The organism is Kribbella monticola, from assembly GCF_003261635.1.
In the GTDB taxonomy this organism is placed as follows: Bacteria; Actinomycetota; Actinomycetes; order Propionibacteriales; family Kribbellaceae; genus Kribbella; species Kribbella monticola.
The window spans coordinates 1-57,671 of sequence record NZ_QFXK01000039.1 but is presented as its reverse complement, the minus strand read 5'-3'; the positions used below and the strand labels follow the sequence as shown (position 1 = coordinate 57,671).

The 57,671-nt window shown below is 68.1% G+C and carries 48 protein-coding genes (1 of these 48 running past the window's edge); 35 read left to right on the top strand and 13 right to left on the bottom strand.

Annotation, left to right across the window (positions count from 1 at the left end):
- The 8 genes from DIZ26_RS31630 to DIZ26_RS31595 all read left to right on the top strand — a co-directional run.
- Positions 1–855, top strand: the 3' portion of a protein-coding gene (locus tag DIZ26_RS31630) for a class I adenylate-forming enzyme family protein (protein WP_112248705.1). It extends 591 nt beyond the left edge of the window; 855 of the gene's 1,446 nt are visible here — the last part of the coding sequence; the start codon falls outside the window, past its left edge; its stop codon occupies positions 853–855.
- Positions 852–1,085: a glutaredoxin family protein gene (locus DIZ26_RS31625; RefSeq protein ID WP_112248239.1), complete on the top strand. Its 234-nt coding sequence runs from the start codon at positions 852–854 to the stop codon at positions 1,083–1,085. Before DIZ26_RS31630 ends, DIZ26_RS31625 begins: the two co-directional genes overlap by 4 nt.
- Positions 1,086–1,200: 115 nt before the next feature.
- Positions 1,201–1,959: a redox-sensing transcriptional repressor Rex gene (locus tag DIZ26_RS31620; RefSeq protein WP_112248238.1), complete on the top strand. Its 759-nt coding sequence runs from the start codon at positions 1,201–1,203 to the stop codon at positions 1,957–1,959.
- The gene (locus DIZ26_RS31615) at positions 1,956–3,239 is read left to right on the top strand and encodes a glutamyl-tRNA reductase (RefSeq protein WP_112248237.1); all 1,284 of its coding nucleotides are present in this window, start codon (positions 1,956–1,958) and stop codon (positions 3,237–3,239) included. Before DIZ26_RS31620 ends, DIZ26_RS31615 begins: the two co-directional genes overlap by 4 nt.
- Complete coding sequence (gene hemC, locus DIZ26_RS31610; RefSeq protein WP_112248236.1) at positions 3,236–4,114, top strand: hydroxymethylbilane synthase; 879 nt, start codon at positions 3,236–3,238, stop codon at positions 4,112–4,114. Before DIZ26_RS31615 ends, hemC begins: the two co-directional genes overlap by 4 nt.
- A complete protein-coding gene (locus DIZ26_RS31605) occupies positions 4,111–5,853 on the top strand; it encodes a bifunctional uroporphyrinogen-III C-methyltransferase/uroporphyrinogen-III synthase (protein ID WP_112248235.1) in 1,743 nt (580 codons plus the stop codon). The genes hemC and DIZ26_RS31605 overlap by 4 nt, the downstream gene beginning before the upstream one ends.
- Position 5,854: 1 nt before the next feature.
- Positions 5,855–6,838 (top strand): porphobilinogen synthase, encoded by a 984-nt coding sequence (gene hemB / locus DIZ26_RS31600; RefSeq protein WP_112248234.1) that lies wholly within the window; start codon positions 5,855–5,857, stop codon positions 6,836–6,838.
- A 12-nt stretch (positions 6,839–6,850) separates the two neighbouring features.
- On the top strand, positions 6,851–7,279 hold the full coding sequence (locus tag DIZ26_RS31595; RefSeq protein ID WP_157979870.1) for an EVE domain-containing protein: 429 nt from the start codon (positions 6,851–6,853) through the stop codon (positions 7,277–7,279).
- Here the strand turns inward: DIZ26_RS31595 and DIZ26_RS31590 are convergent.
- On the bottom strand, positions 7,276–7,845 hold the full coding sequence (locus tag DIZ26_RS31590; protein ID WP_112248232.1) for a TetR/AcrR family transcriptional regulator: 570 nt from the start codon (positions 7,843–7,845) through the stop codon (positions 7,276–7,278). The genes DIZ26_RS31595 and DIZ26_RS31590 overlap by 4 nt on opposite strands.
- Before the next feature lie 72 nt (positions 7,846–7,917).
- Between DIZ26_RS31590 and DIZ26_RS31585 the strand changes: the two genes are divergently transcribed.
- Entirely contained in the window at positions 7,918–8,955 is a 1,038-nt protein-coding gene (locus tag DIZ26_RS31585) for an alpha/beta hydrolase (RefSeq protein ID WP_112248231.1), read from the top strand.
- 137 nt (positions 8,956–9,092) lie between these two features.
- Positions 9,093–9,863 (top strand): DinB family protein, encoded by a 771-nt coding sequence (locus DIZ26_RS31580; RefSeq protein WP_198676385.1) that lies wholly within the window; start codon positions 9,093–9,095, stop codon positions 9,861–9,863.
- A gap of 64 nt (positions 9,864–9,927) precedes the next feature.
- Here DIZ26_RS31580 and DIZ26_RS31575 read toward each other — a convergent pair whose 3' ends face one another.
- Together DIZ26_RS31575 and DIZ26_RS31570 are read right to left on the bottom strand one after the other, a co-directional pair.
- On the bottom strand, positions 9,928–10,455 hold the full coding sequence (locus DIZ26_RS31575; RefSeq protein WP_112248229.1) for a dihydrofolate reductase family protein: 528 nt from the start codon (positions 10,453–10,455) through the stop codon (positions 9,928–9,930).
- Between the two features lie 58 nt (positions 10,456–10,513).
- Positions 10,514–12,262 (bottom strand): hypothetical protein, encoded by a 1,749-nt coding sequence (locus DIZ26_RS31570; RefSeq protein ID WP_112248228.1) that lies wholly within the window; start codon positions 12,260–12,262, stop codon positions 10,514–10,516.
- A gap of 206 nt (positions 12,263–12,468) precedes the next feature.
- On the opposite strand from DIZ26_RS31570, the gene DIZ26_RS31565 reads away from it, so the two are divergent.
- The 5 genes from DIZ26_RS31565 to DIZ26_RS31545 are packed head-to-tail and all read left to right on the top strand — an operon-like array spanning position 12,469 to position 17,764.
- Positions 12,469–13,404, top strand: a complete 936-nt coding sequence (locus DIZ26_RS31565) for a carbohydrate ABC transporter permease (RefSeq protein ID WP_112248226.1) — start codon at positions 12,469–12,471, stop codon at positions 13,402–13,404.
- On the top strand, positions 13,394–14,278 hold the full coding sequence (locus DIZ26_RS31560; RefSeq protein WP_112248225.1) for a carbohydrate ABC transporter permease: 885 nt from the start codon (positions 13,394–13,396) through the stop codon (positions 14,276–14,278). Before DIZ26_RS31565 ends, DIZ26_RS31560 begins: the two co-directional genes overlap by 11 nt.
- Before the next feature lie 20 nt (positions 14,279–14,298).
- Positions 14,299–15,651, top strand: a complete 1,353-nt coding sequence (locus DIZ26_RS31555; RefSeq protein WP_112248223.1) for an ABC transporter substrate-binding protein — start codon at positions 14,299–14,301, stop codon at positions 15,649–15,651.
- Positions 15,652–15,676: 25 nt separating this feature from the next.
- Positions 15,677–16,852, top strand: a complete 1,176-nt coding sequence (locus DIZ26_RS31550) for a Gfo/Idh/MocA family protein (RefSeq protein ID WP_112248221.1) — start codon at positions 15,677–15,679, stop codon at positions 16,850–16,852.
- Entirely contained in the window at positions 16,853–17,764 is a 912-nt protein-coding gene (locus tag DIZ26_RS31545) for a DUF6807 domain-containing protein (RefSeq protein ID WP_112248219.1), read from the top strand.
- A gap of 12 nt (positions 17,765–17,776) precedes the next feature.
- Here the strand turns inward: DIZ26_RS31545 and DIZ26_RS31540 are convergent, their stop codons facing one another.
- On the bottom strand, positions 17,777–18,706 hold the full coding sequence (locus DIZ26_RS31540) for a phosphotransferase enzyme family protein (protein ID WP_112248217.1): 930 nt from the start codon (positions 18,704–18,706) through the stop codon (positions 17,777–17,779).
- Positions 18,707–19,064: 358 nt separating this feature from the next.
- On the opposite strand from DIZ26_RS31540, the gene DIZ26_RS31535 reads away from it, so the two are divergent.
- On the top strand, positions 19,065–20,780 hold the full coding sequence (locus tag DIZ26_RS31535) for a hypothetical protein (RefSeq protein WP_112248215.1): 1,716 nt from the start codon (positions 19,065–19,067) through the stop codon (positions 20,778–20,780).
- Between the two features lie 564 nt (positions 20,781–21,344).
- On the opposite strand, the gene DIZ26_RS31530 is transcribed toward DIZ26_RS31535, so the two are convergent.
- The 4 genes from DIZ26_RS31530 to DIZ26_RS31515 form a co-directional block, all read right to left on the bottom strand.
- Positions 21,345–22,175, bottom strand: a complete 831-nt coding sequence (locus DIZ26_RS31530; protein WP_112248213.1) for an isocitrate lyase/PEP mutase family protein — start codon at positions 22,173–22,175, stop codon at positions 21,345–21,347.
- Positions 22,176–22,229: 54 nt separating this feature from the next.
- Complete coding sequence (locus tag DIZ26_RS31525; protein ID WP_112248211.1) at positions 22,230–23,246, bottom strand: glutathione S-transferase family protein; 1,017 nt, start codon at positions 23,244–23,246, stop codon at positions 22,230–22,232.
- Positions 23,247–23,281: 35 nt separating this feature from the next.
- On the bottom strand, positions 23,282–24,496 hold the full coding sequence (locus DIZ26_RS31520; protein WP_112248209.1) for a cytochrome P450: 1,215 nt from the start codon (positions 24,494–24,496) through the stop codon (positions 23,282–23,284).
- A gap of 147 nt (positions 24,497–24,643) precedes the next feature.
- A complete protein-coding gene (locus tag DIZ26_RS31515) occupies positions 24,644–25,858 on the bottom strand; it encodes an aldose epimerase family protein (RefSeq protein ID WP_112248207.1) in 1,215 nt (404 codons plus the stop codon).
- A gap of 235 nt (positions 25,859–26,093) precedes the next feature.
- Between DIZ26_RS31515 and DIZ26_RS31510 the strand changes: the two genes are divergently transcribed.
- The 3 genes from DIZ26_RS31510 (at position 26,094) to DIZ26_RS31500 (ending at position 29,902) form a co-directional block, all read left to right on the top strand.
- Positions 26,094–26,693 (top strand): isochorismatase family protein, encoded by a 600-nt coding sequence (locus tag DIZ26_RS31510; RefSeq protein WP_112248205.1) that lies wholly within the window; start codon positions 26,094–26,096, stop codon positions 26,691–26,693.
- Positions 26,694–26,700: 7 nt separating this feature from the next.
- Positions 26,701–27,618 (top strand): GlxA family transcriptional regulator, encoded by a 918-nt coding sequence (locus DIZ26_RS31505; RefSeq protein ID WP_112248203.1) that lies wholly within the window; start codon positions 26,701–26,703, stop codon positions 27,616–27,618.
- A gap of 148 nt (positions 27,619–27,766) precedes the next feature.
- On the top strand, positions 27,767–29,902 hold the full coding sequence (locus DIZ26_RS31500) for an MMPL family transporter (RefSeq protein ID WP_112248201.1): 2,136 nt from the start codon (positions 27,767–27,769) through the stop codon (positions 29,900–29,902).
- A 60-nt stretch (positions 29,903–29,962) separates the two neighbouring features.
- Here the strand turns inward: DIZ26_RS31500 and DIZ26_RS31495 are convergent, their stop codons facing one another.
- Together DIZ26_RS31495 and DIZ26_RS31485 are read right to left on the bottom strand one after the other, a co-directional pair.
- On the bottom strand, positions 29,963–33,106 hold the full coding sequence (locus DIZ26_RS31495; protein ID WP_112248199.1) for a glycoside hydrolase family 3 N-terminal domain-containing protein: 3,144 nt from the start codon (positions 33,104–33,106) through the stop codon (positions 29,963–29,965).
- 537 nt (positions 33,107–33,643) lie between these two features.
- Positions 33,644–34,369 carry a Type 1 glutamine amidotransferase-like domain-containing protein gene (locus DIZ26_RS31485; RefSeq protein ID WP_112248197.1) on the bottom strand — a complete coding sequence of 242 codons (726 nt, stop codon included), beginning with the start codon at positions 34,367–34,369 and terminating at the stop codon, positions 33,644–33,646.
- 302 nt (positions 34,370–34,671) lie between these two features.
- On the opposite strand from DIZ26_RS31485, the gene DIZ26_RS31480 reads away from it, so the two are divergent.
- Complete coding sequence (locus DIZ26_RS31480) at positions 34,672–36,516, top strand: S8/S53 family peptidase (RefSeq protein WP_112248195.1); 1,845 nt, start codon at positions 34,672–34,674, stop codon at positions 36,514–36,516.
- 157 nt (positions 36,517–36,673) lie between these two features.
- Complete coding sequence (locus DIZ26_RS31475) at positions 36,674–37,783, top strand: hypothetical protein (RefSeq protein ID WP_112248193.1); 1,110 nt, start codon at positions 36,674–36,676, stop codon at positions 37,781–37,783.
- On the opposite strand, the gene DIZ26_RS31470 is transcribed toward DIZ26_RS31475, so the two are convergent.
- Entirely contained in the window at positions 37,773–38,459 is a 687-nt protein-coding gene (locus DIZ26_RS31470) for a hypothetical protein (RefSeq protein ID WP_112248191.1), read from the bottom strand. The two genes, DIZ26_RS31475 and DIZ26_RS31470, sit on opposite strands and share 11 nt — an antisense overlap.
- Before the next feature lie 294 nt (positions 38,460–38,753).
- Between DIZ26_RS31470 and DIZ26_RS31465 the strand changes: the two genes are divergently transcribed.
- Positions 38,754–39,917, top strand: a complete 1,164-nt coding sequence (locus DIZ26_RS31465; protein WP_112248189.1) for an aminoglycoside phosphotransferase/kinase family protein — start codon at positions 38,754–38,756, stop codon at positions 39,915–39,917.
- A 3-nt stretch (positions 39,918–39,920) separates the two neighbouring features.
- On the opposite strand, the gene DIZ26_RS31460 is transcribed toward DIZ26_RS31465, so the two are convergent.
- A complete protein-coding gene (locus DIZ26_RS31460) occupies positions 39,921–40,877 on the bottom strand; it encodes a GlxA family transcriptional regulator (RefSeq protein WP_112248187.1) in 957 nt (318 codons plus the stop codon).
- A gap of 71 nt (positions 40,878–40,948) precedes the next feature.
- Here DIZ26_RS31460 and DIZ26_RS31455 point away from each other — a divergent pair, with 71 nt between their 5' ends.
- From DIZ26_RS31455 to DIZ26_RS31445, 3 genes are all read left to right on the top strand, one after another.
- Positions 40,949–41,551, top strand: coding sequence for a DJ-1/PfpI family protein (locus tag DIZ26_RS31455; protein WP_112248185.1), 603 nt, complete (start codon positions 40,949–40,951; stop codon positions 41,549–41,551).
- Between the two features lie 87 nt (positions 41,552–41,638).
- Positions 41,639–42,601 (top strand): LLM class F420-dependent oxidoreductase, encoded by a 963-nt coding sequence (locus DIZ26_RS31450; protein WP_112248704.1) that lies wholly within the window; start codon positions 41,639–41,641, stop codon positions 42,599–42,601.
- A gap of 542 nt (positions 42,602–43,143) precedes the next feature.
- A complete protein-coding gene (locus DIZ26_RS31445) occupies positions 43,144–46,836 on the top strand; it encodes a S8 family peptidase (protein WP_112248183.1) in 3,693 nt (1,230 codons plus the stop codon).
- A gap of 135 nt (positions 46,837–46,971) precedes the next feature.
- On the opposite strand, the gene DIZ26_RS31440 is transcribed toward DIZ26_RS31445, so the two are convergent.
- On the bottom strand, positions 46,972–48,354 hold the full coding sequence (locus tag DIZ26_RS31440) for a lytic murein transglycosylase (protein ID WP_112248181.1): 1,383 nt from the start codon (positions 48,352–48,354) through the stop codon (positions 46,972–46,974).
- Between the two features lie 259 nt (positions 48,355–48,613).
- Between DIZ26_RS31440 and hemL the strand changes: the two genes are divergently transcribed.
- From hemL to DIZ26_RS38455, 10 genes are all read left to right on the top strand, one after another.
- A complete protein-coding gene (gene hemL / locus DIZ26_RS31435) occupies positions 48,614–49,936 on the top strand; it encodes a glutamate-1-semialdehyde 2,1-aminomutase (protein WP_112248180.1) in 1,323 nt (440 codons plus the stop codon).
- Positions 49,937–49,950: 14 nt separating this feature from the next.
- Entirely contained in the window at positions 49,951–50,601 is a 651-nt protein-coding gene (locus DIZ26_RS31430; protein WP_112248178.1) for a histidine phosphatase family protein, read from the top strand.
- Entirely contained in the window at positions 50,601–51,167 is a 567-nt protein-coding gene (locus tag DIZ26_RS31425; protein WP_112248176.1) for a TlpA family protein disulfide reductase, read from the top strand. Before DIZ26_RS31430 ends, DIZ26_RS31425 begins: the two co-directional genes overlap by 1 nt.
- 35 nt (positions 51,168–51,202) lie before the next feature.
- The gene (locus DIZ26_RS31420) at positions 51,203–51,946 is read left to right on the top strand and encodes a cytochrome c biogenesis CcdA family protein (RefSeq protein WP_112248174.1); all 744 of its coding nucleotides are present in this window, start codon (positions 51,203–51,205) and stop codon (positions 51,944–51,946) included.
- Position 51,947: 1 nt separating this feature from the next.
- Positions 51,948–53,519, top strand: coding sequence for a cytochrome c biogenesis protein ResB (resB, locus tag DIZ26_RS31415; RefSeq protein WP_112248172.1), 1,572 nt, complete (start codon positions 51,948–51,950; stop codon positions 53,517–53,519).
- Entirely contained in the window at positions 53,516–54,538 is a 1,023-nt protein-coding gene (ccsB, locus tag DIZ26_RS31410; protein WP_112248170.1) for a c-type cytochrome biogenesis protein CcsB, read from the top strand. The genes resB and ccsB overlap by 4 nt, the downstream gene beginning before the upstream one ends.
- A 1-nt stretch (position 54,539) precedes the next feature.
- The gene (locus DIZ26_RS31405) at positions 54,540–54,791 is read left to right on the top strand and encodes a DUF4229 domain-containing protein (protein WP_112248168.1); all 252 of its coding nucleotides are present in this window, start codon (positions 54,540–54,542) and stop codon (positions 54,789–54,791) included.
- A gap of 196 nt (positions 54,792–54,987) precedes the next feature.
- Positions 54,988–55,599, top strand: a complete 612-nt coding sequence (locus DIZ26_RS31400) for a TetR/AcrR family transcriptional regulator (protein ID WP_112248166.1) — start codon at positions 54,988–54,990, stop codon at positions 55,597–55,599.
- 62 nt (positions 55,600–55,661) lie between these two features.
- A complete protein-coding gene (locus tag DIZ26_RS31395) occupies positions 55,662–57,215 on the top strand; it encodes an MFS transporter (RefSeq protein ID WP_112248164.1) in 1,554 nt (517 codons plus the stop codon).
- A 144-nt stretch (positions 57,216–57,359) separates the two neighbouring features.
- Positions 57,360–57,671 (top strand): hypothetical protein (locus tag DIZ26_RS38455; protein WP_232828735.1); only part of this gene is annotated, 312 nt, incomplete at its 3' end.

Genomic DNA, 57,671 nt, shown 5'->3' with positions numbered 1-57,671 from the left:
GCCGTCCTCGGCTGGGTCGTGGCCACCGGCGCGGCGCTGATCGTCGACCGGCGGTTCGACTCGGCACACACCATCGAGCAGATCCGCTCGTACGGCGTGACGCGGCTTCCGCTGGCGCCGCCGGCCCTCAACGCGCTGCTGGCCCGCGACGATCTGAAGGACGCTCTGCGGACCGTCAAGGTGGTACTGACTGGCGCGTCCACGCTGGACCGGGGCATGGCCGACCGGTTCGAGCAGGCGACCGGACTGTTCGTGCATCAGGGCTATGGGCTGACCGAGGCCTCGCCAGGTGTCACCACCACCCTGGGCGAGAGCGACCCGAAGCCGGGCTCGGTGGGCCGCCCACTGCCGAACGTGGAACTCCGGATCGCCGACGAGCAGGGCGAGGAGGTCGAGGGTGACGACCCGGGCGAGATCCTGGTCCGCGGCGACAACCTGTTCTCCGGCTACTGGCCCGACGGCGTCGACGGGCCGGACGCCGAAGGCTGGTACCGCACCGGCGACGTCGGCTATCTCGATGCCGACGGCGACCTCTTCCTGGTCGACCGGTTGCGCGAACTGATCATCGTGTCCGGCTTCAACGTCTTCCCCAGTGAGGTCGAAGAGGTGCTCGTCCAGGCGCCGGGAGTGCGCGAGGCGGCGGTGATCGGCGTACCGTCCGAGGCGACCGGCGAGGCGGTGAAGGCGTTCGTCGTACCGGCGACCGGGGCGGCTGCGGATCCGGCCGAGATCAGGCAGTACGCCGGGACGCGGCTGGCCCGGTTCAAGTGCCCGGTCGAGATCGAGGTCGTCGACCATCTGCCGCATTCGGTCACCGGCAAGGTGGCCAAGGGCCGGTTGCGGGCGGACCGATGAGGGTCACGCTGTACGGGAAACCGGGCTGTCATCTGTGCGACGACGCCCGGGCGATCATCGAGCAGGTCTGCGCCGAACTGGGCGTCGGCTGGACCGAGATCGACATCACCACCGACCCGAAGCTGTTCGAGGAGTACGGCGAACAGATCCCGGTCACCTTCGTCGACGGCCGCCAGCACGATTTCTGGCGCGTGGACCCGGTCAGACTCAAGAAGGCCTTGACAACTTAGTGCCATCCATCACGGACGGCCTTCTCGATTTTGTTCTCACGTTCACAAGCTCCTAGAGTGGGGTAGTCGCCAGCCGTGAGGCGGTGACTCGAGAACCACCATTTCCAGGAGAATTGTGACGCCTGCCCGCAGCCGTCGCCCCGGCGCGCCGACGAGAACCGAACGCGGCATTCCCGAGGCCACTGTCGCGCGCTTGCCGGTGTATCTGCGGGCCCTGACCGCGCTGTCGGACAGTGGGATCGCCACCGCGTCGAGCGAGGATCTGGCGACCGCGGCCGGGGTGAACTCCGCCAAGCTGCGCAAGGACCTTTCCTACCTGGGCTCGTACGGCACCCGCGGCGTCGGGTACGACGTGGAGTACCTGCGCTACCAGATCGCCCGCGAGATCGGCGTCACCCAGGACTGGGCCGTGGTCATCGTCGGGATCGGAAACCTCGGCCACGCGCTGGCGAACTACTCCGGCTTCGGCACCCGCGGCTTCCGGATCGTCGCGCTGCTGGACGCCGCCCCCGAGCTCGTCGGCGAGAAGATCGGCGACATGGTCGTCCGCGACTTCGCCGAGCTGGAGGAGATCGTCGCCGCGGACCGGGTCTCGATCGGGGTCATCACCACTCCCGCGGGTCCCGCCCAGGAGGTCTGCGACCGGCTGGTCGCGGCGGGCGTGACCAGCATCCTGAACTTCGCGCCGGTGGTGCTGTCCGTGCCCGACGGCGTCGACATCCGCAAGGTGGACCTCTCGATCGAGTTGCAGATCCTGGCGTACCACGAACAACGAAAGTCCGGAGAGGCGGCGCTCCCCCCGGTGCCCGAACTGCCAGCGATGAACGGTGTCGTCACTGATCTGCCCAGCGTCGGTGGAGGTGTCGGCGCATGAGTTATCTCGTTGTCGGTATCTCGCACCGGTCGGCCGAGATCTCGGTGCTGGAGCGGGTCGCGCTCGACCCGGACGCGGCCACCAAGCTCGCCATCGCCGTGCAGCACACGCCCGCGGTGTCCGAGACGGCCGTCCTCGCCAGCTGCAACCGCACCGAGGTGTACGCGAACGTCGACCGCTTCCACGCCGGCATGGACGAGGTGACGGCGATCCTGTCCGACGTCACCGGCGTCCCGCTGCTCGACCTGGCCGAGCACCTCTACGTGCACTTCGAGGAAGGCGCCGTCGCGCACCTCTTCCAGGTCACGGCCGGGCTGGACTCGATGATCGTCGGCGAGAGCCAGATCCTCGGCCAGGTGAAGGAAACGCTGCGCGTCGGCCAGGACCTGGAGACGATCGGCACCGGCCTGAACGCTCTGTTCCAGCACGCGCTGCGGGTCGGCAAGCGGGCCCGCGCCGAGACCGGCATCGACTCCGCCGGCCGCTCGGTCGTCTCTGCCGGGCTCGAGGCCGTCGGTGGTTACGAGGGCCGGCGCGCGCTGGTCGTCGGAGCCGGCTCGATGGCATCGCTGGCCGCCCAGACCTTGCTCGCCGGTGGCGCCACCACCGTCACGATCGCGAACCGGAACTTCGATCGCGCGGTGGCCCTCGCCGACCGGATCGGCGCGACCGCGATCCGGCTCTCCGATGTGCCGCAGGCGCTGACCGAGGCCGACCTGGTGGTCTCCTGCACGGGTGCACGCGGTGTCGTGCTGACCGAGGAGATGGTGCGCAACGCGGCCGACGGCCGGCCTTTCGGCGTACTGGATGTCGCTCTTCCGCACGATGTCGATCCCGCCGCGGCCCGGCAGCCCGGCGTCAAGCTGGTGACCCTGGCCGACCTGGCCGGTACTGCGGGCGGCACCGAGCACGACATCGACGACGTACGCCGGATCGTCGCCGAGGAGACGGTTGCCTTCGAGGCGACCCGGCGGGCCGCGTCGGTCACGCCGACCGTGGTCGCGCTCCGGGCGATGGCCGCCGAGGTGGTCGACGCCGAGCTGAGCCGGCTCGATCGCAGACTGCCCGGCCTCGACGAGGTCCAGCGCGCCGAGGTGGCCCGGACGGTACGCCGGGTGGTCGACAAGGTGCTGCACACGCCGACCGTCCGGGTGAAGGAACTCGCCGCGGATCCCGGCGGACCGACGTACGCCGATGCGCTGCGCGAGCTGTTCGCGCTGGACCCAGCGACCGTGGACGCGGTCACCGCACCCAAGACCACCGGAGGTGAATCGGCATGATCAGGCTCGGAACCCGCCGGTCGGCACTCGCGACCGCCCAGTCGAATCTGGTCGCCGACTCCCTGCGCGCCCTCGGCCACGAGGTCGAACTCGTGCTGATCACCACCGTCGGCGACGTGAACCGCGCGCCGATGGCCCAGATCGGTGGCACCGGGGTCTTCGTCAGCGCCCTGCGCGACGCCCTGGTGGCAGACCAGATCGACATCGCCGTGCACTCCCTGAAGGACCTGCCGACCACACCGCTGGACGGACTGACGCTCGGCGCCATCCCACTCCGGGAGGACCCGCGCGACGTACTGGTCGCCCGGGACGGACTGTCGCTCGGCGAACTCCCACCCGGCGCCGTGGTCGGGACCGGGTCGCTGCGGCGGCAGGCCCAGCTGGACGCGCTCGGTCTCGGCCTCGAACTGACCGGCATCCGCGGCAACGTGGACACCCGGATCGCGATGGTCGCCGATGGCAAATTGGACGCGGTGGTGCTCGCGAGGGCAGGGTTGGCCAGGTTGGGCCGGCTGGACGAGGTCACCGAGACCCTGGATCCGATCCAGGTTCTGCCGGCTCCCGGACAAGGTGCCCTCGGCATCGAATGCCGCGCCGACGACGTCGCGGTACTGGCGGCGCTGGCGCCGTTGGACGACGCGGCCACCCGGGCCGCGGTGACAGCGGAACGGCAGTTGCTTGCCACTCTCGAGGCAGGGTGCTCGGCTCCGGTCGGCGCGCTCGCCGAGGTGGTCGAAGGTGAGGACGGTCCCGAGCTCTGGCTGCGGGGCGCGCTCGGCCAGGACGGCGGCGTACGGCGCCTGTCGGCCAACGGCCCGGTGGACGACCCGGTGTCGCTCGGAAGGGCGCTGGCGAAGGAGTTGCTGGAGGAATGACAGCGGCACGGGGAACGACGAGTACGAAGACGAGCAGCAAGACAAGGGCAAAGGCGACAGCAGACGTGAGCAGCGCGAAGACAGCAGCGGCCACCAAGGCGCCCCAGAACGTGCCCGCCAAGGCAGCGGCCAGCACCGGCGCGGCCGCGGCACGGCAACCCAAACCGCTGGGCCACGTCACCTTCGTCGGCGTGGGGCCGGGTGACCCAGCACTGCTGACCCTGGCCGGTCGCGACGTGCTGGCGAACGCCGACGCCGTCGTGGTCGAGGGGCCTGAGCACGACGCGTTCCTGGCGTACTGCAAGCCGGGCGTCGAGGTCGTCGACGGCTCCGGCGCCGAAGGCAGCCGGGCGCTGAAGATCGCGGCCCGGGCGCGCCTGGTGGTGAAGACCGCCAAGACCTCGGCGAACGTGGTCCGCCTGCTCACCGGTGACCCGTTCACCTTCTCCAGTGGGGCCGAGGAGGCCGCCGCCTGCCGCAAGGCCGGTATCGGCTTCAACGTGATCCCCGGGGTCAGCGAGGTCAGCGCCGTCCCGACGTACGCCGGGATCCCGCTGACCGTCAAGGGTGAGCGCGAGGTGACCGTGCTCGACCTGGCCGAGGCCAAGCTCGACTTCACCAAGGTGCACCCGAAGCAGACACTGGTCCTGCTGAACGCCACCGACGTGCTCAAGGACGCCACCGCCGCACTGATCGAGGCCGGCTTCGACGCCGGTACGCCGGTCGCCGCGACCGTCGGCGGGACGACGACCGCGCAGACCAGCGTCGTCGGCACCCTGGCCACGATCGTCACCGACCTCCGCGCCGCCAAGGTGACCGGCGAGGCCGTCATCGTGGTCGGCTCCGTGGTCGAGCAGCGCGAGGCGCTCAGCTGGTTCGAGACCAAGCCGCTGTTCGGCTGGCGGATCCTGGTGCCGCGCACCAAGGACCAGGCCGGGCCGCTGATGGACCGGCTGCGCCGGTACGGCGCCATGCCGGAAGAGGTGCCGACGATCTCCGTCGAGCCGCCGCGCAACCCGCAGCAGATGGACAAGGCCATTCGCGGCCTGGTCGAGGGCCGCTACGAGTGGGTCGCCTTCACCTCGGTGAACGCGGTCAAGGCCGTCCGGGAGAAGTTCGACGAGTACGGGCTGGACGCGCGCGCGTTCTCCGGGCTGAAGATCGCCGCCGTCGGTGACAAGACCGCCGAGGCGATCGCGGCCTGGGGCATCCGGCCGGACCTGACCCCGACCGGTGAGCAGTCCGCCGCCGGGCTGGTCGAGGACTGGCCGCCGTTCGACGAGCTGCTGGACCCGATCAACCGGGTCTTCCTGCCGCGCGCCGACATCGCCACCGAAACGCTGGTCGCGGGTCTGACCGATCTGGGCTGGGAGGTCGACGACGTCACGGCGTACCGGACCGTGCGGGCCGCTCCGCCGCCCGCGCCGACCCGCGAAGCGATCAAGTCGGGCAAGTTCGACGCGGTCGTGTTCACCTCGTCCTCGACCGTGCGCAACCTGGTCGGCATCGCCGGCAAGCCGCACGCGTCGACGGTGATCGCAGTGATCGGCCCGGCGACGCTGAAGACCGCCGAGGAGCACGGCCTGCGGGTCGACGCGATGGCCGAGTCGCCGTCCGCCGAGGAGCTGGCCGAGGCGCTCGCGCGGTTCGGCGCCAACCGGCGTGACACCATGGTGGAGGCCGGTGAAGTCGTCACCCGGCCGTCAGAGCGTCGTTCGGGTTCGCGTAGGAAGAGCTGAGATGACTGGATTCCCGGGTGTGAGGCCCCGTCGGCTGCGGTCGTCGGCGGCGATCCGCAGGCTGGTCTCCGAGACCACGCTCGAACCGAGGCAGCTGATCCTGCCGATGTTCGTCCGGGAAGACGCCACCGAGCCGATCCCGATCAAGTCGATGCCCGGCGTCTACCAGCACACTCGCGACACCGCGCGGAAGGCGGTCGCGGAGGCGGCTCAGCTCGGGCTCGGCGGAGTGATGCTGTTCGGCGTACCGACCGAGAAGGACGAGACCGGTTCGGGTGCTGTCGACCCGAACGGGATCCTCAACGTGGCGATCCGGGACGCGGTCGCCGAGGTCGGCGACGACCTGCTGGTGATGGCGGACCTGTGCATCGACGAGTTCACCTCGCACGGCCACTGCGGCGTGCTGGACTCGACCGGTCGCGTGGACAACGACGCGACACTGCAGGTCTATGCGGAGATGGGTGTCGCGCAGGCTTCGGCCGGCGCCCACGTGGTCGGACCGTCTGGGATGATGGACGGCCAGGTCGGTGCGGTCCGTACTGCGCTGGACGCGGCCGGCCATCTCGACACGGTGATTCTTGCGTACGCCGTGAAGTACGCGTCCGCCTTCTTCGGGCCGTTCCGGGAAGCCGTGGGCTCTTCCCTGCAAGGCGATCGGAAGACGTACCAGCAGGACCCGGGCAACGCGCACGACGCCATTCGCGAGGTCGATCTCGACGTCGCCGAGGGTGCCGACATCGTGATGGTGAAGCCGGCCCTGGCGTACCTCGACATCATCCGGCAGGTCCGCGACCACGTCGACGTACCGGTTGCCGCGTACAACATCTCCGGTGAGTACGCGATGGTCGAGGCGGCTGCCGCCAACGGCTGGATCAACCGTGAGCAGGCGATCCTGGAGACGCTGACCTCGATCCGCCGCGCCGGCGCCGACACGATCCTCACCTACTGGGCCGCCGAGGCCGTCGACCTGCTGCGCCGCCGGTAAGCCTTCCGCTCGATGACCCGGCGGGTGACGGCCGACACTCTCGGCGGCTGGATCCTCAAGTGCAACCCGTCGCTGACCGACCTGCCTGGGTTGATGGCAAACGGCGTCGAGACCTGGTGCGTCCAGGACAACTACCGGTCCGCGCTCTTCGCGGCCGGGCAGCCGGTCTTCCTCTGGATCACCGGTCCGTCCGGCGCGACACCTGAGCCGGGGATCCATGCGGTCGGCGAGATCCGCGGCCCGGCGTACTGGGCGGCCAAGTACGTCGTACCGCTGGCCCTGCGGTTCCTCGACGCGCCGCTGCCGCGTACCGAGATCGCAGCTCAGCCGGCGCTGTCGACGCTCGAGGTTCTCCGGCAACCGCACATGAGCAATCCATCCTTCGCGACGATTCCCGAGGCCGGCGCCCTGCGTCGGCTGCTGGCCGAGTCCTTGCTCTAGGCAACTTCCGGGCTGAAGTCCCGTTGGATCATTGCGACCAGGGCGTCGACGTCGGCGTCGGCCATCGGTTCGCCGGTCATCCCCATCCGGTGCAGCAGGGTGCCGATGACGACATCGATGAAGAAGAGGACCCGCTGCTCCGACTCGCCCAGCACTTTTTGGAGCACGATTCGATAGGGGTCCTGCAACTGCGTGGACAGGATCTGCCGTAGTGCGGGATCGCCGATGGCATCGGTGAACACCCCGGCGAAGGCCGCGGCGATCCCGGGCTCGCCGATCTTCGCCGCGCCGAAGTGAATCGCCGCGGCCAGGTCTGCGGTCCGGTCGGTCCCGGTCACCGGCAGCGGGCCGAAGGCATCGACGAGGCAGGCGGTGATCAGTGCGCCCTTCGACGGCCAGCGACGGTAGATCGTGGTCTTCGCGACGCCGGCCGCGGCAGCGATGCGGTCCACGGTGGCGTGGGTGTACCCGAGCTCGTGGACCGTCCTGAGCGTTGCCGCGAAGACCTCGGCGTCGAGGCTCACGCGCGGCCGGCCGGGTTTGGCGGGGGTGGTTGTTCGGGCCATGGTCACACCCTAGCTAGTTATGCTACTTTCGGTATCGATACTGATGGTAGCGAAATAGCTTGAGGAGCAGACATGAGCCACTCCACCGCCGTTCAGCAGCCGTCGCTGGGAGTCCGGTTGCTCTACTCCCTGCGAGGCGAACCGGACTGGTCGACGCTGTCGATGGAGAAGCTGGTCGCCTTCCGCGAGGCCCAGAACCGCAGGCTCAAGTCCCCGCTGATCCGGGTGGTCACCGGAGTGCCGGACCGCAAGGCGAGCATCAGGTGGGAGCAGGTGACTCTGCCCGACCGAGTGGTCCAGGTCCGGGTGTACCGGCCGACTACAGCCACTGGCGCTTTGCCATTGGTGCTGCACGTGCATGGCGGCGGATTCGTCGGTACCGCGGTGCAGTGCGACTGGACCAACAGTCATCTGGCCGCGCGGCTGCCTGCCGTAGTCGTGTCGGTGGAGCACCGGCTCATCGACATGGAGACGCCTTTGCAGGCTGCTGTCGACGACGGTTGGGACGTACTGCGTCACGTCGTACAGAACAGCGCGCAGTGGGGAGTGGACCCGGCGCGAGTGGCCGTGTTCGGGGAGAGCACCGGGTCGATGGTCGCGGCGCTGTCTGCCTTGCGGGCAAGGGAATCGGGGCTGCTACTCCGCGCACAGGTGCTGGTCAATCCCTGTGTCGACCTTACCGCGACTGCGCTCGACTACCGGTCCATGAGCGAGTACTCCGACAGCCCGACGCTCACGGTGAAGCAGATGGAGTTCTTCCGCCGGTTGGCCGTTCCGGAGGGATCCGATCCCCGCGCTGTGTCGCCGCTGTTCGCCGACGACCTCGGAGGGCTGCCGCCGGCGCTCCTGGTGGTGCCGGTTCTCGACCCGGTGGCGGACCACGGCCGGGCGTACTTCGAAGCTCTGCGCAAGGCCGGAACGCCGGCGGAGTTGATCGAGATCCCGAAGGCGGCGCACGCGTTCCTCAGCATGCCCGGCCTGGTGCGGCAGGCTCGGACCGCGCGGGCCGCGATCGCCGGATTCCTCGGCGACCGGCTCGCCGGTGTCGGATTCCTCCGCGACCGGCTCGGTGGTGGTGAGCAGAGCCCAAATCGCCAGGCCGCCGGATGATTCTCGCCCGGCCGTGGTGGTGGGTGGTGTGGCCGACCGGGCAGAGCGCCACGGCTGGCCCAGACCGCGGCCGTCGAACTGCAGCGGGGTTCGCTGATGGCTGGACCCGGCTGCCTGGGGTGGGAAATGCTGGTCTGGTGGCTGACTTCATCAAGCAGAATCTGAGCGGCTCGCGGTTCGAGGACGTCTACCTGACCGACGCGCGGTTCCGCGACGTCGATCTGAAGGGTGCGCGGTTCAACCTGGTCGACCTGTCCGGGGTGACGATCCGCGGTGCCCTGGTGGCGGATGTCGAGATCAGCGGCGAGATCGAGAATGTCCGGATCAACGGCGTCGACGTCGTACCGCTGGTCGAGGCGGAGCTGAACCGGCGCTATCCGGAGCGCGCGAAGATGCAGCCGAGCGATGCCGACGGTTTCCGGGCAGCGTGGGATCTCCTCGAGCCGCTGTGGCAGGGGACGGTGGAGCGGGCCGCCCAGCTCGACCCGGAGTTGCTGCACGAGCGAGTCGACGGCGAGTGGTCGTTCATCGAGACCCTGCGGCACCTCGTCTTCGCCACCGACGCCTGGGTGAGCCGGGCCGTCCTCGGTGAGCCGGCGCCGTGGGATCCGCTGGACCTGCCGCACGACGAGATGCCCGACATCCCCGGCGTACCGCGTGATCTCGCCGCCCGCCCATCGCTCGATGAGGTCCTGGTCCTCCGCGCCGACCGCCAGGCGACCGTACGCCGGGTCCTCGCCGGCCTCACCGACGAACAACTCGCCGGCCACACCGCCCCGGTCCCCGAACCGGGCTACCCGGAGTCGGAAAGCTTCGCCGTCCGCCGCTGCCTCGGCGCCGTCCTGATCGAGGAATGGGAACACCGCCAGTACGCCGAACGCGACCTCGCCGTCCTCGAATCCCGCTGACCCACCCGGCGAGACGTCGCTGAAAACCCTGCTCAAGCAGCGGGACTGCAAGCCCGGGTTGTGATCAGTGCAGGCGGACGGTGTAGTCGGATTGGGTGAAGCCGCCGTTCAAGGTGCGGGTGGCGTTGTGGGTGAGGTGGATGTCGCGGTCCAACTCGCCGAACAGCGGGATGCCGGAGCCGATCAGGACCGGCACGGTGGTGATGGTGAGTTCGTTCAGCAGGCCGGCCCGCAGGAACGTCTGGATGACCCCGCCACCGTCGGCGTACACGCGCTTGGCGCCGCGGTCGTTCAGGGTCTGCACCAGGCCGTCGAGGGTCCGGTGCACGATGATCCGCTCGTCGGCCTCGGCCGACAGGGTGCTGCTGAGCACCTCGACCTGCTTGCCCTCGTACGGCCAGAAGTCGAAGCCGAGCACCGTCTCGTAGGTCTTCCGGCCCAGGACCACGGTGTCGATGACGGCCATGAACTCCTGGTACCCGGTGTCACCGGGCTTCTCGGCGGGGTCCGTCAGCCAGTCGATCGACCCGTCCGGGCGCGCGATGAATCCGTCCAGGCTGGTCGCAATGAAAACCGCGGCATGAAATGTCACGCTCCCTTTGTACAGCCTGCCGCCGACAACCGGGGCCGGGCGAACCCGTGGGCAGATGTCAGCCGCTGGTACGCAGCTTGAGCGTGTAGTGAAGAGGCGAGCGACCGGTGACGTACACGCGGAGGCCGTCCGGTGTCAGGTTGCCGTTGAGCTGGGTGTAGCGCTCGCCCGGATCCATCGCCACCCGGGTGTCTCCGTTGCCGGGTCCGAACTCGATCCAGTCGCTGCCGACCGTGTACCGGCCGGTGCCCGTGCCGAGCTGATAGTTGCCATCGGCATCGAGTGCGTCGACGCCGGTGAGGATTCCGCCGGGCCGGAAACAGAGCTCGATCGCTAGCAGGACCTCGGACTCGGTCAGCTCGAAGGTCAGATCGAAGCCGCCGGCGACCTCGGCGACGGTGACCGACGTTCGTAGTACGCGGTAGTGCTTGGGTCGGTGCGGGAAATCCATCGAGGCGTAGAAGCGGCCGTCGGGGGTGAGCGCGTAGGCCCCGTCCGTACGCCGGTGAGCCGGTGGCAGCGGGAGGTGGTACGGCACCTTCACCTCGTCGGACAGCCGGAAGGTGGTCGGCCCGGTCCGTTCGAGGCCGTCGCTGCGGAAGTGGCCGGTGCCGAAGAACTGAGGGGACAGCCGTACGGAGTCGAGGATCGCGGCGCCTTGCCGCAGCTTGAAGAAGGTCGGGTTCGTGGACAGACCCGAGGCGATCACCGGGATGTCGTGGAAATCCGTGCCGCCGAAAACGGTCGCGGCCCGGGTGCCACGCCGGATCCGCACCAAAGCCTGGGCGGGAAACTCCTGGATGAAGTCGTCCGGAGTCGGCGCCGCGGCGGGCAGTCGGTTGGCGAGGAACGGCTGTTCGAGCACCTCGGCCAGGAAGTCCCCGAACTCGCCGTCGCCGCGATCTGCGATCTCTTGCGCGACGGCAGCGAAACGTCCGTCCCCGTCGCGCAAAGCCAGCTCGCGGAACTGGGTCAGGTACCGCGAGACGTGCTGGCGCATGGTCTGGTCCTGCCGTCGGGAGGCGACGGCCTCCACCTCGCCGTCGGGCTCCAGGTGGAACATCGTCGCGATCAGGTTGCGCCGGACGTAGTCGATCAGCTCAGGCCGGTCCCGCAGCCGGGCGATCGCCAGCAAGCTCGGATTCGTGACCGCTACGGCGTAGTTGGGACTCCGCTCGCTGTAGATGCCGTCCTCACTCGCGTCCACACCTTCCGCGAGCCATTCGTCGATACGCGCGGCGTACCGGTCGTCGGGGAAGAGTTGATGAGTGCGGGCCAGTGCGGCCGAGACCTCGAAGCGGTGGTTGGGCGTGTGGAGACCTCCGGAAGCCAGTGCCGGTCCAGCCTTGCGGAGGATGCGTTCGAGGACCTCACGGTGCGGGACGGTCGCCTCCTCGTTGTCGGCGTCCAGCAGCGCCCAGGTCAGGCACAGATCCTGGATGGCGAAGGCGCTGTCCGGAGGCGAGTGCAGGTTGCCGATGTCGAAGAGGCCGTCCTCGTGCTGGGCAGTGGACACTCGGCCGTACAAGAGCGCGAGTGGGTCGAGCAAAGCCGCGTCGTGGAAGTAGTCCGAACGGCTCCAGACATAGGCCGCGACCAGCCGGCGCGCTTTGCGTGCCAGTGTGCGAACGTCGTCGCCGGGCTCCTCGGTGCTGCTCAGAACCACCGGGACCTGCGCCGTGCCGGCTCGGGTCAGGAACGCCAGGAAATCCTCGTCCAGCCCATCGGCGGCCCGTCCAGACCCTGCAGCTGGGTCTCCTCCGGACAGCCCGGCGAGCGGTCCGGCGGGGAAGGTACGACGCGGCATCAAGTCCTCCGGGCAGGCGGGGAAAGCGGTTACCAGGTGCACAGTACTGTTGCCGGGCCAGTATGTCCTGTCAATACTGCACAGGCTGTCCGGATCCGGTCACCGAATCTCCGCCGAGGCCTTGTCTGAGTCGGGTGATAGCGCTAACTTAACGGGCCTGGGTAAACGCTTTCCGGGCATCAAAGGCTTTCTGGAGGAAGGAAAGTATGAGCGCGCTGGCGGAACTGAGCACGCTCGGTCGGAAGAAACCGCCCGGGCCGGCGAAGGCGAAGAAGCGGGACAACCTGGCGGGGTACCTGTTCCTGACGCCGTGGCTGCTCGGGCTGTTCGTGATCACCATCGGCCCGATGCTGGCCTCGCTCTACCTGGCGTTCACCGACTACAACCTGATCCAGGCGCCGCAGTGGATCGGGCTGGAGAACTTCACCCGGATGCTGTCCGACCAGCGGCTGCACAACTCGCTGCGGGTGACGTTCACCTACGTGTTCGTCTCCGTCCCGCTGCAGCTCGCGGTGGCGCTGCTGCTGGCCGTGGTCCTGGATCGTGGCGTTCGCGGTATGGCCTTCTACCGTTCGATCTTCTACCTGCCGTCGCTGCTCGGCTCCAGCGTCGCGATCGCGATCCTGTGGAAGCAGGTGTTCGGCACCGAGGGCCTGCTGAACCAGGTGTTGCAGCCGCTCGGGTTCGACGGCAAGGGCTGGATCTCGGACCCGAGTACGGCGCTCGGCACCCTGGTCGTGCTGAACGTCTGGACCTTCGGCGCCCCGATGGTGATCTTCCTGGCCGGCCTGCGCCAGATCCCGGCGATGTACTACGAGGCCGCGTCGGTCGACGGCGCCGGTGCGTTCCGCCGGTTCCGCAGCATCACGCTGCCGCTGCTCACCCCGATCATCTTCTTCAATCTGGTGCTGCAGATCATCCACGCGTTTCAGTCGTTCACCCAGGCGTTCGTCGTCTCCGGCGGGACGGGCGGGCCGTCCGATTCGACGATGTTCTACACGCTCTATCTCTACGACCGTGGCTTCGGCAATTTCGACATGGGCTACGCCTCGGCGATGGCGTGGTTCCTGCTCGTGATCATCGGGGTCTTCACCGCGATCAACTTCATCGCCTCGAAGTACTGGGTGTTCTATGACGACTGAGACGCTGCGGACGGCCGCCGTGCGGCGCCGGTCCGCCACCTTCGGCTGGGCTCGCATCCGGCCCGTGCTGACCCATCTCGCGCTGGCCGCGGCCGCGCTGGTGATGCTCTACCCGGTGATCTGGATGGTCGTCAGCTCGCTGCGGCCGGGCAACGAGATCTTCCGCGAGCCGGGCCTGTTGATCAAGGACCTGGAGATCAGCAACTACCGGGTCGGCTGGAACGCGTTGACCGAGCCGTTCACCCGGTACCTGCTGAACTCGGCGGCCGTCGTCTTCGGTGCCGTGCTGGGCAACCTGGTGTCCTGCTCGCTGGCGGCGTACGCGTTCGCCCGGCTGGACTTCGCCGGCAAGAAGTTCTGGTTCTCGATCATGCTGGTGACGATCATGTTGCCGATCCACGTGGTGATCGTGCCGCAGTACATCCTGTTCTCCCAGGCCGGCTGGATCAACACGTTCCTGCCGCTGATCGTGCCGAAGTTCCTGGCCACTGACGCGTTCTTCGTCTTCTTGATGGTGCAGTTCATCCGCGGCATCCCGCGCGAACTGGACGAGGCCGCCCGGATCGACGGCTGCGGTAAGGCCGGGATCTTTCTGCGGGTGATCCTGCCGCTGATGGTTCCCGCGCTGGCGACCACGACGATCTTCACGTTCATCTGGACCTGGAACGACTTCTTCAGCCAGTTGATCTACCTGACCGATCCGAAGATGTACACCGTCCCGGTCGCGCTCCGGTCGTTCGTCGACGCCACCGCCAGTACCAACTGGGGCTCGATGTTCGCGATGTCGGTCGTCTCGCTCGTCCCGGTCTTCCTTGCCTTCCTGCTCGGCCAGCGCTTCCTGATCAAGGGGATCGCAACCACCGGTATCAAGTAATCCGCTGAAAGGTGCCCGCCATGAGGCCGCTCTCCCGTCCCACCAGCGTCCCGCCACCGTCATCACCTGCACCGTCCAGGCGCCGGCGACTGCGTGGTCTGGCGACCGCCGCGATCGCCGTCACCCTGCTGGCCGCGAGTGCCTGTGGCGGCTCGTCCGGCGGTCAGTCCGCCAACGGCGAGGTCACGCTGCGGTTCAACTGGTGGGGTTCCGACACCCGGCACAAGCTCACCCAGCAGGTGATCGAGGAGTTCCAGAAGGACCACCCGAAGATCAAGATCAAGGGCGAGTTCGGCGAATGGGCCGGCTACTGGGACAAGCTCGCCACCACCGTCGCCGCCAACGACGCGCCGGACATCATCCAGATGGACGAGAAGTACCTGCGCGAGTACGCCGATCGCGGCGCGCTGCTCGACCTGAAGAAGGCCGACGGGCTGGACACCAGCAAGTTCCAGCCGGACACCCTCGGCGCCGGTGAGTTCGACAACGGCCTGTACGGATTGAACGCCGGGATCAACGCGTTCACGATCGTCGCCAACCCGGCGGTCTTCAAGGCTGCCGGGGTCGCGCTGCCCGACGACAAGACGTGGACCTGGGATCAGTACAGCCAGCTCGCCACGCAGATCAGCGCGAAGCTGAACGGCAAGGGCTGGGGCACAGCGGCGTACGGGACCAACGATGCCAGTCTGAACATGTGGGCCCGTCAGCACGGCCAGTCGCTGTTCACCAAGGACGGCAAGCTCGGCGTCACCAAGGAGGGTGTGACCGAGTTCTACACCAACCTGCTCAAGATGCAGGATGCGAAGGCGATCCCCTCCGCGGCGTTCACCGCGCAGGACATGAACGCGCCGCTCGACCAGTCCGGGATGGCGACCGGCAAGCTCGCGATGGGGTACGCCTGGAGCAACCAGCTGAACGCCCTCAGCAAGGCTTCCGGCCAGCAGCTCAAGCTGTTGCGGCTGCCGAGTGTGACCGGCAAGGCGACCGAGAACGGCGCGTACTACAAGGGATCCATGTTCTGGTCGATCTCCTCGCGCTCCAAGCACCCGAAGGAGGCGGCCGAGTTCGTCAACTACCTCGCGAACAGCCCGGCCGCCGGCAACATCCTGCTTGCCGAGCGCGGCGTTCCGCCGAACACCGAGATCCGGGCCGCTGTCGCATCGAAGCTGAAGCCCGCCGATGCCGCGTCGCAGGCGTTCATCCAGGCCATCTCCGCCGAACTCGGCGAGCCGTCGCCGCCCCCGCCGGTCGGTGGTGGTCAGGTGGAGAAGATCATCCAGCGCTACACCACCGAAGTACTGTTCGGGCGGATGAAGCCCGACCAGGCAGCGCAGAAGTTCATCGACGAGGTCAACGGGGAGCTCACCAAGTGACGTTGCTGTCAGCAACTGATTTCCGGTGATCGGCTGGGACGCCGCGACGGCGTCTCGGCCGGCCACCGTGGCTGTGGCCGGCGTGCACGGGCACGGCGCCACCCATCTGCGGCACGTGATCAAGTTGGCGACCGAGGGGCGGGTCCGGCTGCTCGCGGTCGCCGATCCGCGGCCGCCCGATGACGACTTACCGCCGGACGTGGCCGTGTACGCCGACCTGCGCGAGCTGCTCGCCGCTGTCGAGGTCGACGTGGTGGTGATCAGTACGCCGATCCAGACCCACGTGCCGCTCGCGGAGCTCGCGTTGCGTTCGGGAGCCGACGTGCTGCTGGAGAAGCCACCGGCCGCGTCGCTGGCCGAGTTCGAGCACCTGCTGTCGGTGATCGAGGAGACCGGGCGGATCTGTCAGGTCGGGTTCCAGGTCGCGGGATCGAGGGCCGCCCGGACGCTGGCCGAGCTGGTGGCTGACGGGACCCTTGGCGAACTGCGGGGGATCGGGGCGATCGGCACGTGGGTGCGCACCGCGCAGTACTGGCAGCGTGCTCGCTGGGCCGGGCGGCGGAGCCTGGACGGCGTCGATGTGGTTGATGGTGCGGTGACGAATCCGTTCGCTCATGCGACCGCGGCCGCGTTGATGATCGATGGTTCAGGGCGCGCCGACCAGGTGGCGTCGGTCGAGACCGAGTTGTTCCGGGCCAATCCGATCGAGTCCGACGACACCTCCGCCGTACGGGTGGTGACGAGTCGCGGTACGACGATCGTGACCGCGCTGACCTTGTGCGCCGAACAGAACGATCCCGAGCCGTTGGTGATCGTGCACGGCTCGGCGGGGCGGGCCGTACTGCGGTATTCGGTGGACCGGCTGTCGTTGACGATCAACGGGCGGACGAGCGATACGCAGTACGGGCGGGACGATCTGCTGGAGAACCTGCTGGACCATCGGGCCGATCCTTCGGTGCCGTTGCTGGCGCCGTTCGCGGAGACCGGTGGGTTCACTCGGGTGGTCGAGGCTGTTCGGGTGGCGCCGGCGCCGCTGGAGATACCGGCCCGGCTGATCCGCTGGGATGGTGAAGGGCTGGAGCGGCGCCCGATCGTGGCCGAGGTGGAGAAGTGGGTGACGCGGGCGGGTGAGGAGCTTGCGCTGTTCAGCGAGCTGGGCGCGCCGTGGGCGACCAAACGAGATGACGAGGAGCACGGATAGATGACGCAAGCATTGGGCTGCAATCATGCGGTCGGCCGGTCGATCCAGGTGACGGCCGGCGACGGGGAGCTGTTCACCTACGTGTACAACCCGACGGATCCGCAGTTGGAGTCGCCGCGGCCGTACCTGCATCCGATGCGCACGCTCGGCGGCGACCTGGTCTCCGTCTACCGCCCGCACGACCACATCTGGCACAAAGGGCTGACCTGGTCGCTGCCGCACTTCGGCCACGAGAACTTCTGGGGTGGGCCGACGTTCTCGCGCGAGAACGGGTACGAGCAGCTCGACAACAACGGCGCGATGGTGCACGACGAGATCGAGGCGCTCGACGTGTCGGACGACCTGGTCCGCTTCACGCATCGGCTGTCCTGGCACACGCAAGCCGGCGCGCACGTGGTCGACGAGACCCGCACGTTGTCCACGCGGCTGACGGACGACGGCTGGGTGCTCGTCTACGAGACTGCGATGACGAACGTCTCCGGCGAGAACGTGCAGATCGGTAGCCCGACAACGGCCGGCCGCGAGAACGCTGGGTACGGCGGGCTGTTCTGGCGGGGTCCGCGGTCCTTCACGGGTGGAACTGTCCTTGCGCCGCAAGGGCTCGGTGGCGACGACCTGCGCGGCCAGCGAGCGGCCTGGATGGGCTTCTCCGGCAAGCACGACGAGGTCGACCGTGGATCTACGGTGATCATCGCCGACGCCACCGACAACCCGCGGCACCCGCCGCAATGGTTCGTCCGCTCCGAAGACTTCGCGGCTGTCTGCCCAGCCCCGTTCTTCTCGGAGGAGCTGCCCTTCCCACCCGGCGAAACCCTCCACTTCCGGTACGCCGTACTGGTCGCCGACGGCACCTCGGACGACCCCCGATCGGCTCACCTGGCTGCCCAGGCTCAGAAGACGCTGATCGACTGACCCATCGCTGCATCAGAGCAGGTCGACGGCAGCTCGCCGCAGTACGTCGAGTTCGCCGTCGACCCAACCTTCGTGGAGGGACTCGGTGCCACGGATCAGCGGTTTGTCTTGGAGATGGAAGCGCAGGTTCGAGATAGCGCCCACGACTCTCAGGTAGGGGATGGCAGCGAGGTCGGCAGTCGCGATCGGGCGCTTGGTGGTGTAGCCGTCGACGAAGCTGCTCCAGTGCGCAGTGCCCGCGACGCCCGCGAAGTCGGTGGCGCGATATCCCTCGGCCGACAGGTCGAAGTCGTGGATCGTGAGACCGGCACCGTTCTGCAGGATGTTGTCGAGAGTGACGTCTCCGTGGCAGATGCCCCAGCTCCGTCCGTCGTCGCGCGCGAAGTGATCCTGTACTGCGATCGCCAGTCCTTCGAGCAGTTCGCGGTCGGGCGGCGCGAGGTCTGGGGCGATCTCGGCGAGCGGCCTGTCGAGAGTGTGGTGAAGGTCCGCGGGGCGTCTCGGATTCGTGCTGCGGAAAGTGTCGGCGGCGTCGTGGAAGGTTGCGACCAACTCGCCGAAGGATCGGTAGAGCTCGCCGGTGAACGGGGGACGCGGCTTGGTGCCCAGTACGAATGTGGACAGGAGATACGGTCGCGCGCCCTCGGCTGCTTCGAGTAGTCCCACCTCGGAGCCGTCAGCCAGAGGTACCACCTGCGGGACCGCGAGGCCCGCGTTGCTCAAGTGAGTCGCGAGCTCGGCCTCCCAACGCACTTCCGCCGGTGGCCGTCCACCCGCGCGATAGAGCTTGAGAACGTACGAGTGCTCGGAATTCGCCAGGTGGTAGACGTCGTTGACGAGCGACCGGATCAAGGTGCAGCCACGGAAGTCGATGCCGTAGACCTCGCTCAAGTGGTCGCGGAGGGCCACCGGATCGACCAGCGACCTGCTTGTCTTGATCACGCTCGTCCCCCCAGGGTTTCGGAGATCGTTCCAGTTTCTGAGATCGTTGCCGCACGCACGGGCCGCGGCAAGTCGATGACCCGGAGCCGGCGGCACGTAGTACGGAAGGGCGTGGTTCCGTACTGCGAAGGTTGCCGGGACGCGCGGGTTATCCTCCGTGATGGGTCGGGGTGTGCGGGCGTTGGAAGTGTGAAGCAGACGTTCGTTGGGGACGGTGGGGTAGCAGTAGCAGATCGATTCCGGGATCGACTCCCCGGGAGGGCCCCGGAACCGGTAGCCTCGTCCAGCCACCTGGGGAGGCCGCATCAACATCGCCGACGAACTGCCGGAGAGCCCAAACCGGTCAGGAGACCACGTCTTGCAGGAGAACACCACCAGCACCAGTACTGGCGAGCTCGCCAACGTACCTCTCACCGGTGCTGACAAAGTTGCTTACGCTTTCTACGCCACCGCGGCCACGGCCGCCCTTGTCGGTCAGGTCTGGGCCGGCGTCACGCACATCCCGTGGCCCGACGAGGGCTTCTCACCGTTCCTCAAGATCGCCCTCGTCACGCCCGCCGTCGCCGTCATCGAGCTCGGCGGTGTCGCGACCGCGGCGCTGGCCGACCTTCGTCGTCGCAAGGGGGAGCAGGCCTACGCCTACCGCGCGATGTCGCTGTTCGCGGCGATCGTCGCGCTCGTCTTCAACGTGGTCGGTCACTGGCGGCCGGAGGAGCGGTTCCTCGCCTTCGGCTTCGGCGGCCTGTCTGCGTTCGCCTATGTGCTGTGGCTGATCCACAGCTCCGCCCGTCGCCGCGACGCGTTGCGCAAGGCGGGCCAGATGGCCACCACCGGACCCGTGTACGGCGTGGTCCAGTGGGCCCGCGAGCCGAAGGTCACCTGGCTGGCGCGGTCGATCGCGCTCGAGCACGGGTACGGGCTGTACGAGAGCCTGCGTGCCGCGCGGCACCAGATCCGCAACAACGCCCGCCGCGACGCGATCGCCGGGACCGTTGCCGAGTACATCCGTTCCGAGCACCAGGACGAGCGGCTCGCGAAGATCGCCGAGACGACGTACGACGCGGACCGGTTGGCCGGGATGCTCGAGGAGCGGATCAACTACGAGGTCGTCACCAACAAGCTGACGCTCGCGATCTCGCCGCCGCCGCCCGAGGAGCCGGAGCCCGAACCGGTGAAGGACGAGCGAACCGATCTGCGCGCCGCCGTGTGGGTCGTCGAAGGTACGACGCCGCCGGTGCAGCAGTTGCCGGCCCAGCAGGTCCCGGCTCAGCAGCTTCGCCCGGGCGGAGTGCCGCTGCGCGACGACGACCAGTGGGGCGAGGCGATGACCGGTGAACTGATGGCCGTCGAGTACCTGCCGTACGACCGTAGTACGGATGATGCGGACGAGGCAGAGGTCGTCGAAGAGGCGGCCAGCTCGCCGTACGTGAAGCCTGTCGTCCACGAGACCTCACCGTTCGCGCCGGTTGTCCCGGAGCCGGTCGCACCCGCTGTCCCGCAAGCGGACCTGCCGGCTGGCCAGCCAGTTGCTCAGCCAGTTGCTCAGTCGGTCGCTCAGCCCGTCGTTGAGCAGGAGCACCTCGTACCGGCGGCGCCGAAGCAGCCGGCCGGCGGATCCGCCGTACCGGCAGCGCCGAAGCCTGCTGTGGTGAAGCCTTCGCTGCCGAAGCCGGCCGCGGCGCGGAAGCCGAAGACCGTGGTACGCAACAGCGTTCCCTCGTCGACCGCGCCGGTGCCGTCGGTCGAGGAGCCGGTCGTTGCCGCGTCGCCGGAGCCCGCCGTACCGGCTGGTTCCGAGCCGGTACGCGCTGAGGAGCCGACCGTGATCGCCCGCGAGGTGACCGCTCGGACGACCCCGAGCCGCCCGGCCGCCCCGAAGCCGAAGACCTCGGCCGGTGGCGACCTCGACAAGAAGCGCCAGCGCGCCTGGGCCCTGCTCAGCGACTGGCCGTCGGACCGCCCCCGCACCCCCGAGGTCCTCGCCTCAGCCATTGCCTCCAGCAACGACGACGCGGCAGCCTTCATCGTCCAGTACGACGCCGAAAACAACCTCGCCACCGCAAACCAGAACTAGCCCCACCCGTCCGCAGCCGGCCAGAATCCCTGGCCGGCTGTTTGCTGTCGTACGACGCCCGCTTCGCGACTCCTCCGTCGCCGCTCGACCCACCCGCCCCAGGGCGCCGCTCCTCCGTCGCGACTGACAAACGTGTCGTCCGCCGCCAACTCTCGCCATGCAACCGGTTCCGGCGCACCCCTCTCCTGCGTCGCGAGCGACGGCTGCGCGGGCCCACCGAGACGCCGACGATTGGTCGGCGAGGTGCCGCGCGGGCCGACCGGCCATGCCGGCGACCGGTTGGCGAGGTGCCGCGCGAGCCCACCGGCCGCGCCGGCGACCGGTGGGCGATGCGGCCGCGCCGGCGACCGGTGGGCGATGCGCTCCGCTCCTGCACCGCCGGTGCGCTGGCCGGTGGGCTTGCCGGCTGAATTCGAGGCACACACTTCCCGCCTACCGCCTCCAGCTCTGCTTCGGCGGCGTGGTCTCTCCGAGTCGACAAGCCTTCGTGGTGCCTCAGGTGGAAAGAAACTTGCACAGGGCGATGGCTTCTTTCCAGTTAGCGAAGGACCCGCACCGGAAGCGTCAGCTGTTCGGTGGGGTTTGGTTCAGGAGTTCGGTGAGGCGGGCGAAGGTGATGCCGTTGGTGGCTGAGGCGATGTCGCCGGCGAGTAGCGACTTCGTGGCTTGTTCGAGGGCTGCGATGGTGTGGGCGTAGAGCGCCATGCCGAGGCTGATGCGTTTGACGCCGGCCGCCTGGAGTTCGGCGACGGTCAGCTTTCCGTCGGCGGGGGAGACGACGATGTTGACCGGCTTCGGCGCGACGGCGGTGACGATCGCGCGGACCGCGGCGAGGTCGGGCGGGAACGGTGCGTAGAGCACGTCGGCGCCGGCTTCGGCGAAGGCGGTCAGGCGGCGGATGGTGTCGTCGAGGTCCGGGTTGCCGCGGAAGAAGTTGTCGGTCCGGCCCGTGACGACGATCCGGCCCTTCGCCGCATCGACCGCGTGACGAACACGCAGTACAGCGTCGTCGAAGTCGCGAATCGGTCGCTCGGCATCGCCTGAGCTGTCCTCGATGCCGATCCCGGCGAGCCCGGCGTCGACGGCGACCTCGACCGTCCCCGCGACGTCCTCAGGCGTTTCGCCGTACCCGTCCTCGAAATCACCGTTGATCGGCAGCCCGGTCAGCCGGCCGAGCAGGCGCGCATGGTCGAGATGTTCGTCGAGGCTGATCGCGTGGAGTCCGTCGTGCCGGCCGAGGGTGGCCGCGAGCGCCGCGGACGACGTACCGATCGCCTCGAAGCCCGCCTCCGCCAGGATCAGAGCGGACAGCCCGTCCCAGGCGTTCGGCATGACGAAGCCACCTTCGCGGGTGTGCAGCGCCATGAACTTCTCGTAGAGCTCGGAGCCGGGCATGCCGGCCTCCTTCCAAGGTTGAGGTCCCCTCAGTGTGCTCCGACGGTTCCTGTACTACGGGCGCCGACTCGCGCTGTGTTCAGCCGGGACCCTCTCGCCGTCGCTGGGCGGCTCCGGCGGCGTGCCGTCTCCGAACGGCTTTCCACCAAGCTCTTCCCGGCCGTGCGGGGTCAGCCACGTCGACAGATCGGGGCCCTTCGGGACGATGTGCGTCGGGTTGATGTCGGTGTGCACCAGGTAGTAGTGCTGCTTGATCTGCACGAAGTCGATGGTGTCGCCGAAGCCCGGTGTCTGGAACAGGTCGCGCGCGTACGCCCACAGCCCAGGCATTTCGGTGAGCTTGTTCCGGTTGCACTTGAAGTGGCCGTGATAGACGGCGTCGAAGCGCGCCAACGTGGTGAACAGCCGCACGTCGGCCTCGGTGATGTTGTCGCCCATCAGATACCGCTGCTTGGCGAGCCGTTCCGACAGCCAGTCGAGTGCCGCGAACAGCCGGTCGTACGCCGATTCGTAGGCCTCCTGCGATCCGGCGAACCCGGCGCGGTACACGCCGTTGTTGACCTCGGTATAGATGCGCTGGGCAACTTCATCGATCTCGGCCCGCAGCGCCTCGGGGTACAGGTCGGGCGCGCCTTCGCGGTGGTACTGCGTCCACTCGGTCGACAGGTCGAGCGTGATCTGCGCGAAGTCGTTGGTGACGACGGCACCGCTCTGTACGTCGACGATCGCGGGCACCGTGATGCCCTTCTCGTACCCGGGGTCGCGCCTGAAGTACGCGTCCTGCAACCGCGGGATCTTCAGGACCGGATCGACGCCACCCGGATCGAGATCGAAGGTCCAACTCCGCTCGTCATGGGTCGGCCCACACAGCCCGAGCGACAACACGTCCTCGAGCCCGAGCAACCGCCGTACGATGATCGCCCGATTGGCCCACGGACAAGCCCGCGCCGCCACCAGCCGATACCGCCCCGGCTCGACCCGATATCCATCCCGCCCATCAGCCGTGATCCGCGTACTGATGTAGTCACTGTCCCGCTCGTACTCACCCTCAGGATCCACGTAAGAAGCCACAACCCCACAGTGCCCAACCGCCGCCCTTCTGAACGTCAAGCGGTCTGGTTGAGGCCTAGGTTTACGGGGAGTTCGGCTAGGCCGCTTACCAGGACTCGGCGCCAGGGGAGGGATTCGGCGGGCTTGGCCAGGGAGAGGTTGGGGAAGCGGCGGAGGAGGGCCAGGAGGGACTCCTGGAGTTCGATGCGGGCGAGCTGGGCGCCGAGGCAGAAGTGGGGGCCGAAGCCGAAGGAAAGGTGTTTGTTGTCCGGCCGGTCCAGCCGGAGTTCGTCGGGATCGTCGTACTGGCGAGGATCCCGGTTCGCCGAGTTGAGGGCGGCCATCACGCCGTCGCCGGCTTTGATCTGTACGCCGTGCAGCTCGACGTCTTCGAGCGCGACCCGCAGTTGACCGACTTCGCTGAAGCGGTTGAAGCGCAGGAGTTCTTCGATCGCGGAGTCGACCAGTGAGTGATCGGCGACCAGGCGGGCCCAGTTCTCCGGCCAGCGCAGCAGGGTCGCGACGACGCTCGAGATCTGGTTCGCGGACGTCTCGTGGCCGGCGACGAGCAGGTTGACGCCGAACGAGATCAGCTCCTCCTGACTGAGCCGATCGCCTTCCTCGCGAGCGCGCACCAGTTCGTCGAGCAGATCCTCGGCCGGCCGGGAACTGTTCGCGAGCTTCCGCTCGACCAGCTCTTCGATGTACGCCGTGAGGTCGGCCATCGCCTGCTCGACCAGGTCCTTCTCGGCCATCCGCATGCTGTACCCGAGCTCGGTCCACTCGCGGAACTGGGCCCGATCGGCGTACGGGACTCCGAGCAGCTGGCAGATCACCTGGATCGGCAGCGGCAACGCCACCAGTTGGCGGATGTCGGCTCCGTCGCCGGCGGCCGCGACATCGTCGGCGAGCTTGGCCGACAACTCCGCGACCCACGGCCGGGTGCGCTCGATCCGCCGATGCGCGAACGTCGACGACACCAGCTTCCGCAGCCGCGTGTGCTCGGGCGGATCCGTCGTGGTCAGGCTGTTCGGCATCGGCTTGGCCAGCGCGACCCGGGGCGCTCCCTGCTTGACGACCGCGGCCCGCGAGAACCGCGGATCCGCGAGCACCAGCCGTACGTCGTCGTACCGCGTCACCAGCCAGACTTCGGCCCCCGCCAGCGTGCGCACCCGCGCAACCGGCCGGTTCTCCCGCAACTCCGCGAACGTAGGCGACGGATCGAACTGAAACGCATCAGCAAACGGAATCTCGAGCACCGGTTCCGACATACGCACGACCCTAAGCGAGTTGGGCCGCCCTTCGCGTCTGACTCCAGCGGGTCGCTCCCACCTGCGGATCGGGCGCCACTCCAAAGTCACAAGCGCTCCGTACTGCGGTCTGCCGGTTGCCCGGAGACCGCAGTACGGACCGTGGGTCTACTTCGTGCCGAAGGTGTAGACGGTGGTGGAGGTGAAGACCTCGCCGGGGCGGAGGACCGTCGACGGGAAGTTCGGCTGGTTGGGGGAGTCGGGGAAGTGCTGGGTCTCGAAGGCGAAGGCGTCGCCCTGGCGGTAGGACTTGTGGCCGATGCCCTGGATGGTGCCGTCGAGGAAGTTGCCGCTGTAGAACTGTGCGCCGGGCTGGGTGGTGTGGACGGTCACCGTGCGGCCGTGCTCGGGCTCCCAGAAGCGGGCGGCGAACCGCATCCCGTGCGAGTCGGGCTTGCCGAGGACGAAGTTGTGGTCGTACCCGTGCCCGATCACCAGTTGGGGATGGTCGTCCCGGATCCGCGCGCCGATCGGCGTCGGCCTGGTGAAGTCGAACGGTGTCCCGGCGACCGGAGCGAGTTCGCCGGTCGGGATCAGGCCGGCGTCCACCGGCGTGTACTTCGCGGCGTTCAGCTCCAGGACGTGTCCCTCGATCGTGCCGGAGCCTTCACCGGCCAGGTTGAAGTACACGTGGTTGGTCAGGTTCTGCACGGTCGGCTTGCCCGCGACCGTGACGTGGTAGTCGATCCGCAGGTTGTCGTGCCGGTCGAGTGTGTAGGTCACCCGGCTGGTCAGCTCGCCGGGGAAGCCCATCTCGCCGTCCGGGCTGACGTAGGTGAACGCGACGCCGACGGCGGACGAGGTCTCGACGACCTTGGCCTTCCAGACCTTCTTGTCGAAGCCGATCGTGCCGCCGTGCAGGGCGTTCTCGCCGTTGTTGACCGGGATCTGGTAGCTGTGGCCGTCGATGCTGAACTTGCCCTTGGCGATCCGGTTGCCGTAGCGGCCGACCGTCGCGCCGAAGTACGGGCTGAGCGCCGCGTAGTCGGGCAGGTTGTCGAAGCCGAGGCTGATGTTCTTGGTGTGGCCGCGCCGGTCGGGGGTCTCGACCCGCTGGATGGTGGCCCCCCAGGTCAGCATCGAGATCGTGATCCGGCCGTTGCCGAAGGTGTAGACGTCGACCGCCTGACCGTCCGGTGTGGTCCCGAACGGATCCTTGCGAATGGCGAGTCGTCCGTGTCCGTGGTGCGCATCCATGGCGGCGACCTTATCGGGCGTTCCCGCGGCGTCGGCCCCGGTCTGCAGGGCGCCGACGGCCGCGGCGCCCAGGCCGAGCGCACCGGCGGTCCGCAGGACTTGGCGGCGGGGCAGGTTGTCAGGCATTGCAATCCCCTCACTGGTTGACGCTGGGTTGTCGGCGGGAGAGCGCGCTCACAGTGCCGACCCGGGCACTGTAAGCAGGCTTTTCGGCTGTTTGGAATAGTTTGGAACGGTTCGAATTCGTCAATTTGCATCTCCAACGTTGTAAATACATTTGTCCACGGCTGACCAGATCCGTCCGGTGCAGGGCCGGTTGATGCCTTTTGCGAGTCGCCGGTCAGGCCGCAGGATCGACGCCATGAGCCAGAGCGCACTGATCGTCATCGATGTCCAGGAATCCTTCCGCGTCCGCCCCAATTGGAGCGCGGTCGACCACCCCGACATCGCCGACCGGGTCAACCGCCTGGTCGCCGCGGCCCGCGACCGCGGCGACCTGGTGGTCTGGATCCTGCACACCGAACCGGGCACCGGCGGCGCGTTCGACCCGGCCGAGGGGCACGTCCGGCTGATCGAGGGCCTGACCCCGGCGACCGGCGAGCCGGTGATCACCAAGACCTCGCACAACGCCTTCACCACCACGAACCTGCAGCAGTTACTGACCCAGCGAGGCATCCGCGAACTCGTCATCAGCGGCATCCGCACCGAGCAGTGCTGCGAAACCACCACGCGGGTCGCGTCCGACCTCGGGTACGACGTCGTCTTCGTCACCGAGGCGACGGCGACCACCCTGCTACCGCACTGGACGATGCCCTCCGACGCCACCCTCGAGGAGATCCTGGCCGACCCGCGGACGCTCAGCCCGGCCGTGATCGCCGAGCGGACGGAGTATGCGCTGGCCGGCCGTTTCGCCACCATCCGGACGCTCGACGAGATTGCCCCGGTGCTCGTGGCATCCTGACCGGATCATGCCTACCAAGGTCGTCTTCCTGCTGCTGCCGAAACTGCATTTGCTCGACCTCGCCGGTCCCGCCCAGGCATTCTCGACGGCGAACGATCTCGGACATGGTTACGACCTGTACTACGTGGCGGAGGCCGACGAGGTCGTCACGGCGCAGGGGATCCCGGTCAAGGCGCAACTCGACTGGCCCGACCTCAGCCCGGCCGACCTCATTGTCGTACCGGGCTGGCGGTCTCCCCGCTTCACGCCTCAGGTGCCGATCGCGGCGCTGACGAAGCAGCGATTGCGGAGTCATCATGCGAGTGGCGGCCAGGTCGCGAGCGTCTGTTCAGGGGCGGACGCTCTCGGCGCGGCCGGCTTGCTCGACGGTCGCAGCTACACGACGCACCACGACCTGACGGAGACCTTGTCCGCGCGGTACCCGAAGGGGCGCCTGGTCCGGGACGTCCTGTACGTCGTGGACGACCGCGTCATCACCTCGGCGGGGATCGCCAGCGGGATCGATCTGGCGCTGCACCTGATCGCGGTCGACCGCGGTGCCGAGGCCGCGGCTCGGGTGGCGCGCGAGATGGTCGTGTACGCCCGGCGGAACGGTGACGAGCCGCAGGAGAGCGCGATGCTGCGGCACCGTGGGCATGTCAGCGATCTCGCGCACCGGGTCCAGGACGTGATCGACAGCCGGTACGCCGAACAGCTGCGGCTGGCCGAGCTGGCCCGCGGTGTCGGGGTGAGCGAGCGGACGCTGACCCGCGTGTTCACCGCCGCGACGGGTCTCACGCCTTTGCGCTACCAGCAGATCCTGCGACTCGAACGCGCCGAGCACCTGATCGGCCACGGGGCCACGATCGAGGCCGCCGCCCGAGCCGTCGGCTTCGAAGACGCCCGCATGCTCCGCCGCCTCCGCACCCGGCCTACCGCCAGCTGACCCCAACACCTGGTGTAGGTAGTGCTAGGTCCACCGTGGGTGGGGGACTTGAAGCTCCTGAGTTGCCGGGGCGATCGCGACAGGCTCGACGCAGCGGGCAGAGTGCCTGGGCGGGGTCGGCGAGAGGTAGAACATGAGCAGGGGATCGATGACCGTGCGCGCCGCACGGTGGAGTGCTACTCATCCGTGGCGGGCGATCGGCCTCTGGCTGTTGCTCGTCGTCGTCGCGGTCGGCTTGTCGGTCGCGGTTCCGAAACAGCAGACGAAGGCCAAGGACACCTGGACGGGGCAATCTGGTGTCGCCGCCCAGCTCATCGAACAGGCGGGGCTCGGCGACAGACCGAGCGAAACCGTCCTGCTGACAGCTACCAACGGCCCACTGAACAAGGCGACCGCGACCACTGCGATCAATCAGTTGCGCCAGAAGCTCACCGCGATCGATGCCGTCGGCAACGTTGGGCAACCGGTCTGGGCGGAGAACGGTAAGGCCGCTCTGCTTCCGATCGACCTGAAAGGGACGGCGGACGACGCGGCCGACAATGTCGACAAGCTGATCGCCGCGACCGCCGAAGTACAGCAGGCGCATCCGGAGCTGTCGATCAACGAGACCGGCGAAGCCTCGCTGAACAAGGGCATCTGGAAGCGCGTCGGCGCGGACCTGGCCAGTGCGGAGAAGCTGAGCCTGCCGATCACGTTCGTGCTCATGTTGCTCGCGTTCGGCGCGTTGATCGCGGCCGGAATCCCTGTCCTGCTGGCGTTCTCGGCCGTCGGCGCGGCGGTCGGCTTCTACGCGCCGCTGTCGTACCTGTTCCCCGACGGCGGTTCGGTGGCGAACGTCGTACTGCTGATCGGTATGGCTGTCGGCGTCGACTACTCGCTGTTCTATCTCAAACGTGAACGCGAGGAACGCCGGCGCGGTCGCAGTACTCTCGATGCGGTGGAGATCGCGGCTGCCACCTCGGGGCACTCGGTGGTCGTCTCGGGCCTGGCCGTCATCGTCTCCATGGCCGGCCTGTACGTCGCGCAGGACGCCACCTTCTCCTCGATGGCGACGGCAACGATCGTCGTCGTCGCGGTCGCCGTGCTCGGTTCGCTGACCGTACTCCCGGCGTTGCTGGCGAAGCTCGGGCACCGCGTCGACCGGCCGCGTGTTCCGCTGCTCTGGCGGCTCAACCGGCGGATCGGCCCGGCCGGGATCAGCCGGCGGATCCTGGCGCCCGTACTACGGTTCCCGCGCGTCGCGTTGCTGGTCGCGGTCATCGGGATCGGGGCCCTCGGAGTACCGGCGATGGATATGAAGACCGCGCCGGCCGGACTCGACACGTTGCCGCAGAGCATTCCCGAGGTACGCACGATGACCGCGTTGCAAGAGGACTTCCCGTCCCGCGGTACGTCGTACACGGTGGTGGTCAAGGCATCGAGCGGAGCGGCTGCAGGATTGGCCAAGTTGGAGTCCGCGGCGGTCAAGTCGGGGGAGTTGGTCGCGGTGCCGGGGCAGAAGATCCGGCAGGCGGGCGATACCGCAGTACTGAATCTCGTGTCGCCGCATTCCGAATCGAGTGCTGAGGCGAAGAATGCGCTGACCTCGTTGCGGACGAAGCTGGCTCCGGCGGCGTTGAGTTCCTTGCCTGGGGCAACTTGGGCGGTCGGCGGCGAGGCGGCCTCACAGAGCGACTACGGGCAGCATCAGCGGGACAAGTTGCCGTACGTGATCGCCTTCGTGCTCGGGCTGACGCTGGTGATGATGGCGTTCACCTTCCGGAGTCTGGCGATCGCGGTGGTGACGACGCTGCTCAATTTGGCCTCGGTGGCCGCGTGCTTCGGCGTACTGTCCCTCGTCTTCCAGCACACCTGGGCGGAGGGGTTGCTCGACTTCACCTCGCCAGGGTTCGTGGTGTCGTGGATTCCGCTGTTCCTATTCGTGATCCTGGTCGGGTTGTCGATGGACTACCACGTGTTCGTGTTGGGACGGATCCGGGAGGGCGTGGTCGAAGGACTGTCGCCGCGCGACGCGGTACGGAAGGGGATCACCGAGTCGGCCGGGGTGGTGACGAGCGCGGCGGCTGTGATGGTGTCGGTGTTCGCGGTCTTCGCGACGCTGGGGATGATCGAGATGAAGCAGATGGGCGTCGGGCTGGCGGTCGCCGTACTGATCGACGCTACCTTGGTCCGCATCGTGATGCTGCCGTCCATCATGGTTCTGCTGGGCCGCAAGGCCTGGTGGCCGAACAAGCTCAGCGCGGCCCAGCCCGCCGAGCCAACACGCGAACTCGTCACGGTCTGACCGGCTGACGCGGCAGAGGGCCGACGGGATGGCTCCCGCCGGCCCTCTGAGGTTGGGCGGCTAGTGCAGCTTGTACGCCGCCGCCAGCTTGGCGATCGCGGTGCTGAGGTCGCCGGTGAGCGCCAGATGGGCCGCGTCGGAGGTCAGCTTCGAGGTGGCCTCGTCGAGGTTCTGCCCGATCTGGTCCTGTGCGATCCAGCGGGCCGCACCAACCACGGGATCGTCGTCCGCGAACGAGTCCACCTTGGACTTCTGCAAGAACCTCCCGGCCTGACCGAGCGCCGCCAGAGCGCCCGGCGCCTGCGGACCGGACCAGTCCTTCACGCGCAACGCCAGCTCGATGTAGACCACCGCCGCGAGTGCCGCGGCATCGCGGGAGCCCTTGCGCAGCAGGTCTTTCTGCGCCGTCGCCAGCTGCTGGCGAGCCGCCGCCTGCGTCGTCAAACCCCAACCGAACGGGTACTGCGGGTTGTAGGCCGCATCACCGACGTTCAGCGGCTCCTGGTCGAGGGCGCGCGGCCAGGTGACCGGAAGCCGGCCGCTGAACGGGCGCTTACCGAACAGCACATCCGCGACGCCGTCGCCTTCGGTGCCCGGCAGCCAGGACGCCACCAGGGCGTCGATGTCCCCGAGTTGGTCGGCGATCACCTGCGGGCGGCCGGAGACGACCAGGACGACACACTTCATCGCCGCGCACACCTTGCTCACCGTCGCCTTGTCGGCGTCGGTCAGTCCTAGGGTGTGGCCGTTGTTGCCGACGTCGCCGATGCCTTCGGCGTACGGCTTCTCGCCGACCACGACGACTCCGACGTCGTATCCGTCGGTCGGGGCCGAGGCATCCTGGCTGAACGTTGCCGTCGGCACGTTCTTCTTGATGCCGTCCAGGATCGTGGTGCCGGTCGTGGTGTTGCCGGAGGCGCCTTGCCAGGTGATGCTCCAGCCGCCCATCTGGTTGCCGAGGTCGTTGGCGTTGCTGCCGGCGACGTACACCTTTTCGGTGGTTGTCAATGGCAACAGATTGGCGTCGTTCTTCAACAGCACCTGAGACTTGGCGGCTGCCTCCCGGGCGATGATTCGGTGGGCGGCCGAGCCGATCTGGTCGAGCTTGCTGGTGTCGGCGTACGGGTGTTCGAACAGGCCGAGCTTGAACTTCTGGGTGAGAATCCGGCTCACCGCGTCGTCCACCCGGGCCTGGGCGACCCGGCCGGCGGTGACCTCGGCGGTGAGACCCGCGGTGAAGTCGACGTAGTTGGTCGGCACCATGATCATGTCGAGACCGGCGTTGATCGACGTACGGATGTCGCTCGGGTAGTCGCCCGGCAGTTGGTCGATCGCCTGCCAGTCGCTGATCACGAAGCCGTCGAATCCCATCCGCTGCTTGAGTACGCCGTTGATGAGCGCCGCGTTGCCGTGCATCTTCACCGGCCCCTGGTCGTCGCCGATGATGTCGACACTCGAGTACGACGGCATCACCGAGCCGACGCCGAGATCGACCGCGGTCTTGAACGGGTCGAGGTGGATCGCCTCCAACTGCTGCTGGGTGACCTCGGTGACGCCCTGGTCGATCTTGTAGTTGCCGGTCGTCGACGACCCGTACGTCGTACCGCCGTCGCCCACGTAGTGCTTCGCGGTCGCCAGTACATGGTTGCTCTGGGCAAGCTGACTGCCGTCGGCCTTGCCCTGCATGCCGGTGATGACGGTCGCCATCGCCTTCACCAAGGCCGGGTCCTCGCTGAGGCCTTCGTACGAACGGCCCCAGCGGTCGTCGCGGACCACGCAGACGCACGGTGCGAAGTCCCAGGGCACGCCGGTCGCACGAACCTCGGTCGCGGTCAGTTCGCCGGCCCGGCGGGACAGGTCCGGATCATGGGTGGCGCCCATGCCGATGTTGTGCGGCAGGATCGTCGCGCCCACCACATTGTTGTGCCCGTGCACTGCGTCGACGCCGTAGATGAGCGGCACCTGCAGCCTGGTCGCCTGCGCGTTCAGTTGGAAGGTGTCGATCATCGCCGCCCAACCGGCCGGGGTGTTCGGCGTCGGCACGGAGCCACCGCCGGACAGCAGCGAACCGAGCGCGTACGTCGCGATGTCGGACTTCGACTTGAGCGCGTTCCGCTCGGCCTGGGTCATCTGGCCGACCTTCTCGGCCAGGGTCATCCGGCTGAGCAGATCCTTGACCCTCAGTTTCACCGGGAGTTTCGGGTGCAGGTACGGGAGGTCGTGCGCGTTGATGACGATCTGAGGCGTGGTGCTCGGCGCTTTCGCGCCGGTGACTGAGAGCTCGAGCGGGATGGTCTCGGCGACCTCGGGGGTGCGGTCCTTCTTGGTGACCACACTGACGACCTGGGTGGCGCCGGACGGCGTACCGGCTGGGAAGGTGAACGTTCCCGAGACGGGGGTGTAGTCGCTTGCGCCCGCAGTACCGGTTCCCGTGCGGTAGTCGACCATGACGGGTTCCTCCAGCGGCGTACTGCCCGTGGTTGCGACAGTCACCTTGACTTGGGCCGTGCCACCTTCTTTGACCGGGTAAACCCCGGCATCGGTGACCACGCTCGCCTTGAGCGCCGGGTCGGCCTTGCCGTAGACCTCGACCTGGTCGATCGCGAACTCACCAGGAGACCCGACCGGCATGGTGATCGCGTAGCCCCACATCTGGGTCAGGTTGAGCACCTGGTCGATGCCGCCGACGGGCTGGTAGTCACCGCGGTAGTTGAGGTCCGCGAACGGGATCTCGACCAGGTGCCAGCCCTCCCAGTCGTCGGTGAAACTCGTGTTCCACAACTCGGACGCCTCGGCGTTGGCGCCGCCGTCCTTGATCTCGAAGAAGATCCGCTTGCCGGAACCGGGCGGGAGAGGTGCCGTGTTCTGCCCGTACCACCAGAACCGGATGCCCTTGTGCGCGGACCAGTCGCCCGGGTTCTGGTCGAAGGTGACGTCGTGCGAGAACCCGCCGTACCCGCTGATGTTGTACGTCCCGTGCAGCACCTTGTCGCCCTGCGGCGCATCGGCCCTGCTCTGCAACTCCATCGTCGGCGGGTCGTCGGCGTCACTGCCCCACCCGAAGATCCCCGCATTCGGCGGCGAGGCGAACGGCTCCGCCCCCTCGAACGAGGCCAGCACGATCGGATCGGGGTCGTCGGCAGCCGCCTGCCCGGCAACTCCGAGCGGCAGCAATCCGGTCAACAGCGCGGCAGTGGTGATCAACGCCGTACGCCGACCGGTCCGACCGGTCCGGCCGATCCGACTGGCCCGGCCGATCCGACTAGCCTGGCTGGTCTGACCGGTCTGACTGGTCCGGCCGGGTCGTCCAGCCGTGCTCGATCGCCTGGCCGGCGAGGATGAGCGGGTTCGTCGGGGATGGATGGCAGTCCACCTGAGCATGGGCGACTCCTCAGTTGCAGCGCGAGCCTCACACCCGCGTCGCGCCCGACTCTCAGCCCTCCCCGCCCCCCGGTCAAGACCCCACCGGTTCCGGAACTAGAGCGCTCTCACACCGCAAGATCCCGCCAGTCTCGCTGTCTGCAAGCGCGGCAGCTGTACGGACGGACAGGACGTAGTCACGCTTACGAGGGCAGCTCACGCTCAAGCGCGAGTGCTGGGTCGCAGCTCGACGCAGTACCTCCTGTCCGTCCGTACGCCCGAGGAGGGGCGAAGCGGGGTCGGCGTACGGCGGTTAGGGGGTGAAGGGGGTTAGGCGGTGAAGGGGGTTAGGCGGTGAAGTGGGTTAGGCGGTGAAGGGGGTTAGGCGGTGAAGACTGTGATGGTGGTGGAGGAGGGGCCGGTCCGGCGGATGTGGGTGGCGGCGCCGGGGCCGTGGACGGTGGGGGTGGCGGCGCCGGGGCCGTGGAGGGTGGGGGTGGTGTTGGAGGAGAGGGCTAGGACGGTGTTTTCGTCGATGGCCCAGCCTTCGCGGCCGGTTGCCAGGACTGCGTGGGTGAGGCGGTAGAGGGTGCCCCATTGGGCGGCGTGGATGTCGACGATGAAGGGGACGAGGGCTAGGCCCGGGAGGATCGTCAGGTGGTCGAGGTCTTCGGCGAGGTCGGGGTCGCAGACGTCGAGGGTTTGGTCGTTGTACGTCGTTTGCCAGCCGCCCACGAGGGCCTGCTCTGCTGCGATGGCGGCGCCTGCTGAGAAACCGCAGTACGGCAGGTCGTTGGCGCGGGCCACGTCGAGCCAGTCGGTGCCGGCGTCGACGAGGACGTCGCGGTATTCCGGGGTCAGGCCGCCGGCGACGTAGACGCCGGCCGCGTCGGTCAGGTCGGCGGGACGAGGCGGTCGCGTTGACGAGACCGGTACGACGGTGACCTCCGTTGCGCCCGCGTCTTTCAGCGTCGTTTCCCACCGGGCGATGTCGAGATCGTCGTCGTCGAGTGCGAAGACGACGATCGGCCCGCCGCCGCACGCCCGGACGAACGGTTCGTGGGCGGCTCGGGCGGCGCGCCCGCCACCGATCAGAAAGATCTCCATGAGGCCGGACGATAGCCGGTCCACACGCGGCGAGAGCGCCGACCGCTGGCCGGTCCGAGCGCGGCGACGCGGCCCCCGACAGGCCCGGCCGAGTGGGCCAGTGTGCGAGAGGCGGCGGATGGAGGGTGGTGGGTGTTGTGCAGGGATTCCCGTGTTGTTGGGGGTGGGGGTGGACAGGGCGGTTGCTGTGGGTGAGTGTTGGGCTCGGGTGGGGCGTGGGGTGGGGGTCGCTCACGGTTGCCGTTTCACCCGTCGGCCGATGCCCGTCGGCGTTGGTCCTCCGGAACGCACTGGGAGGAACTGTGAGGAAGCTTTCGTACGCGCTGGGCAGTGTGCTGCTCATCGTCCCGGCGGTGGTTGCCGCCGCTGTCCAACCCGCGTCGGCTGCCCCGAGCGCCGATGCCGCGAAGCACAGCCCGTCCAAGGTCCCCTCGCTGTTGCGTGACAGCGCCAAGATGGCGGCTGCGGCGGCGAAGGCCAGGTCGGCCACGCCGCTGGCCCGGTCGCTCGGTGTCGACAGCGGTGGGCGGATCGGAGTACAGCTGTACTCCGCTGCGCCGGTGACCGCAGAGCAAGAGGCATCCCTGACGTCGCTCGGCGTCTCGGTGCTGAAGAACTCAGCTGACTTCAAGCAGGTGGCCGGCGCGGACTTGCCGAGCACTGGCCTGCTTTCCACCTCGGTGCCGTACGACAAGCTGGACGCGGTCGCCGGCCTCGGCTGGGTGACGGCGATGCGTCCGTCGCTGCGGCCGGCCGTCGACGTCGGGCCGGTCACCACCGAAGGTCTGCAACTGCACAAGGCCGATCTCGCCCAGGCGCGCGGATTGACCGGGCGCGGGCAGAAGATCGGCGCGATCTCCGGCGACGTCGACCACCTGGCCGAGTCGGTGGCCCAGGGCGAACTGCCGGCCGATGTCCAGGTCCTGCGGCAGGGCGACTACGACGATGACGAAGGCACCGCGATGCTGGAGATCATCCACGACCTCGCACCGCAGGCGAAGCTCGCCTTCGCCAGCACCAGGGACACCACGGCCGACTACGTCGAGGCGTTCCACGTACTGGCCAACGCCGGCGTGACGATGATCGCGGAAGACATCGCGCTGGACGACGACCCGGCCTTCCAGCAGGGCATCGGCGCCGCCACCGCGGAGGGACTCGCCCAGCACGGCATCTTCGTCAGTTCGTCGGCCGGCAACCTCGGCGGTCGGCACGCCCCGCGAGTCACCGCGGTCGGAACCGGCAGCGGGCCGGACGGCGCGGTCGGACCGTTCACGGGCTGCCCGAACGCGCCCGACAACGTGGTGAAGCTGCGCGGCGACGACACGACGTACAACCTCAATCTGCTGCCAGGGGCGACGGTCATGCCGACGCTGCAGTGGAGTGAGCCGCGGGCGGTGTTCCCGACCGCGGGTCAGGGCGGGTTCACCGACCTCAACCTGTACCTGATGGATGCCAGCGGCACCCAATGCCTGGCTTCGAGCACCAACGTCCAGGCGGACGGCGTCGGCGACACCATCGAGCAGTTCATCTACGAGAACACGACCGGGGTGGCGCAGCCCGCCAAGCTGGTCGTCGATGTCCAGGGCACCTCGTCGGCGAAGAAGCCGCCGGTGCTCGACCTGCGCTGGCGCGCGCTGTCGGCCGGCGTACAGACGCTGGACCCGCCGGAGCGCGCCGGTTCGATGAACCCGGACTCCAACTACCTCGGCTTCGCGACCAGCGCCGGTGCGGTCAACGCCAGTACTTCGGTGGATCCGGCAACGACCCCGCTCGAGGCGTACTCCGCGGCCGGTCCGACCCAGATCGTCACCACCACCCGCTGCCCGGGCGGTAAGCCAGGCCCGTGCAAGGGTGTCTCCGGAACGTTGCCGATCAGCTTCCCCGCGCCGTACTGGGTGGCCTCGGACGGCGTCTCGGTCAGCGGCGTCGGACCGTTCGGCTCGGGTACGTGCCCGACCGCGGTGCAAGGACAATGCCGCTTCTTCGGTACTTCGGCGTCGGCGCCCAGCGCGGTCGGTATCGCGGCCCTGACTCGCCAGGAGTTCGGCGGCCGGATCGCTCCGATCCTGCTGAACGGCATCTTGGCAGCCAGAGCCGTTCACCGCGACGGAGCCGCCTTCGGAGCCGGCGTGCTGAGCGCCAACTGACCCCGTCGAACTACTCCGGCCGGGGTTTTGGGCCCCCGGCCGGGGTAGTTCTTCGGATCGCAACCACGAACAGGTGTGACGGCAGACGCCGCAACAGCGTCAAGAGGTTGAGATGTCTCTGTGGTTCGCACAGGACGCCTGACCTGGAGGATCCGCTGTGCAGCAGCTGAAGGGCCGTACCCGAACATCCGCCGTCGCGGCACTCGCCGCGGTCACGATCGTGACCGGCTCCGCCTTCGCCGCGGCGCAACCGCTCGAGCCGCTGAACTGGACGCCGACACCGACAAGGCCCGGGCCGTCCATCATCAACGACATCGATGCGACACCGGCCGGCACGTGGGCGGTGGGCAGCGATCTCGTCGACGACTTCGTGGTTCAGCGCCCGTTCATCCTGCACTGGGTCAACGGTCACTGGAAGAAGACCCCGCAGCCGATGCAGACCAACTCGACGTTGCAGCGCATCGCGGTCGCCGGTGCCAACGACGTCTGGGCGGTCGGCGAGGATCGCGCAGATCCTGAAGTGCCGAAGCCGTTGGTGATGCACTGGAACGGCACCGCGTGGAAGGTCGTCCCCGCACCCGCGGTGCCGACCGGGTCGTTCGACGAGGTCAAGATCGGTCCGGACGGCACTCCTTGGGTGACCGGATGGGCCAGGATCGGCACGGAGGAGCCGGCCGTCGTCTACCGGTACGTCGCAGGCAAGTGGCAGGCGCTGAACACCGGGCTCGAAGGCGCCGTCAACGGCAACACCCTGACGGTCATCTCCGCCAAGGACGCCTGGATCGGGATGAACCCCGGTCTCGCGCACTTCGACGGCAAGAGCTGGAAGCTGGTCGATGCCCTCCCGCAGGACGGTTCCAAGATTCCCACCGCGCTCGCGGCGGCCGGCCCGAAGAACATCTGGCTGGTCGGCGTGGAGCACAAGGGCGGACCCGAGGGTGAGACGCCGCTGGCCATGCACTACGACGGGGTGTCGTGGACGAGTGTGCCTGCCCCGACTGGATCTGCGCAGCTGTACGACGTGGTGCTCTGGAAGGGCCGTCCGGTCGCCGTCGGTGAGAGCTTCACGAGCTCGGGAAACATCATCACCTCGCACCCGTACGTCCTCCACTATCAGGGCGGCAGGTTCGTCAAGGCGAAGAGCCCGGTCACCGGCAGCGGCACTGTCACCACGGTGTCCGCAGCCAAAGGACGGCTCTGGGTCGGCGGCCTCATCGCTGCCACTCCGACCAGCCAGTACGCCGCCTTCGCCGCCTTCACGAAGTAGGCAGGCCGGGGCGACGCGTCGAGTCGCTGAAAGGTGTGTAGGTAAGGACTTCTGGGCGCATGTAAGGGCGCTCGGGATGTGCGGCGTAGTGGAAGCGGACGAGTTCGGCGGCGGGAATGGTCTCGGCGCCGATGGGGTGTTCGCGATGCCTCGTGATCCAGTCGATCAGCGCGTCCGGCTTGGCGATGCCGGTGGTGAAGTGGATCAGGTTGACGTACCAGATGTCGCGGCGGCCGTAGGGAAGTTCGAGCCAGGCGTCGTCGCCGAGCTCCTCCGCCAGCCGATCGAGGAAGAGGTCGGCCTGGTCGTCGGCCGCGACCGCCGCGGCCATCACTGTCCCGGCGGTCAGGGTGAGCCCGACGACCTCGATCCGGGTAGGTCCGCACCCGGCGGCTGCGCGTTCCATCGCGGCTCGGTAGCGGTGGATCGCTGGTTCGGCGGGGTCGACAATCGCCCGGTACCACTCGAGCGCGCGGACAGTGAGGTGGGCGGACCCTGGTTGGCCGGTGTGCCAATGGCCAGGGCCCGCGAGATCCGCGGCTTCGCGAGTTAGTGCGTCGAGGTTCTGGCTGAGTACGCCGCCCGCGACCGGCCGCAGTACGACGCTGACCGGCCACCGACCGCCTTCCTCGGGCACGGTGTCGCGGCGATGGCGCCCGGTCGCGATCAGCGGCACCGCGTCGGCGTACAGCTCGTCGAACTTGCTCGGTCGAAGGTGTGTCGGCTTGATGATCGTTCCTCCTCGATGGCACCACTCGACCGGGTACGACGCGGACGACAGCTGACTGGTTCGGGCAGGAGCCGTTGTTGACCGGGCAGTCCGGCCACGGGTAGCGTCGTCGGCAACGTGGCAGGGGCCGCGTCGAGACTCGCCGGAAGGCTGGAAGCCACCCCCGTTTGGTCAATGGTCGAAGTGGAGTCCACACGCTCCCTTGTGGCCCGTGCGAGTCCGGGCGCGAGAGGACGCGCTGTGAGATTTCTGCCTGACAAGCCCAGTCTGGGTTTCCTTCGCCAGGAGGCCAAGGACCTGCTGGCCGCGCTTCGCGAATCGAGTCCTGATGCTTCGCTTGCCGATGCCCAATTGGCGTTGGCCGAGGAGTACGGGATGCGCGACTGGCACGCACTCAAGTCCGAGGCCGAGCGGCGAGCCGCCGAGTTGCCTGTCGTACCCGAAGGACTTGCGGAAGCGCTGGCCGAGGCCTTCGGTCTCGGTCGGATCAGCAAGCCGGCTGTGCCCGTCGCCTTCACTCCGATGGGTCGGTGCTGGTCGCTCAGTACAGATCGCGGCCGCTGGCTGGCCGTCACTGTCTATCCCTGGATCGTCGAGGCGCAGGCCGAACTGGGTGCACAGCTTCGCGATGCTGCTGTTGCTGTCGGCATCAGTGCGCCGACTCCAGTTCGCAGTCCCGAAGGCCGGCTGATCGAATCCGTGCAGGGCCAGAACTGGCGCGTGCACGAGTGGATCCAGGTCGGGCCCTCGCCGGTGGCTCCGACGTCACTGACAGTTGCCCGAGGCATCGGTTCGACGTACGGAACCCTGCATTCCTTGAAGATTCCGAGTACGGCGCCCGTCAACCCCTACCTCACGCAACGCGGGTCCGATGCTGACTGGGAGGGGCTGGTCGAGCGAGCCATCGGTGCAGGGAAGCCGTGGGCCGAGCAGCTGACCAGGGTCCTGCCGACGCTGTACGAGCTTCGGGCGATCGATGCCGAGATCGACCGCGACGCGCTCATCCTCTGCAACTGCAACCTGATCCCCGAGCACGTCCGCACCGGGCACAACGGCGAACTGGTCGTCACCGAGTGGGACTTCGCCGGCTCGCTGACTCCCGAACTCGAACTCGGCTCGGCACTCACCCACTGGGCGTTGCGCCCGACGATCAACCAGAAGACGGTCGTGGCTTTCCGCGACGGGTACGCCGACGCAGCCGGTCAGTGGCCGCAACTGAGCCTCGCGTCCTTCTCCATCGCGGTGACCGGCTACCTCAACTGGACCTACAACACCATCTGCGAAGCCATCACCCCCGCCGACCCCGACCACGCCACTTTCGCCGACCGCGAGACCGTGGACCTGCTCACCAAACCGATGACGCGCCCTGCCCTGGAGAAGCTCCTGACCACCCTCGACGCGTAGTGCTCAAACCGACCCGCCTACCGCCGCGAAAGTGCGCCGGTAGGCGGTCGGCGTCGTGGCGAGCATCTTGGTGAAGTGCTGGCGCAGCAGAACGGGACTGCCGAAGCCACTGGCCGTCGCGATCTGGTCGACCGTGAGCTGAGTGGTCTCCAACAGTTCCTGGGCCCGGTGAACGCGAAGGCGGATCAGCCACTGCAACGGAGTACTGCCTGTCTGGGCACGGAATTGACGGCTGAGGGTCCGCGTACTCATTGCGGCCTGCCCGGCGATCGAGGCGAGGGTGAGCGGTTCCGTCAGCTGCTTCTGCATCCAGCGCATCACAGGTTCCAACGAGCCCTCGCCGCCGACCGAAGGTGCGATCAGGTACTGCGCTTGGCCGCCGTCGCGATGCGGTGCCATCACCAGCCGGCGAGCCACGTCGGTCGCGACCGCGGACCCGTGATCCTTTCGCACCAGATGAAGGCAAAGATCCAGCCCGGCGGTCACTCCGGCGGAGGTGAGTACGTCCCCATCGTCGAGGTACAAGACTTCGGTCCGCACGTCGACGGCTGGGAAACGCCTGGCCAGCTCGGCGGCATGAGCCCAGTGGGTGGCGGCCGGTCTACCGTCCAGCAGTCCGGCCTCCGCGAGCACGAACGCACCCGTGCAGATGGAGGCGATCCGCGCGCCGCGCCGATGAGCCTCGCGGACGGTCGCGAGCACTTCCGTGGAGACGGTGTGCGCAGCCGGCACGATCACGGTGTCTGCATCCAGCGCATCCTCGAACCGGTACGGCGCCTGCGCCCGGAAGATCTCGAGCCGATGCGCCCGCACCGCCGTACCGGTCTCGCTGCCGCACACGCGTACGTCGTACAGGGGATCTCCGCTGACCGGGTCGTACGCCGCCGCGAACACCTGGCAGGCGCCGGCCAACTCCAGACCGACCGCTCCGTCGGGAGCGAGTACCGCAACGATTCGCATGGCTCGAATCTAACGAACAGCGTCTTTCGAGCCACTCCTCGGGCGGCTGATGCGCGGGCAGGCTGACCCTCATGCGAATCGACGTACTGGTTTTCGACGGTTTTGCCGAAGTGGACGCGCTGGCGACGTACGCCGTGTTCGCGAACGCCCGGCGTCGCGGGCTGCCGGTCGAGCCTGCATTGGTGACAGCCGACGGAGCGACCGAGGTCACGGGTTGCTACGGCACGAAGTACGCGGATCTCGTGCCCTGGGATCCGTCGTCGGCGCGGGTGCTCGCGGTGTCCGGCGGATGGATCCGGGAGGAGATCGAAAGAGGCGTGATTCCGCGACAGCTCGCCGAGGCGAAAGCGATCGGCGGCGAGGGTTTGATCCTCGCCGGGATCGACTCCGGCTCCCTCCTCCTCGGCGCGGCCGGCCTGCTCAACGGCCGCCCGGCGACCACGCATCGGATGGACTACGAATGGCTGGCCGAGTGGGCCGAGGTCGTCGACGCCCGCATCGTCGACGACGGGGACGTGATCACCTGCGGCAGCGGCTGGCTGGCCGGCATAGACCTCGCCTACTGGCTCCTGGAACGAGAACTTGGCGCCACCCAGGAGGTAGTAGCGATCGAGCAATGGACCGGCCGAAACCGCCAAGGCACGGTCTGGCGGCGCGTGCCTGAGTTCGGGTGATTAAGAAGAAATGGTTGGAGAATTGAGAAGGGATTCAGTAGGTGGAGTGCTGGACCGGTTCAGGGGTGGGCCGGTTGGATGGGTGGCATGACAACACGATTCGGCATGTTCGTGCCGCAGGGCTGGAAGATGGATCTGGCGGGGTTCAGTGACCCGGTCGAGCAGTGGGAGGCGATGACGGCGGTCGCCAAGAAGGCGGACGAGGGGTCGTGGGACTCGATCTGGCTGTTCGACCACTTTCACACCGTTCCGGACCCGAGTACGGAGAGCACCTTCGAGTGCTGGACCACGACGGCAGCGCTCGCGCGCGACACCAAGCGGGTCAACATCGGCCAGATGGTCGGCTGCAACGGGTACCGCAACCCCGCGCTGTACGCCAAGATCGCTTCCACCGTCGACGTCGCGAGCCACGGCCGCCTGTACGCCGGGATCGGCGCGGGCTGGTACGAGCACGAGTGGAAGGCCTACGGCTACGAGTGGCCCGAGCTCAAGGACCGGATGGGTGCGTTCCGCGAGGCCACCGAGATCATCTACAAGATGTGGACCGAGGACGAGCCGGTCTTCAACGGCAAGTACTACTCGATCGACAAGCCGATCAACGAGCCGAAGGGTGTCCGCAAGCCGCACCCGAGTCTGTGGATCGGCGGTGGCGGGCCGAACGTCACGCTGAAGCTGGTCGCGAAGTACGGCGACGCGGCGAACATCGGCGGTGGCAATCCTGAGGTGATCAAGGAGAAGGCGGCCATCCTCAAGGGGCACTGCGAGACGGTCGGGCGCGACTACGACGAGATCATCAAGTCGACCGGGATCAACGCGTTCCCGATCGACAAGGGTGACGACCCCAAGCGGGCGACGGAGAAGGCGCTCGGGCCGATGGACTGGGAGCGGTTCTCCAAGGACAACCTGATCGCGACGGAGGACGAGATCGCCGGCAAGGTCGAGGCCGCCCTCGAAGCCGGCGCCGACTACATCATCTTCTACGTCCCCGGTGTCGCCTACGACCTGGACCTGGTGACCCGCATGGAACAGGTCGCCAAGCGCTTCGCCTGAGGGAAGGCGAAGTGAGGGGCGTGACCCGCAGGGAACAGGTCGCCAAGCGCTTCGCCTGAGGGAAGGCGAAGTGGGGGGCGTGACCCGCATGGAGCAGGTCGCCAAGCGCTTCGCCTGAGGGAAGGCGAAGTGGGGGGGCGTGACCCGCATGGAGCAGGTCGCCAAGCGCTTCGCCTGAGGGAAGGCGAAGTGGGGGGGCGTGACCCGCAGGGAGCAGGTCGCCAAGCGCTTCGCCTGAGGGAAGGCGAAGTGGGGGGGCGTGACCCGCATGGAGCAGGTCGCCAAGCGGTTCGCCTGAGGGAAGGCGGAGTGGGGGTGTGACCCGCAGGGAGCAGATCGCCAAGCGCTTCGCCTGAAACAGCTGAAAAAAGCCGGTCCGTCGACCCAACCGAAAGGTGGGCGGCGGGCCGGCCTTTTCGTGGTCCTGACTGGTATCGGTCATGGCGGATGTAGGCCAGGTCAATCGATGGACCGTGGCCGGGGGCAACTGTCAGGGTCGGAACGATGGCCTCGCGCCCGACGGGGCCTCGGGAGGTTCCCCTGTGAGGTCGTCACGTTTCGCCGTCGCCCTGTCCTGGGCAGTGACGGTCGGCGCCCTGCTGGCGTCGACCACCGTCCCAGCCCAAGCGGCGACTCCACCAGGCACCACGCCACCCAGTAACAGCATCACCCGCTCGACACCGGGCGCGAGTACGCACCGGATCACCCTCGTCACCGGCGACGTCGCCGAGCTCACGACCACCGCAGACGGACAGCGCTCTGCAAGGCTGGTCGATGGCGGCAACTACTACCTCAGCGACGTCAAGAACGAGCTGACCCTCGTGCCGGCCGCTGCCTACCCCCTCCTGGTCAGTGGCCGCCTCGACAGCCGCCTGTTCAACCTGACCGAACTGGTAGCTCAGGGCTACGACGACGCCAGCACCGACACCCTGCCGATGCTGCTCGCCGCGCCCGCCACCGCACGCAGTACGGCGAAAGCCCCCATCGCACCGCCGGCCGCGACGACCCGCCGTACGCTCACCAGCCTCGGAACCACCGCGGTCACCGTCGCCAAAACCAAGGCCAAGGACTTCTGGAGCAGCATCCAGAGCACCAGCCTGCGTAGCAGCGCGGTCGGCAAGATCTGGCTCGACGGCCGGACCCACGCGACCCTCGACCGGTCGACGAAACAGATCGGTGCCCCGACGGCCTGGCGCGCCGGGTATGACGGCAAGGGGGTCAAGGTCGCCGTCCTCGACACCGGCTACGACGCGAACCACCCCGACCTGGCCAAGCAGGTCGTCGAATCGCAGAGCTTCATCCCCGACGAGACCGTTCAGGACGCGCACGGCCACGGCACGCACACCGCGTCGATCGTGGCCGGACTCGGTACGGCGTCGGCCGGCAAGCGCAAGGGCGTCGCTCCGGGCGCCAGTCTCCTGATCGGCAAGGTGCTCGACAACAGCGGCGGCGGCCTCGACTCCGAAGCCATCGCCGGGATGGAATGGGCCGTCCAGCAAGGCGCCAAGGTGATCAGCATGAGCCTCGGCGGGATGCCCTCCGACGGCACCGACCCGATGTCCGAGGCGGTCGACCGCCTCTCCGCATCCAGTGACGCCCTCTTCGTCGTTGCTGCAGGCAACTCCGGTGCCGAGGAGACGGTCGGTACGCCGGGCGCTGCCGCGGCCGCCTTGACGGTCGGAGCAGTGGACCGCGATGACAAGCTCGCACCGTTCTCCAGCCGCGGCCCCCGACTCGGCGACGGAGCCCTGAAACCCGAAGTCACCGCGCCGGGAGTCGAGATCGCCGCAGCCCGCGCCGCCGGAACCGCCGAGGGCCACGAACTGGGCGAGTACTACACAGCAATGAGCGGTACTTCGATGGCGACGCCCCACGTCGCCGGCGCGGCCGCGATTCTCGCGCAACGCCACCCGAAGTGGACCGGCGAGCAATTGAAGGCGGCGCTGGCCACAACCGCAGTACCGAGCCCGGGCGCAACCCCTGTGCAGCAAGGGCTGGGGCGCATCGACATCCCGAAGGCACTCGACCCGGCGATCCTGCCGGACACGGCGAACCTGTTCTTCGGCAACCTCGCCTGGACCGGCACCGCGCCGCCACCAGCAGCAAGCCAGAAAGTGGCCTATAGCAACAATTCGGCAAAGCCGGTGAGCATCGAGCTGAGCGTCGACGCGACCTCCCCAGCAGGTGTCCACGCCGCCATCAAGGTCACTCCGTCGAGTCTGACGATCAAGCCCGGCGGCACGGCGTCGGCCACAGTGACCCTCGATCAGAAGAAGACGAGCCCGGCCAAGTACTCCGGTGTTCTCCTCGCCAGAGCAGGCAGTACGGCGTACCGGACGGGACTCGGATTCGCGGCGGGTGGCCGGCTGAACAGGGTGACGGTGAAGGCGCTCGACCGCTCCGGCCGGCCCGCGGCACCCACGCCGTACGGGGCCAGCGGCGTGCAGTTGTGGAACCTGGATACCGGTGGTGTGGACGCGATCGTGTTCGACGAGAACGGGAGTCGCACGCTCGAGGTGCCGACCGGGCGATACAGCGTGATGGCGTTCGTGATGGGCGGCGACGAGGTCGGTTGGACCAACTCGGTCACGCTGCTCGGCGACCCGGAGGCATTCGTCGGTAGCGATCGCACCTTCAGTTTCGATGCGCGCAAGGCGAACAAGGTGACGGTGCGGACTCCGCAGCGGGCGGATGCGCACAGCGTCGGGATCGCCTGGCACCGCAAGGTCGCCGGCCGGGATGCCGTCCAGGGCTGGGGATTCGGAAAGGAAGTTGCCAACGGCATCTATGTGCAGAACTTCGGCAAGCCGAAGAACGGCTCGTTCCAGGTCGTCCAGCGCTGGGATCTGGCCCAGCCCAAGTTGACCGTCGACGTCACCGGTGCGGGCGGCTTCCGGTTGCCGACCCCGGACGAAGGCTCGGACCGGACCGTCTACGTGGGCAACGAAAATCTGCCGCTGGTCAACGCCGGCGACGGAAGCCCAGCCGAGCTGCAGGGCGCCGACGGCAAGGTGGCGCTGATTCGCTGGCGCGACTGGGATCTCACCCGAGAGCAGGTGCAGGCGGCGAAGGACGCCGGCGCCAAGGCTGTGTTCATGTACAACGACCAGCCCGGATTCTGGAGCGACGGTGCCGACGTCGGTCTTCCGCTCTATCTGCTTCGTCAGCCCGAGGGGCAGAAGCTGCTCGACCTGCTGAAGCAGAGACCGGTCACCCTGCGGTTGAACGGATTGCTCGACAGCACCTACCGGTACGACCTTGCGATCGGGCCGTCGGTGGTTCGTGGGCCGCTGGTCTACGACTTCGCCCGGATGCGACCGGCCGCGGTGACGACCGATTTCCAGCGCAACGATGCCTGGTTCCTGCACACCGATCAGCGGGTGGCTCACCTGCCCGGACTGGCGACAGGGATGACCGCGACCCGGGCGGTGACCGGGCCGGTGAGGCGCACGGATTACCTGGCGAGCGACGTACCGGGAGTCACCTGGGACGAGAAGACGTCGGCAGGTGAGTGGAACGAGAGCGGGTTCGAGTACAGCCTGCCGAGAAGCTATCGGCCGAACGAAGCGGTGACGCGCACCTGGTGGTCACCGATCGCGCGACCGGCGATTCCGGCGGCGACCGGGAGCGAGACCGAAGGGCTGCCGGTCGCCAGGTTCGAGAACGCGCTGCGGGTGGCGATTCCGCAGTACGTCAACGGCGATCGGACCGTGTACGGCTGGGGAGACCGGGGTGACGAGACGCTGCTCAAGCTCAGCAGCAACGGGAAGGAGCTGGGCAGCAAGGACTGGTCGGTGGCGCAGTTCCCGGTCCCGGCGAAGGCCGCGTGGTACGACCTGAGTCTGGACGTCAAGCGCTCTCCGGACAGCTGGGCGAAGGCCTCGACCGCCACTCACACGGACTGGCACTTCCTCTCGCTGCCCACGAAAACCAGGGCCGTGTTGCCGCTCGTCCAGGTGGACATCCAACGGCAGGGGGACCGGCTGATCCTCAAGCCCGGCTATCAACCGGGCGCCCGCGGCCCGGGCTGGTTCAGGACCACGGCCGAGATCTCGTACGACGGTAAGACCTGGCAGCGACTCGGCATCGGCAACAGGCTCCCGGCCGCGGCGACCGCCCTCGGCAACAGGGGCCCGGCCGCCACGACCGCCGTCAGCCTTCGGGTGACGGCTGTCGATCTCCTCGGCGACTCGGTGCGCCAGACCATTGAGAACGCATGGCCGGCCGGAAAGTGAGAGAAGTTCAAGTAAGCGCTTGACCACGAAAAGGGCGACGCCACGAAGCCGGGGGGAGGTGCTCCGTGGCGTCGCCACTGGCGCGCCGAGGGAGGGGTGGGGGCAGGCGCGCCGGTCGGTGGTGGTCAGTGCTGGTCAGTGCCCGAGGATGCCTCCACCGAGCAGGCCGAGCAGACCCAGCAGGGACAGGATGTTGCGGATCGCCTGGTCGACCGCGGCGGTGCCACCGGTCTGATAGGCGGTCACGCACTTCTGCAACTGCTCCTGGGTCGGGTGCGTGATGGTGACCTTCGACAGCTCCGACTGGCAGTACGTCGTGGCGTGGGTGAGCTGGGTCAGCGTGCTGCCGACCGTGCCCACGATCAGCCCGGCCGCGGTCTGCAGGGTGGCGACGCCCGGCTTGGTCGGGGTCGTCGTCGGAGGTGGCGTGGTCTTCGGCGGTGTCGTCGGCTTGGTCGTCGGCTTCGTCGTGGTGGTGGTGCCGGGCTTGCTCGGCGAGGTCGTCGTCGTACTGCCGGGCTTCCTGGTCGGGCTCGTCGTCGGCCGGTCGCCACCGTCCTGCGTAGTGGTCGTCGAGGTCGGCTTGACGCCACCCGGGTAGACCGGCAGGTCGATCGCCTGGGGCAGGTTGTTGTCCGCCGGGGCGTCGATGGTCGGGTCGCCGATCTGGTCGCCGGCCGTGTCCACGCCCTGGCCGTCCGTCTCGGTGCCGTTGCCGACCGCGATCCAGCTGCCGCCGGCGTACGCCTTGGCGATGCTGACCACCAGGTCGACGTACGACTGGGAGTGGTTGTAGCGCAGGACGGCCTTGTTCAGGTCGCTCGGATCGGACAGGTTCGTGTCACCGGAGCACAGGTAGACCGCGGTCGACATGGCCGCGTCGTCGATGTCCTGGGGGTTCTTGACGCCGTCCCCGTCCCCGTCGACGCCGACCGCCTGCCAGGTGCCGGGGATGAACTGCATCGGCCCGACCGCCCGGTCGAAGGCCGCGTCGCCGTCGAGCTTGCCGGCATCGGTGTCGCTGATCCGCGCCGTACTCGAGCCGTCCAGCCTGGGTCCGTAGATGCCCGGCACGGCGACGCCGTTGGTGGTCAGCGCGTTGCCGCCGAAGCGGCCGTGGTTCGACTCGACCCGGCCGATCGCGGCCACCAGGGTCCACGGGAGCTTGCAGGACGGATCGACCTGCGTCATCACCTGCTGGGCCCGCGAGTACGCCTTCAGGGCCGCCGTCGGGATGCCGTTGCGGGACAGCCCGCCGATCACCTGGGTCGGCTGCTCACCCGGGTCGACGCCGTTGCCCACCTTCCCCGGGACGGGGATGTTGGCCGGGTCGGCGATGGCCTGGTTCGGCACCACCACCGGGCTGTTCTTGCCAAGCCCCTGGCCCAGTGCCGCCGTCGCGACCGCCGGATCGTCCGTGGCGCTGACGGTGAACGCGCACGCGAACAACGCCAGCGGCACCAGCGGCGCCATCTGGCGCCACCCACTGCTCATGGCGCGACGCTTGCCCTTCGCCATCGATGATCCCCTCCGTGACTCATCGACCTGCCCCGCCCCCACGCTGCGGACACGTCTTGTCTTCGGTCCCGGCCGCCGTCCCTCACTTCGTCTAACGTCCGTCCCGTGCATGGGGTTACGAGCGGACGCTGACAGTGCTCGGGCGGTCACCCGGGTACCCATACTGGCGCGTAACAACGCACAAGTGAAGCCCTAGATCACTACTGACAGCGAATCGAGTCCGTCCCCGCCCACCTGGCGCACTGGTCTGTCGGGGAGAATGGCGGCCGTGTCGAATCAGACCGAACTTTCCGCCAGCCTGTTCGAGCGAGCCTCCGCCGTCACTCCGGGGGGAGTGAATTCCCCGGTGCGGGCCTTCCGGGCCGTCGGCGGCGTGCCGCGTTTCATGGCGTCCGGTGACGGATGTCACATCACCGATGTGGACGGCAACACCTACCTGGACCTGGTCTGCTCCTGGGGCCCGATGCTGCTGGGCCACGCCCATCCCGAGGTGACGGCCGCGGTCCAGGCCGCGGTCAGCCGCGGTACGTCGTACGGGACGCCGACCCAGGCCGAGGTCGAACTCGGTGAGGAGATCGTCGCCCGTACGCCGGTGGACAAGGTGCGCCTGGTGTCCTCGGGTACCGAGGCGACCATGTCCGCGCTGCGCCTCGCGAGGGGAGCGACCGGCCGGGACAAGATCGTGAAGTTCGCCGGTTGCTACCACGGGCACGTCGACGCGCTGCTGGCCCAGGCGGGCTCCGGCGTGATCACCCTCGGCATCCCCGGTACGCCGGGAGTCACCGAGGCCACCACGGCCGACACGATCGTGCTGCCGTACAACGACCAGGCCGCCGTGAGCGCCGCCTTCGCGCAGTACGGCGACCAGATCGCGGCCGTCATCACCGAGGCCTCACCGGGCAACATGGGTGTCGTCCCGCCGCTCGACAACTTCAACGCCTTCCTCGCCAAGACGTGCAAGGACAACGGCGCGCTGTTCATCTCCGACGAGGTGATGACCGGCTTCCGGATCACCAGGTCCGGTTGGTACGGCGTGGACGGCGTCGTGCCGGACCTGATGACGTTCGGCAAGGTGATGGGCGGTGGTTTCCCGGCCGCCGCGTTCGGCGGGCGTGCCGACATCATGAGCCACCTCGCGCCGGAGGGCTCGGTCTACCAGGCGGGCACCCTGTCCGGGAACCCGATCGCCACCACGGCCGGCCTGACCACGCTGCGGCTGGCGACCGACGACGTCTACGCCAAGCTCGACGAGACCTCCCGGACGATCCAGCGGCTGGTCGCGACCGCCCTGGACAAGGAGGGTGTGCCGCACGTCATCCAGGCCGCCGGGAACCTCTTCAGTGTCTTCTTCGTGGACTCGGAGGAGGCAAGCGGTCCGATCCGCGACTTCGCCGGGGCCGGGGCCCAGGTGCTGCCAAGGTTCGCCGCTTTCTTCCATGCCATGCTGGAGGCCGGCGTCTACCTGCCGCCGAGTGCTTTCGAGGCGTGGTTCGTGAGTGCGGCGATCGACGACGACGCGTTGGCCGCGCTCGAGACCGCACTCGCCCCGGCCGCCCGCGCGGCCGCCGCGGTACAGAACTGAAAGGGAACGGCTCAGTGACCGAAACGACGGTCGTGCACCTGATGCGTCACGGCGAGGTGCACAACCCGACCGGCGTGCTCTACGGCCGGATCCCCGACTTCCATCTCTCCGAGCTCGGCCGCAAGATGGCCGAGCGAGTGGCCGAGCACGTGGCCGGCCGCGACATCGTGCACCTGGTCAGCTCCCCGCTGGAGCGGGCGCAGGAGACGATGGAGCCGATCGCGAAGGTGTTCGGGCTGACGCCGGAGATCGACGAGCGGGTGATCGAGGCGGCGAACCAGTTCGAGGGCAAGAAGTTCGGTGTCGGCGACGGCGCGCTGCGGCAGCCGAGTGCGTGGTGGCTGCTGCGGAACCCGTGGAAACCGTCGTGGGGCGAGCCGTATGCCCAGCTGGTCCGCCGGATGCGGGATGCGATCGAGACCGCCCGGGAGAAGGCCGCCGGTCACGAGGCGCTGATCGTGTCGCACCAACTGCCGATCTGGATCGTCCGGTCCGCGATCGAGAACCGCCGGATGCTGCACGACCCGCGCAAGCGGCAGTGCAGCCTGGCCAGCCTGACCTCGTTCACCTTCCACGGCGACACGATCGTCTCCGTCGGCTACGCAGAACCGGCGAAAGACTTGTTGCCGGTGAAGAACCCGAAGAAGTTCTCGGGTGGTGCGTGATGCGTCGTACGACGTTGGTCGTCGCTGTGATGCTGCTGGCGGTGACGGGGTGCAGTTCCGGCCAGGACGCCAGCCAGAACCGGAGCGGTCAGACCGGCTTCGTCAGCGGGTCGGGCCGGGTGTCCACGTTCGCGCCGGACAAGCGGGAGAAGGCCCCGGACTTCAAGGGCACGACGCTGGACGGCAAGGAGTGGGACTTCGCCGACCAGGCCGGAAAGGTCGTCGTACTGAACGTGTGGGGTTCGTGGTGCCCGCCGTGCCGCAAGGAGGCGCCGGACCTGAGCGCTGCGTCCAGGGAGCTCGGTCCGTCGGTGCAGTTCATCGGGCTGAACACCAGGGACCTCGACAAGGCGCCGCCGCTGAAGTTCGTGCAGGAGTTCGGCGTCCCGTTCCCGAGCATCTATGACCCGAACGGCAAGCAGTTGCTGCGGTTCCGCGGCCAGAAGATCTCGGCCAGTTCGATTCCGTCGACGCTGGTGATCGACAAGCAGGGACGGGTCGCTGCCCGGGTGCTCGGCGCGGTCACCAAGGACACGCTCATCGGCATGGTGAAGGACGCTGAGTGACGCCGCGATGACCGAGAACGCAGCAGGGATCAGCCATGGGTGAGTGGTTCGCCCAGTCGATGACGGGCTCGATGCTGGTCGCGTTGCCGATCGCCGTACTGGCCGGCGCGATCTCGTTCTTCTCGCCGTGCGTCGTTCCGCTGCTGCCCGGCTATCTCTCCTATGTCACCGGGCTTTCCGCCGCCGAGCTCGACACCGCCAAGCGCGGCCGAATGCTCGCGGGGACCGGGTTGTTCGTGCTCGGCTTCTCGGCCGTCTTCATCCTGACCGGCGTCCTGTTCGGTGCCGTCGGCAACGCTCTGATCGACCACCAGACCGTGATCACGCGGGTGCTGGGCGCTGGGACCGTACTACTAGGCCTGATCTTCCTTGGTGGCTTCGGTTTTCTGCAGAAGGACCTGCGAGTGCATCGGGTGCCGGCGGTCGGGATCGCGGCCGCGCCGTTGCTCGGCGTGCTGTTCGGGTTCGGCTGGACGCCTTGTATCGGGCCGACGCTCGGGACCGTGATGGGGCTGGCGACGACCGAGGGCAGTACCGCGCGCGGGGCTACCCTGGCGTTCGTTTTCAGCCTCGGCCTGGGGCTTCCGTTCATCATTGCGGCGCTGGCGTTCCGGCGGATGCTCGGCGCCGTCGCCTGGGTACGCAAGCACCAGTTGCTGGTGATCCGAATCGGCGGCGTCCTGATGATCGCCGTCGGACTACTGCTGCTGACAGGGGTTTGGGATTCGATGACCGCCGACCTGAGGCAATGGGTCGCCCAGTTCGGAACGGCGGTCTGACATGACCGAGATCAAGGACCGCGTCGTCGCGCCGTCGGAGGAGCCACCCAGTGAACCGCCCGCGCTCGGCCTGATCGGCTGGCTGCGCTGGACGTGGCGGCAGCTCACCTCGATGAAGACGGCCCTGGTGCTGCTCTTCCTGCTCGCGCTCGGCGCCGTGCCCGGATCGCTGATCCCGCAGACCGCGATCGATCCGGTCAAGGTCGCCGACTTCTTCGAGGCGCATCCCAAGCTCGGTCCGTTCTACGACAAGCTCGGCCTGTTCGCGGTCTACAAGTCGGCCTGGTTCTCGGCGATCTACCTGCTGCTGTTCATCTCGCTGATCGGCTGCGTGGTGCCGCGGCTGCAGGTCTACCTGAAGGCGTTGCGGGCCCGGCCGCCGAAGCCGCCGCGCAACCTCAACCGCCTGCAGGGCTACCAGAGCTTCGAGGTCGAGGGCGGCACCGACGTACTGGCTGCTGCCGCCACCGAACTGCGCCGCCGCCGGTTCCGGGTCGAGTCGTACGACGGTGCGCTCGGCGCCGAGCGTGGCTACCTGCGCGAGGCGGGCAACCTGCTCTTCCACTTCTCCTTGATCCTGGCGCTGATCGGGGTCGCCTGGGGCGCGTTGTTCGGTTACCGCGGCACGGTTCTGGTTGTCGTAGGCAACGGATTCTCCAACACCGTGGCGCAGTACGACGACTTCACGCCGGGCCGGGTGTTCACGCCCGACGACCTGCCGCCGTTCACCCTGCACGTGAAGGACTTCGAGGCCAAGTTCCAGACCGACGGACCGCAGCGCGGGGCCGCCCGTGAGTTCAACGCGAACATCACCTACTCCGAGACGCCGGACTCGCCGGACAAGGCGTACGACCTGCGGGTGAACCATCCGCTCAAGGTCGACGGCACCAGCGTCCATCTGCTCGGCCACGGCTATGCGCCGCGGGTGACGGTGAAGGACGGCAAGGGACAGGTCGCCTTCTCCGGACCGTCACCGTTCCTGCCGCAGGACAGCAACTTCTCGTCCTTCGGCGTGGTCAAGGCGCCCGACGCGCGACCGGTCCAGCTCGGCTTCGAGGGCTTCTTCCTGCCAACCGCGGTGATCGACCAGCGCGGCCCTACTTCGGTCTTCCCCGACGACCTCAATCCGGCGCTGGTGATGACCGCGTACTACGGTCGCCCGGCCACCGAGGACGGCAAGCCGGAATCCGTCTACCAGCTGGACAAGTCGAAGCTGACCCAGTTCGGCGACGGCAAGGGCGACAAGCTCCGCTTCCAGCTCGCGCCCGGGCAGAGCATCACGCTGCCGAACGGCGCCGGCTCCCTCACCTTCGACGGTTACAGCCGCTGGGTGAAGCTGCAGATCAGCCACACGCCGGGTCTGGACCTGGCGCTGGGCGGGATCTTGCTGGCCATCCTCGGCCTGATGGGTTCGCTGTTCATCCACCCCCGGCGTACCTGGGTGCGGGTACGGACGAAGGACGGGCGTACCGTGGTCGAGGTCGCCGGGCTGGACCGGGGGCCCGAACGCGGCCTCGGTGACGAGATCCAAGCCATCGCAGAAGTCTTGAAGAAGAAGCAGGAGCAGCCATGAGCCAGGAGACCTTCGCGCACGTCTCGAACCTGGTGATCCCGACTGCCACGGTGATCTACGTCCTCGCGATGGCGGCCCACGCGATGGAATGGGCGACCGGCCGGGCAGCCAAGACTCCTGCCGTCCAGGCCGAGCAGCCCGCCGAGGTGCTGGTCGGTGCGGCTGCTTCCACGGCCGGTGCCGCGGGAGCCGGAGCATCTGGCTCCCGCGGCGCGGCGGCCGACGGAGTACCGGCTGGTGCCGGGGATGCTGCCGAGAAGGCTGCGGCTGCGAGCCGCGTCGGTCTACTGCTCACCTGGCTCGCTTTCCTGTTGCACCTGGCCGGTGTGCTCACCCGTGGTCTCGCGGCGGGGCGTGTGCCGTGGGGCAACATGTACGAGTTCTCCATCACGTCGTCGCTGGCGGTCGCGGTGGTCTACCTCGCCTTCGTGCACCGCTACAAGCTGCAGTGGCTGGGACTCGGTGTCACGCTGGTGATCGCCGCCGTGCTCGGCCTGGCGACGCTGCTCCTCTACACGCCGGCCGGCCCGCTCGTGCCCGCGCTGCACTCGTACTGGCTGGTCATCCACGTCTCCGCCGCGGCTATCTCCGGTGGGGCGTTCACCGTCGGCGCACTGATCTCGATCCTCTACCTGGTGAAGTCCCGCGCCGAGCGCCGGGTACTTGCCGGGGGCATCATGTCTCCCTCCCTCAAGCGGCTGCCGAGCGCCGAGGCGATGGACGGTACGGCGTACAAGGTGCTCGCTTTTGCCTTCCCGCTGTGGACCTTCGGTGTCCTGGTGGCCGGGCCGATCTGGGCGGAGTACGCGTGGGGCCGATACTGGGGCTGGGACCCCAAGGAGGTCTGGGCGCTGGTCACCTGGGTCGTGTACGCGGCGTACCTGCACGCGCGGGCGACCGCCGGCTGGCGTGGACGTCCGGCGGCTACGATCGCGATCGTCGGCTGGCTCGTGTTCCTGTTCGACTTCGTCGGGGTGAACCTGCTGGTCTCCGGGCTGCACTCGTACGCCGGAGTCTGAGATGAAGGAATTCGCGATCTACACCGGGCTGCGGCTCGTCCTGTTCGCCGCGTCCTTCGGGGTCCTGTGGGTAGCGCTGCACAACTGGCTCGGCGTCTTCCCGCTGCTCCTGCTCGCCCTGATCGTGTCCTCGATCCTGTCGATCTTCGTCCTCCGGGCGGCCCGCGATCGTCTGGCGGCCAATATCGAACGCCGTGCGGGCCGGATTGCTTCCCGCATCGAAGCGGCCCGATCCGCTGAGGACGAGGACTGATTTCAACCGCCCCGCTCAGCCGGGCCGCATTTCGTGGTACCAGTGCTCTACTGGTACGCAGAGTGACTTAGACCACCCTGCCTTTTCCCAGAAAATCGTTTGTGCATTCCTTCACATCAGTCCTATCGTGGTTGATGAAACGAAACCGTTTCGTTCTATCGGTGTCCGATCAATCACACAGGGTGATCAACGAGCTATGCCAGACACAGCCGAAACCGGTACGCGTCAGCGGCCCAGGGTCGAAGGCGGGCGCGAGGAGGAGATCCTCGACGCGACCGTCGAGGTGGTCGCCGAACTCGGCTACGACCGGTTGACCATGGACGCGGTGGCCACGGCCGCCAAGGCCAGCAAGGCCACGCTGTACCGGCGCTGGTCGACCAAGGCCGAGCTCGTCGTCGATGCGATCAGCCGGGCGAAGGGCTGCCCGGTGCCGGAGGACGTCGACACGGGCACTCTGCGCGGCGACCTGATCTCACTGTCCTGTGAAGAGGGCGGGTTCACCTCGGAGATGCCGATGTCGGTGATGGCCGGTCTGCTGACCGCCCTGCACCGTGACGTCGACCTGCAGAAGGCCTTCAAGGAGCGCTTCCTGGCGCCCCGGGTGGCCGTCGTCAACAAGATCTACGAACGCGCCGTACGCCGGGGCGAGATCGCCGCCGACGTCGACGTCGATCTGCTCTCCCAGACCCTGCCCGCGATCATCATCCACCACGCCTTCGTACTCGGCATCGAGCCGACCGAGGACCTGATCCTGCGGGTCATCGACCACGTGATCCTGCCTGCGGCGCGGGGGTCGCAGGCGAGCTGACCGGTGTGGGGCCGGACTCAGCGACCAACAAGCCAGTAACACCCAAGAGGGGAACTTCCAGAATGTCTGAAGACGTCATCAAGGCTGATCCGCCCGAGGACCGGCCGGTCGACTCGGTGGCCGAGCCGGCCGCGCACGGGCACCGCAATCTCGGCATTGCGCTCGCGCTGATCTGCATGGCGCAGCTGATGGTGGTGCTCGACGGCACCATCGTCAACATCGCCCTTCCGCACATCCAGCTCGACCTGGGCTTCAGCAACGCCTCGCTGCCGTGGGTGGTCAACGCCTACGCGCTGGCGTTCGGCGGTCTGCTGCTGCTCGGCGGCCGGATCGGGGACATCCTCGGCCGCCGCAAGGTGTTCATGTTCGGCGTCGTGCTGTTCGGCGTCGCTTCCTTCCTGGGTGGTATCGCCCAGAACGAGACCCTGCTGCTCGCCAGCCGGATCCTGCAGGGCCTGGGTGCCGCGGCAGCCTCGCCGAACGCGCTGGCCCTGATCACCACGACCTTCCCGGCCGGCAAGGAGCGCAACCGCGCGATGGCCGTGTACGCCGCGATGTCGGGTGCCGGTGCCGCCGTCGGCCTGATCCTCGGTGGTCTGCTGACCGAGGCCTCGTGGCGCTGGACCTTCTTCATCAACACCCCGATCGGCCTGGTCGTGGCCTTCATGGCGATCCGCTACCTCGGTGAGTCGGCCCGTCAGCACGGCAAGTTCGACATGCCGGGCGCCATCACCGGAACCGTCGGTCTGACCGCGCTGGTCTACGGCCTGACGCACGCCGGCCAGGACGGCTGGGGCAACTCGGTCACGCTGGCCTTCATCATCGGCGGTGTGGCGCTGGTCGGCATCTTCCTCGCCATCGAGGCCCGGTCCCGGCACGCGCTGATGCCGTTCCGGATCCTGGCCAACCGGACCCGTGGGGTCAGCTTCTTCGTGATGCTGGTCGTCGGTGCGGCGATGTTCTCGATGTTCTACTTCCTGGGCATCTTCGTGCAGACGATCATGGGCTACAGCGCGCTGAAGACCGGCTTCTCGTTCCTGCCGTTCAGCTTCGGCATCGTGGTCGCGGCGCAGGTCGCCTCCGTCCTGGTGGCCCGGATCGACCCGCGCTGGATCGCCGGCGCCGGTTCGGCCATCGCCGCCGGTGGGCTGTTCGGCTTCAACCAGCTCCAGGTGGACTCCACCTATCTGACCGGCCTGCTGCCGTACATCCTGCTGCTGTCCTTCGGCATGGGCCTGATCTTCGTGCCGCTCACGCTGACCGCCGTCAGTGGTGTGGCGGCCACCGACTCGGGCGTCGGCTCCGCAGTACTGAACACCGTGCAGCAGATCGGTGGTGCGGTTGGTCTGGCGCTGCTGGGCACGGTCTCCACCAACGCGATCAAGGACAAGTTCGCCGAGCTGGCGCCGGGGGTGGCGCAGGCCTCCCAGGCGTCACCTGACCAGGCCAAGCAGCTCCAGGCACAGGCGACAGCGGTGGCAACCACGCACGGCTTCACCACAGCGTTCCTGGTGTCCGCGTTCATGTTCGTCGGCGCGGCACTGATCACGCTGGTCGGCCTCTCGGTCAAGCACAAGGACCTCGCCAACGACGGCAACCCGGTCCACGTCGGCTGACCCGTCGCGAAGAGCAGGGCCGCATCCCGGGGGCGGGGTGCGGCCCTTTCCTTTGTACTACGACCCGCTTCGCACCCTCCTACGTCGGGCGCTTCGCGCCCGCCCCGGGTCGCCGCTCCTTCGTCGCGGCTCGGTGAAGGCGAGGTGGTCGCCGGGGGTGCTGCGTGGGGTGATCGGGTACTACGGCCGCTTCGCGCCCTCCTGCGTCGGCGCTCGACCCACCCACCCCGGGTCGCCGCTCCTTCGTCGCGGCTCGGTGAAGGCGAGGTGGTCGCCGGGGGCGCTTCGCGGGGTGACCGGGTACTACGGCCCGCTTCGCGCCTCCTACGTCGGACGCTCGACCCGCCCGCCCCGGCGTCGCCGCTCCTACGTCCCGGCTCGGCGAAGGCGACGTGGTCCGCCGGGGAGTTCGCGGGGGCAACCGGGTACTCCCGCCCGCCACCCGCCACCCGCCAC

Excerpts from the sequence above, each read along its gene's own strand:
- DIZ26_RS31625 (WP_112248239.1), top strand. The coding sequence starts at position 852 with ATGAGGGTCACGCTGTACGGGAAACCGGGCTGTCATCTGTGCGACGAC.
- DIZ26_RS31570 (WP_112248228.1), bottom strand. The coding sequence starts at position 12,262 with ATGCCGCGTCGTACCTTCCCCGCCGGACCGCTCGCCGGGCTGTCCGGA.
- resB (WP_112248172.1), top strand. The coding sequence starts at position 51,948 with ATGACCGAGATCAAGGACCGCGTCGTCGCGCCGTCGGAGGAGCCACCC.
- DIZ26_RS31460 (WP_112248187.1), bottom strand. The coding sequence starts at position 40,877 with ATGCGAATCGTTGCGGTACTCGCTCCCGACGGAGCGGTCGGTCTGGAG.
- DIZ26_RS31530 (WP_112248213.1), bottom strand. The coding sequence starts at position 22,175 with ATGCCCGGCTCCGAGCTCTACGAGAAGTTCATGGCGCTGCACACCCGC.
- DIZ26_RS31455 (WP_112248185.1), top strand. The coding sequence starts at position 40,949 with ATGCGAATCGACGTACTGGTTTTCGACGGTTTTGCCGAAGTGGACGCG.
- hemC (WP_112248236.1), top strand. The coding sequence starts at position 3,236 with ATGATCAGGCTCGGAACCCGCCGGTCGGCACTCGCGACCGCCCAGTCG.
- DIZ26_RS31485 (WP_112248197.1), bottom strand. The coding sequence starts at position 34,369 with ATGGAGATCTTTCTGATCGGTGGCGGGCGCGCCGCCCGAGCCGCCCAC.
- DIZ26_RS31505 (WP_112248203.1), top strand. The coding sequence starts at position 26,701 with ATGCCTACCAAGGTCGTCTTCCTGCTGCTGCCGAAACTGCATTTGCTC.
- DIZ26_RS31555 (WP_112248223.1), top strand. The coding sequence starts at position 14,299 with ATGAGGCCGCTCTCCCGTCCCACCAGCGTCCCGCCACCGTCATCACCT.
- DIZ26_RS31590 (WP_112248232.1), bottom strand. The coding sequence starts at position 7,845 with ATGGCCCGAACAACCACCCCCGCCAAACCCGGCCGGCCGCGCGTGAGC.
- DIZ26_RS31420 (WP_112248174.1), top strand. The coding sequence starts at position 51,203 with ATGGGTGAGTGGTTCGCCCAGTCGATGACGGGCTCGATGCTGGTCGCG.
- DIZ26_RS31405 (WP_112248168.1), top strand. The coding sequence starts at position 54,540 with ATGAAGGAATTCGCGATCTACACCGGGCTGCGGCTCGTCCTGTTCGCC.
- hemB (WP_112248234.1), top strand. The coding sequence starts at position 5,855 with ATGACTGGATTCCCGGGTGTGAGGCCCCGTCGGCTGCGGTCGTCGGCG.
- DIZ26_RS31565 (WP_112248226.1), top strand. The coding sequence starts at position 12,469 with ATGAGCGCGCTGGCGGAACTGAGCACGCTCGGTCGGAAGAAACCGCCC.
- DIZ26_RS31520 (WP_112248209.1), bottom strand. The coding sequence starts at position 24,496 with ATGTCGGAACCGGTGCTCGAGATTCCGTTTGCTGATGCGTTTCAGTTC.
- DIZ26_RS31615 (WP_112248237.1), top strand. The coding sequence starts at position 1,956 with ATGAGTTATCTCGTTGTCGGTATCTCGCACCGGTCGGCCGAGATCTCG.
- DIZ26_RS31440 (WP_112248181.1), bottom strand. The coding sequence starts at position 48,354 with ATGGCGAAGGGCAAGCGTCGCGCCATGAGCAGTGGGTGGCGCCAGATG.
- DIZ26_RS31560 (WP_112248225.1), top strand. The coding sequence starts at position 13,394 with ATGACGACTGAGACGCTGCGGACGGCCGCCGTGCGGCGCCGGTCCGCC.
- DIZ26_RS31400 (WP_112248166.1), top strand. The coding sequence starts at position 54,988 with ATGCCAGACACAGCCGAAACCGGTACGCGTCAGCGGCCCAGGGTCGAA.
- DIZ26_RS31605 (WP_112248235.1), top strand. The coding sequence starts at position 4,111 with ATGACAGCGGCACGGGGAACGACGAGTACGAAGACGAGCAGCAAGACA.
- DIZ26_RS31585 (WP_112248231.1), top strand. The coding sequence starts at position 7,918 with ATGAGCCACTCCACCGCCGTTCAGCAGCCGTCGCTGGGAGTCCGGTTG.
- DIZ26_RS31425 (WP_112248176.1), top strand. The coding sequence starts at position 50,601 with ATGCGTCGTACGACGTTGGTCGTCGCTGTGATGCTGCTGGCGGTGACG.
- DIZ26_RS31510 (WP_112248205.1), top strand. The coding sequence starts at position 26,094 with ATGAGCCAGAGCGCACTGATCGTCATCGATGTCCAGGAATCCTTCCGC.
- hemL (WP_112248180.1), top strand. The coding sequence starts at position 48,614 with ATGGCGGCCGTGTCGAATCAGACCGAACTTTCCGCCAGCCTGTTCGAG.
- DIZ26_RS31395 (WP_112248164.1), top strand. The coding sequence starts at position 55,662 with ATGTCTGAAGACGTCATCAAGGCTGATCCGCCCGAGGACCGGCCGGTC.
- ccsB (WP_112248170.1), top strand. The coding sequence starts at position 53,516 with ATGAGCCAGGAGACCTTCGCGCACGTCTCGAACCTGGTGATCCCGACT.
- DIZ26_RS31515 (WP_112248207.1), bottom strand. The coding sequence starts at position 25,858 with ATGCCTGACAACCTGCCCCGCCGCCAAGTCCTGCGGACCGCCGGTGCG.
- DIZ26_RS31545 (WP_112248219.1), top strand. The coding sequence starts at position 16,853 with ATGACGCAAGCATTGGGCTGCAATCATGCGGTCGGCCGGTCGATCCAG.
- DIZ26_RS31450 (WP_112248704.1), top strand. The coding sequence starts at position 41,639 with ATGACAACACGATTCGGCATGTTCGTGCCGCAGGGCTGGAAGATGGAT.
- DIZ26_RS31500 (WP_112248201.1), top strand. The coding sequence starts at position 27,767 with ATGACCGTGCGCGCCGCACGGTGGAGTGCTACTCATCCGTGGCGGGCG.
- DIZ26_RS31595 (WP_157979870.1), top strand. The coding sequence starts at position 6,851 with ATGACCCGGCGGGTGACGGCCGACACTCTCGGCGGCTGGATCCTCAAG.